Raw genomic sequence first — 57,671 nt, forward strand, 5'->3', positions numbered from 1 at the left:
TCTGGAAGCATGAGCTTGTTCCATTCAATAACGGTTAAAGAAATAATAGTTTCTATCCGCTTTTCATCATCAGGGAATTTCGTTAATAACGGTTCGGCAAGTTTCAATATAACTTCTGACATTTTTACATCAGATATAGCAGCTTTTTTCTTTCTAACTTGAGCTTGCCATTTTTTAAACTGCTTTGATTTCTTGCTCTTTTTCATGCCTTAGAGTTCCAATTGTTGATTTCTTATCAATCAGAGGAGCAATTCATACAACGGATCCATAAAAAAAGACAAGCCCCCTGGGCATAGAGGCTTGTCTGTTAATGAGGAGGAGACGCGAAAACAGTACCGTTTCGTCGAATATCTGGTCAATTAAGCGGAGTCAGCACAGGATCAATGCAGTTCAGTCCAGTTGGGTATTGTTTCCCTTCGCTGTTTATTTGAAAAAGCAGATTCTGTGCCGGCCGGCGAAAAAATGTGAAACCAATTTAATTCCAGGTGGATAGGCTTTTCGGCACATTATTAAGCCGGCATAGTGTGCCTTTTTGTATCAATGTGATTGCTGAAAAGTGAAAACCGCCAGGTGGTCCCGATCTCCCACCGGGTGTTTAGTCGACTAAACAGTAAATCGTCTGTGTTTATGCGGCCGGCCGAAACATACCCACAAAAAAAGACAAGGCCCGAGGAAGGCCTTGTCCAAAAGAGAGGAGGAGCGTTGCTGACTAAAATTATTATCGGCATCCTTTTGTTCGACTTTAGAAAAAGACAGCCCCATGTCGGAGGGTATGGATTTTTCAACAAATTCTTGACTCATCCGCCGTTTTGAGTGATTATTCAAAAACACTCCTTTCTTTTATCATATCAAGCTTATAAACAACTGTCAGCGGCCGAGGGCAATGAAACAGATTCGACCACCGCGACCATTGCCATCTCCGAGATTCGATTCTTACCCCTATTAGCAAGTCGAGGCACAGGCAAAATCAAAGGAACTGAATATTTGGTCTTTGGGAGAGGATTATGTGAGTCCGAAGGCGTGGAGGCGATGATCACCCTATAGTTACAAATGATGGTATCTGTAATTTTGTCGGGGTGGAGATGTTCTCCATTTATGTAGCCGCATTAGATTTGAATCACGCCTGAGCATCATCTATAATGATATCCAGATTTCAATAATTACTACTGTTCATGTATTAAGGATAGGCATGCTCCATATTGAAAATGAAAATATCAAACCCTTGCTCCCTTTTTTTACTAGTTATTTGAAAAAAGGTTTGCGTACCGTCATAGAGGGGAAAACTAAATTTGACGGAACAGTTAAGGAAAAATACGCACATGATATTTGTGCGAGAATTAATCAGATTGATAATAGCTTACAAAGCCTTGCATTATGTCTTGAATACCTGAAGAAATCTAAATTCGATGAATCAGATTATAACTTCTCTATTCACCATACCTTTCATATCGAAAATTATTTATTAAGATTAACAAGTGTAGTTGACCGTTGCTACTTGGTTGCCGGAACATCTATTTTACTCAAAGAAAAATCAATCGAAAAAATTGGTGGAAATAAAAAAATAACTAACAAACTTAAACTATATTCAATTGAGTCTGTTAAAATACTTAAAAATATAAGTGGCGTTGTAAAACCACTTCGAAAAATGAGAAACGAAGTTGCTCATAAAGCAGGTTACTCAAATAAAAATTTAGATATGTTAGGTTTTATTATTGATCTTGATAATCGTGAATTAGAAAATAAATTCGAATCAATAATGTCAATTGATGATTTAAAGTTTGTGATCATAAAAGATACAATTGACTTATTTCAACCTCCTTTAAGAGAGCTGCATATTTTGGTAGATGAATTAATTTTAAGCCTATCGTTTATTTATCAAAGTATAATTTAATTAACCCATATAACTTGTATAAATTATGGGGCTTTTACAGTGGAGCAGAAAAAATAAGTTTTAATGATACTTCCCGAACGTTAAAACATCATAGTCATCCCGCCCCAACACCCCCGCTATATATTATTTCCCTTTTTTGTCAGTTTGCGTTGGATCATCATGGTCGAGCCGAAAATCGGCCCGTATTCATAGCCGATTCCACCCTATATGTGACATAGAGGCATATGTCCTGTCACGTTTTATGGGGCTAGGGGGGTAGGCACCCGCCACTATCGCCCAGATCCCCGTCGATAAGATAAGCCAGCATACCGTCCCAACAGTCCATCACCATCCCTGACCCAGCCAAATCCATCTTGAGTTACACAGCAATTTGCCGAGAAAACCACCATGTCATCCCACAACGACATCAAGACAGCGGCTTACCTGGAACCGATGCTCAACTATGCCGAGACCCACCTGGGTATCCAGTTCAAGATGACCGGAAAATACCGGTACAGTGCCTTCTGTCCGTTCCACGCAGACACCAAGGACAGCTTTCGCCTTCATGTGGATGTAAACGATGTGGTCCGATTTCATTGTTTCGGTGCGTGCAAGGGAGACTGGGATATCTATGATGTGATCATGTTGCGGGAGAAATGTTCCTTTCAGCAGGCTCAACGGATCTGGGCGGATTACCTTGGGTTGAAGGATGTGGAATTTCATAGCGGGCGGTCTCAAAATGTTCCTGATCCTGACACAGAACCAGAGCCCGATGATGGTGTCGAATTTCTGGAGCCCGCCGAACCCAGCGACCAGATCAAAGCCACATTATCCGAGACTGCAACCTTCTATAATGAATTGCTTTTGTCCAATCCAGAGAAGTATTCTAAAGTTCTCGCACATCTCGCTCGTAGAGGGCCTGAGAGGCCCGACATTGAACGATTTCAGATTGGCTATAGCCCTGCCTATATTGACGAGGGATATCGCGGCAGAGCCCTGATAAAAGGTTTTCTCTCTCACTTTGAGGAAGACTATCGGGCCTTCAGTCATTTCCAGGATGCATGCTTGGTTCGGCTACTCAATGACGAGGGTGCCCGAGGGTATGATTATTACCGCCAGCAGATCGATTTCACCAGCAAGGATCCTTTCACAAAGAATTATGGGGACTATTTCGCCGGCCGGATCGTTTTTCCCATTCGCAATATGAGGGGAGAGGTCATCGGCATGATCGGCAGACGGCCCAACAATCAAGGCGTTCGCTGGCTCAAGCAACAGGCTGAAGGTGCCATCACCACGAAAAGCTGGCTCTACGGCATCGACAAGGCGTATCGCTTCATCAAGCACTATCGGGCGGTGATCCTTGTGGAGGGCATATTCGACTATTTCGCCTTTTATCGCCTGTTACAGGACCAGGGCCGGCCGGTGGTAGTGTCCACGTTGGGTTCCTATCTTTCCGCCGAAGCGATGGGCATTTTCAAACAGCTTGGGGTGGAGCATTTCATCGTTGCCTATGATTGGGACGAAGCCGGCCGCAAAGGAATCAAGCAGATCGCGGCGGAGGTCGGCGGCACGGTATATTACCTGGGAGGCATGCAGCAGGGTCAAGATCCAGCCGAGAAACTGAAGCATGTGATCGGCTCCATCAGCGGGTTTTCACTCCGACACATGATGGCTTCAGCAAAGAAGCATCAACCAGCCACGGAGAAGCCCATCCACATGTCATTTATTTCCTGTGGGCCGGCGGATAAACGGGAAATGATTTTCAGCCCGGACGAAGAGGAAGCACCTGCCTGGTGGCCCAAGGAGCTTCACCAACGGAGTTTTATTACCGAGTGGCCGACTTTCTGCCGTTGCTTTCCTACTCACACGGCAACAAGGCCATGCTGGATCAAACGATCAGCGAAATCACCAAACTCCTGGAGGCTCGGCCCACAAAACCACCGACTGATCCATTTTTCACCATCCCAGTAAATTTCCTGCGGACAGAGGCATACACAGATCTGGGACCGGCACTGATCCTCTGGCTGCGGATAGTCATCGAGCAACAGGTAAAGAAGCGTAGGATACGGCAGACTGATGACACATTGGCTGAGTGGTTGGGGACCAGCAGAAGAACCATCACGACCTACAAGGCGTTGCTTCACGAGCTTGGTTATCTCAAGACTGATGCTTCTGTAAGACCACAGCGACTGTCTGTGCGGTACTTTCCCAAACAGTGATCAACTGGTCTCTGCTATGGTGGTTTATGCTTTCGCACTGCTCACTAACAGCCCCTGGCCGAGTGGCGTTTACTTAAAGGGTAAATGCACACAGAAAAACGTTAATATGACAAAAGGATACGGTATGTTATGGCGTAATTTGGGGCAAGATAGTGGGAAATGCGAAATGGCTGCGATGGTTTACGTAATGGGTTTTCTCAAGCCAATTTAAATTTCGTTGATTTGCGGTAGAAAATCGTGTTGGTTAGGATCGACGTTAAAATCCACTCGGTCGCATTGAAACTTTGATAGAAAAACGACTTAAAATTGAAGGCATTTAACCGAAAATGCATAGGTTTGAATAACCTTTGGGGAAAATATGGAATTCAAAGGAACACTGGTTCGATGGAATGAAGATCGAGGTTTTGGATTCATCAAATCTGATTCATTCAACAAGGATGTTTTCATTCATATTTCTGCCTTAAAGAGGATGTCAAGGAAACCACGTATCCAGGATATAATCTATTTTGAAATATCGACAAATAGAGAAGGCAAAAGAAAGGCTGTTAATGCCAGAATCGAAGGTGTTTCAATAAAGATTGACAAATTTAACCATCGAAATGAAAATTCTTTCAAATTCAAACTACTGTTTATTATTTTAATCATATTTGCTTTATCAGCATTGTTTTTTTTCAAGGCACCAATGATAAAGTCAATGATAAAGCCAATGGTTTCAACAATAATGGAAACTGTTGAACAGATCTCCATGGAGGAAGAATTAACGGGGTTCTCTTGCCAAGGAAAACAATATTGTAGTGAAATGACTTCATGCAAAGAGGCAAAATTTTATCTTAAAAACTGCCCAAATGTTAAAATTGATGGCGATCATGATGGTATCCCCTGTGAAGGCCAATGGTGCCATTAAACGACGAAATGATATCCTTTTTGAAATTCAAATAAGAAAAATCAGTTGAGAACTCAAGGACGAATAATAAAAGGGAAAACGGCAAGCGTCAGATTCAGGGACTATGACACCTGATCCTCGATGCTTCTACAAAATTACAGAGACTTTCTGTGCGGTATTTACCCAAACCCTGACCCCCTACTCAACATTCCATCCACCCACCTACCTGCCGGTGTTTTCTGTAATCCGCACCCAGTGGCGTTTACTTAAAGGGTAAAATTACACATAGAAACGTTAATATATGTTATATGTTACGGACGTTTATGGCGTATTTTTGGCAAACGACCTGTAACCTGCGAAATGGTATTGGGATGGCGATTACAGTCAGACAGTCATGCTGTTCTTTTTCCTTGCGGAATCTGTCCTATACAGTGGGTGAAAATACACCGAAAGGCCTGGCTGTAATGGCCGGGCTTTTCTTGTTTCTGTGCTTACAGCTTCATCCCGCACAGCCTCTCATCAACACCCTTCCAGTAGGGAATGAACTTGGCAACCTCTTTGTCGAACTCTTTGGAATGGAGCTTGTGCCTGATGTGAGCCAGTCCGTAAACGAGGATGTAATCGATCAGGGTGAAAGGCAGTCCTGAGTCTTTTGCAGAAATAATACGTAGGATCGAAGTTTTATTAGCATCAACAGGGATGGCCCAATATTGTAGAGCCATCCCTATTGATACTATGGTTATGATTTCAATTTCCAATAAACAAATCAAGGAACATATATTATGAAATTATCAAAATATGCTGAGCCTTTTTGGACTATTAAAGAAAAGTGATCCATAATCGAAATTTTTGTCAAATCGACTGCTTCAGTGATCTGGCCTATAAATAACAGTATCAATGCGAAAAAGACAGTATTTGAAGGCTTGTATTTGTGGGGACAAGCAGTTCTATTATTCCATCATTGTCCCAATCACTGGCCGCTATGCCTTTCCCTGTGGATGCAGAACTGTTTAATTGAAAACTACTTAACAAATTAAGTTTGTAGTCATAAGCTCTTAGCAGTCCAGAGTTATTAACTGTAATGATTTCAACAAAGCCATCTCCTGATAAATCACATGCCAGATAAACAAAGCCATCATCCTGGATTGAACGTACCTCTTGTAAGTTTTCGTTAAGGATTGTAAGCACAGCATATCCCCCAACGATTACATTGTCGTAGCCGTCCTTATCGGTATCAGCAATTGCCCACATCCAATTCTCATCAGATGGACCGTCGTAGCTATAGATCGTATTTCCAGATAAATCATATAAATGAACCTGGTCAGCACCATGATAATATACTGGATCATGGCGTTCAATTGCTACGATCTCTTTGTTCCCGTCTTTATCCATGTCTGTGAATATATGAGCAACACTGCCATTGCTCGGAGATGGATATTTCTGAGTAATGAGGTTGCTGCCATCATCGTCCATCATTACAAGGTAGAAGTCACCATCAGTTGTTCCGTTAGCAGATGCTCCGTTATGTGGGGTCCCACTATCAAGCACATATTCAAATCCCCCATCGTTGTCGATGTCAGATATCGAGGTAATGCCTGGCCACCTGGCCGGTGCGACATCGTAACCCCATATTTGCTGACCGGTTGTATAATCATAAAGATATATGCCACGAGGATTTATTGAATAACCAGCAAAACCCCTGACAGCAATGTCGCCGGAATTTGTTACAGATAGTGGAGAGATCCCGCCATCATAACCAACAGTTCGGGTAAATGTATTGATCAAGGTGCCCTGACCATTATAAAAATAAATTCTACCAATACCGCTGCCTGTGCCAATGCCTACATCTTTAATACCATCGCCATCGACATCATCTATCATGGAAACGAAACCATCAGAAGGCATTGTCACCTGAACTTGTTGGCTATGATTTTCATCGAAAATCGTCAAATCATTTCCACTCGTAAAGACTGTCTCCAGTATGCCATCACCATCAACATCTCCGGTGAGGACATAACCATTTCCTGAAAAAGAAAACTCTTCTTGTAAAGTCGTGTTCGTTAACACCTTGCTGCTGTATGGATAATAATTTGTACCGGCCAAATCACCATGATTATAGTTCCAACCTTGTATTGATTTTTTTTCAGATGCAAAAGCTTCTAATTCATTGACACTAGCCTGAAATATGTGACTTGGAGGTGCGGATGTTGTTGTAATGTCAATACGAATAAATTTAGCATCAATGGGTTCTATTTTGAAGTATTCATGCACAATAGGACCTGCTTCAGTATTGGTCGATTGTTGTGGCCCAATAACTGTCGTCCATGAATTACCGTCCAATGAAACACTGATATAGTAATCATGCTGATGAGATCCCCACCAAATGCCGATGGCTTCAAGTTGGTATATTTTTTTGAATTCAACCGTTAGCCACGCTGGAATGTCCCAGTTGCTAGACCAGCCAGTCTGGCTAGTACCGTCAATTGCTTTCCAAGGGTATTGGGGGTCGCCGAGATATGTTCCATAACTTATGGCGTTAGCAGTGCCACCATTTTCTTGCGAGGCAACATTGATTAGAGTGTCTACTGGTTCACAAGCATCGCCAATTCCATCACCATCAGAATCAGCCTGATTTGGGTTGGCGATGTCAGGGCAGTTATCCGAATTGTCGCCTACACCGTCTCCATCTGAATCGCTGGATTCATTTGGATCAAGTGGAAACATGTCCATATTGTCATTAACGCCATCATTGTCATCATCAATGTCAGCATTGTCGCCGATACCATCTCCGTCACTATCGCTCCATTCTTCAGGATCATTTGGGAATTTATCCAGATGGTCATCTATATCATCACCATCGGAATCAACGCAGTTTTTCTGGTATAGGATGGAATCAACATAGATAACATCAGTGACTTTAAAATCATCAAGTGCATCATCTATTCCTTCAACATATACACCTACATCGACAGCCAGGCCACCTCGCAAAGTCAACCATGGACAAGACAAATAATCTGCGTCTAGTTTTAGAAAATCTTTTACAAAAACATATGGTCCAGCAACACCATACAACAGAATATTTAATTTAGGTCCTGCATATCCGTGTAAGATTGCATTTGCCGTGATTATTGGGTCATCAAAATTAAAACTGTAGTTTAATTCAGATATAGGTGTCCATTGACTATACTGGTACTCAATTCCTGCTTTAAAGTTAGCGTCTTGTTCAATATTGGAAGTGACACTATCATCAACCGATCCATCTGCCCCTATAACCACATCAATATCAGGATTAAAAATAACTGGAAATGAGCCTATCCATATTATTTGCGTTGGCAATTCAATTTCGGCTATTACCGTATCGTAGTCAAATGATAAATCGCCTCCAACAGTGACACTTATATCAGCATCTTCTGTAACTCGACTTACAAACAAAAATTTATCAAGAATAAAATCACTAATTTCAACATCAAGGATGAAATCTATTTCGACATTTAAATCTCCAGAGGCGGTAATTCGATCGATAGTTGTACTATCATCTCCATCAGCGTCCCAGATAACTACATCACTCAATGAAAATAAAAAAGGGCTGTTATGAGTAAAAGTTACTCCACTAGATAAGTTGGTGGAAACAACATCCCCTGGGCTGACCTCTTGATGTATTAGGATTTTACAATCTTCAATGGCTTCAGTTAGTGCTGCCTGAATAGTTTCAACAATGATAGTAGTACCGACATATTGGATATTGATAATTTTACGCAAAGCTCCTAATGGAGTTCCATCGGTTATACCGAATACAAGAATATCATTAACATTCAATAAGACTACATTAGAAATTTGGTTATCAAATGAAAAAGTTGTTCCGTCTTGCGAAGTCGTTAACAAATAACTTTCCAAAATATTATTTATAATTTTAGTATTTGGCGACATAGTTATATGCTGAATATTCCACTGTAACATGGACCAGTCCAACGAATACTGTCGATTTTGCTTTATCGTAAAAGTGTCGGAGCTCGTTATAGAGGCTCCAGATGCAACACTACCAAATTCTAATGTTCCATCAATTACAATCGTATAAGGCGAGTTTGATGTCACTTGTGCCATAACATTGTTAACATCACCACCATTGTTGATCACATCCGCCTTATACGTATATTCATATTCGACCCGGCTCACTCGTTTGGAACTCACCAGCGTATAGTTACCAATGCTCAAATCATCTGCCCAGGCAGATCCTGAAATCAATACCCCAAAAATAACAGCCAACACCAATACGGTGCGAATCGTCCCCTTCATCGCGTTTCCTCCTGTGTCCGTATGTTTGTTTTAGGCTTTCTTGATTCGTTTTCTGAACGCCGTCAAACCTGTCAAGCCCACACCAAGCAACAGCATTGTGGCAGGTTCTGGAACTGGGGCAGCTTGCGACGCCACGGTCGTACCTGACTCAAGTATATCCCATGTAATTCCGTCATATACATCGTATGATTGAGCTCCTGGTGTATCGGCACCCAACCATACGAAACTTACCGTGAACGAATCAGAGAGGGAGGCATTATTGATCAATGCATAGGCGTCATAGGCACCATCATCTGGAAGAGACGGATCTGGGTCCCATGTGAGTACGTCCCAATCCGCGTTGGGAGCTGAGGGGGCAGGATCAATAAGAGTGTAAAGACCCGAATCAAAGAAAATAGTAAATCCTGTGTCTTCTGAAAAGGTGTAATCAGATATTGTGTAAGTATATTGCCATAAATCCTCACCCACTGTTGTGTCTGCCAAATCAATTGCCTGATATTTAATTTCAATTGCTTGTGCCTCACCAATGGGGAAAGCCAAAACCACCGCTAACAAGAGCATACAAATTGGGTTGATCTTCATCATTCGCGTCTCCCTTCATCTTACAGAGGTTAGAGTTGACAATTACTTCTAATGTGCTTTCTCAAAGGTATATTCAGCTGCATAAAAACAAAGAAACAGAATCACCCAAAAAGCAGCTCGGCTATCTCTATGAGGTATCAAGAGTGCCCCTATGAGACCCGTGGCTCTCCGTCCCTATCTCGCGACAGGTTTGGCTTTGTCTTGATTTATTGATTATAGGTAAATGGAGTTATTTTTGAGTGAATGCAAAAAAAAAGCCTCATAATGCTACATGAAAGAGAAAAATAGAAAATCAATAGGCGAGTCACCTTGTTTGATCCAACAAAAAATTGGTAGGTATAAAAAGGTAGTTAAAAGCGAATAAAAAGCGTGCCAATTTAAGAATTTATTAATTGTTATTAAAAAACTATGTATTTAAAATGAGTTGATTGTTGCTCTTCACTTTTTCTACGATAGCAGGTGTAACATAATGTGACGATTTATTAAAAAACAAGTCGATTTTGCTGTAACGATTTTACTCGATTTGTTTGGGTTTGGAATGGAATCGTTTATGAAAAAGTAAGCAGAATTGAAAAATGGGTATGAATAAAATGGCAGGCTATGAATCTCGAAATTTGAGTTAACGAAGAATTAAACAATTGTGACAGTAATCCAAATCAAAGTTTAATTGTGTAACTCAAGCCACAATGGATAAAAAATTACATATCAAGTGTGAAATAAATGAACCTATTTTGGTAGAAGCCGTTTAATTGAAATGCGAATTTGCTACATTCGCGTGGCAATTTTATTTTGCCGTCTGCGTGGGACCAATATCCCATGATAGTTCTAAATTTTGAAAATGAGCCCAGTGTGTGTTTGCGGGACCAGTAATATGAGATAGAGGCGATCCGCCTCTGATGATTTATAGCCCCTATGGGGGTATTCATTTCCGAGGGCTCCGGTCATTATGGCTGGGGCCTTCTTGCGTTTAAAGGGAGGTTATCCATGCCAAAGTCAGTCGAGATTTGTCAGTTCGTTGCCCGTTCCCTTAACCGAGACATCTGGAAAATCCCTCGTATCCGCGACGGAAGTCACTGGCGGGACATTGAAAACAGCCACCTGGTAGAAAACCCATTCAGCTTTTTCAGCAATGAACGTTATAAAGAAGCCATTTTCCGGGCCAAGCGAATAATGGAGAAACGTGGATGGAAGACCGAACTTACGGACCTCAAAGAACTGTGTATCGAGCACCTGACTTACCAGCATTACCGGCTGAAGTGCTGGAAATGACCTCGCCACATGCATTCGCAAATTTTACCCGCCGGCCGAAAAGCTCCGCAATCATCCCGCCTCAATATTTCCTTCGCAGATTATACGGATCATTCCTGTCCACCAGCCTGGTGGTAAACGTTCTGCCCGCCAACTCGATTTTCGGTATCACGTCATCAATGCTGAGCTTGTCGCTTTCGTTGAGCACCCCGCCTTGATGAAGCTTGGGCTTCAGGCCCTTCGGCCACTTCTTTTTTCGTTTTCCCATCTTTCTTTCCCCCTTTGTTTCTTTGCAATTGCAGGACTGGAGCCTGGTGGCCTTGGCTGTATGGCCGGATAGGCTCTTTTATCTATTCAGAGGTCAAATAAACCGGGACCATCTCTGTCATCCATCGATGGGTAAAGATGTCTTAATTCTTATTAGATTATCGAATGCTTGGCATAAAAATGCGGCTTCATATTAGCTGTTGCCTTTTTATACCCTATTTTTGAAATTATTTTGATTTTTGGTCCATTAGATCCTCAAGCCTCTTAAAGAGGCTTGTTCCATTTATTAGCTGGAGCCTTGACGGGATGAATGGTGTTATTAATGGATCATCTTTTATTTTTGGTGCAAAATCAGAAGTTGTTGTTAGAAATCCTTTTGATGCCCCGTCACCATGAAGTACCCCCATTAATGCTCTTACATCGTTTGCAGTTACAAGATGTCCAGGTTTATAAGCTTTAACTTGATCAATAATTCGGATATGACCAATGCCTTTTTTTACGGCAATCACATCCCTTCCCAAATCACCACTTCGGGGTGTAAGTATAACCTCATCGAACCCTGATCGTTTGTAGGCACCTGCAACAATTTCTTCCCATTTATCTGGCGATATTTGATATGCAGTAGATGGATCGTCTTTGATAAGAGCAATGATATCAAGCCAAGGGATTGCTACCGCTTCAATAAGACATCCTTCGGAAGTTTTTTCTCCAGCCACAATAACTGTTTGCAGCAGAAGACTCGAAGAGGAAACCACCTTCAATTTTGCATTGAAGCTACTCGAAAAATGAATTGTTTCACTTATGCTGACAGAAAACGTACGCTTTGTGGAGCCACAATTTGGACAGGGAATTCGGTGAGATTGATCTTTTTCTGACTCAACATTTAACTGTTTTCCACAGTTGCTGCATGAAACATTATCTTGCATCTTCACTCCAATTTTTCATTTTCAGTTTTCTTAGGTATATACTCATGTCTAAATTCATTCCATATCAACAAGATTTTTACCGGAAATCAATACATTATCCCATTTCAAAATGACGTAGGTAGTTGCCTTGACCATATTGTTTGCACAAAGCACCGGAAATAGAGGTTTGTTGTTTTTCATTAAGTTAACAGCTGGTTGTTACAGATTCAGGCACCAACATGGAACCACTTCACCCCCCCAAAAAAATCGTATGATTACCGTCCATAATACCGTAGCGTCACAAGACCTGAACTTCCCTTAAACGTACACTTCATTTAGCCAAACCCCAGGCGACCTCCATCCCACCGATAGGCCACCTTTTTTGTGTCCATCGAAAGGAGATAACCCTCTATGACCGACCTGTACCATGTGGTCCTCAAGGATCACGAAAACTCCGGCTATGTCTGGGACGAGTTTTATTGTTCCCGTTGTCTGAATGACCAAATAACCAAGTTCCAGCAACTGGAAATCCTTCGCCAGACCCGAGCCAGTCCACAGTACCTTTCCCGCCTTTATCCACCCCTTATAAATGAACCCGAATGCCGCGAGTGCGGTGCCGTATTCAACCATTGGAATCATATCAACTGAAAGGAGAACCCCATGAACAGAGAAATCCTCGAAAGACCCTTTGCCCCCGAGCAGATCAAACAGCGTGAAGGCAACTTTGGCAAGATGCTGGATTACATCGAAGGCCATGCCGTGATCCAGCGTCTGAACGATGCCTTTGATGGTGAGTGGTCCTTTACCATCGTCCGGCATGAGATCCTGAACGAGACCGATGAAGTGCTCGTCTTGGGAGAGCTGAAGGCCGGCGGTATCGTCAAAAGCCAGTTCGGTTCCAGCCGGATCACCCGTGCCAGAGAATCGGGCGACATCATCTCCCTTGCCGATGACCTCAAAGCCGCAGCGACAGATGCATTGAAGAAGGCCGCCACATTGCTCGGTGTTGGTTTGCATTTGTACCGTAACGATCGGTCCCAAGGGGCACATCGTCAATCAGGGTCATATCGTAACAACGGAAACGGCAATAATGGCGGGAACGGTAACGGAAACAATCGCCCATCCGGGGGACATCGTAACGGGGACCACGGGTCCGGTGAATACCGAGGCAATGGCGGTAGCGGTGGCAACGGAAATGGCAACGGCCGGCTCACCAACAATCAGTATAAGTACATGCTTCGCTTGATCCAGGATAAAGGCCGTTCCAAGGCGGATCTGGATCAACAGTGTCTGCAATTGTTCGGTGCCGCCGCTGAATACCTTTCCAAGAATGACGCCTCAGCCGTGATCCAGCAACTCCTCGCCAACTAATCCCACCCCACGCCCCATCCCTTCGTTCCACATTTTCCGTACCCATTGAAACACCGTAACCCAACGCCCTCGGGCACTATTCCATTCATCTGTAATCCCATGGGGGAGGTCCGTCCATTCGGCCTCCCTCTTTTACGTTCTGCCCAAGAAAGGAGATCGTCATGCCCAGAAATCAAGCCCTGAACCGTTTCAGCCAGGATCTTTACGTTAGCCACAACCAGATCCTCACTTACCTCAACTGTTCCCTCAAATATCGTTTCCATTACGTGGAGAAACGCAAACCCGAGCGGATCAGCATCACGCTTCCATTTGGTAAAGCCATGCATGCCGCCGAGGAGCTGTTTTACCGGTCGATGAAAAACGGCCGTAACAAGGAACCGTTAGAGGCTCTGCTGGAGAAGTTCGGGGAAGTCCTTTGCACGAGCCTGGAAAAGAATGCCAGCACGCCCATCGTCTGGAAAAAGACCACACCAGACAAAGCCGGTGCCCTCGCCATGGGGCGGTCCATGCTGACGGCTTTCCATGAATCCGTGGATCTGTCTGGCTATGCGGTGGTCGATGTGGAATTGCCCCTTACTGCACGTCTATACACGGATGACGGTCTGCCCACGGATTTTCTGCTGGTGGGCATCATCGATCTGTTGCTGATGGATGAGCATAACGAAGCGGTGGTGGTGGATAACAAAACGGCTGCCCAGCCCATGGCACAGAAGACCGCTGATAATGACAATCAGATGACGTCCTACGCATATCTGTTGGCCGCAAACAAGTATGTGTTTCCCACCTCGCGGTCAAATGCCGGTTCGATGTCCTTCGCAAGCTGAAAAGTCCCAAGCTGGAGATCGTTCATACCGCCCGGACCGCCCAGGATCGGAAACGCTTCGCCAAGATCGCCAATGCCGTGCTGGCTGGTATCGATGCTGGGATCTACATGCCCCAGCCCAACTGGATGTGCTCGGACTGTGGTTACGCAGACGCCTGCAAGGCTTGGTAACTTTCCTCTTCAACCTATCCCATCCTCATCACCTATCCATTAGCCATTGCTCAAGCACTAATCCTTTGCATTCCCATCAATCATTCACAGTTGCTCATGCCGGCCCCCACTGGCGTTTACTTAAAGGGTAAATGAACTCTGTAAATCGTCAGTATAAACAAAAGTTACGGTAACTTATGGCTTGTTTTTGCCAAAGATAGTGGGAAATGCGAATTCGGTAAAACGGGTCCGTACCACAAGCAGTGGAACTACCAGCATTATCGGTTGAGGTATTGAAAGTAGCATAACTCACCCGGTGGTTTTCCGTGCCACGGATAAATCACCTTACCCACAAATCGAGCCAGCAGAGAGGGCAGTTGTCGGTTTTCCGGCGGTGTCCTCTTTGCGTTGGATGACACGCAGACGGTATGGGTATGTCAAAGACGCCCTGCGGCCCAAAATCGAGGACTATTTTACTTCCATGTAAAGTTGGCCATCCCGCCAAAGAAGTCGCCACATAGAGCCCCTGAACGCTCCTGACACGCCTTTCCAGCACACATCCCCAATCAAGCCAGCATTCAAAGAACATTACTCCCCATGTGCCTTGCCGTCCAATTGCCGTTGGACAGGTAGAGCCGTTGATGGGGTGGAACGTTCCGCCGGCCCGGATGGTCCGTGTGTGCCGGAAACCATACCGTCCTGTAATACTAAAAGGGCGGCTGCTTTTTCAATGACCCGACACCGCAAAGGAGACGCCCATAAAGCGTAGTAATGTGAGAAGTTGAGAAGTATATACCAAAACCAAAAACGCCTCTCTACGGCCCTCTACGAGCCTCTGAGGGGCGTTTCTGTTTAGAAAGGAAACCATCATGTTGATCGCCCGTATTTGCTCCTGGTGTGGCCGTTCTTTACCACCAAAAGAGTGTAAGGACCCCTGCTCTGAAATGCTTGTTAATGCAGTTACCCACACGATTTGCGAGGAGTGCTTTGAGAAAGCGATGCAGGAACTCAATTCATCCCCCGCCAAAAATAACAAACCCAAGGAATAAAGGAGAACTATCATGACCAGAATCGAAACCCTCGAAACCGTCATCAATGAAGTCCGTGAACAATCCGCAAATCATTTTGACGAAATCGTTCCCGTCAATGACATGCAGTTCGACAGTCTGACCCGGATGTGGATTTCAGGCCGGCCCATTGAAGTGGCTCCCAGTGCACAACGGCTATTGGCCAACCGGCTGCGGGTGCCGTTCAGCTACCTGTCCAGATGTCCCGATGAACTTCAGGCCCGTAACCTCAACTACTGGATCGAGCAGGAACGTCGGACACGGGATGCCTTCCTTTGTCGGTTCGACGCCAATCGATTGCGGGCGGTGTTCACCCATCGCTATACCGCCATCGACCATATGGAGGTGTTGACCAAGATCTTGGAAGCCGGATTTGACCCGGCCGAGGAAATTCAGTTTGCCCTGGACGATGAAATACTGGTCCTGAAAATGCCGGAATACGACAAAGCCTTTCATCTGGCCGGCGACGACAAGATCATCCCTGGCATCTCCATCGCCAATTCCGAGGTCGGCATTCTGGCGGTGTCCATCGAGGCTTTCTATTATCGCCTGGTCTGTACCAACGGATTGATTTCCAAGACCGCCGTGGATGCCCGTTACAAGCACATCTCCCGCCGGGTCATGGATGCGTTTCCCGACATCCTGCAAGGGGTGGTCAGCCAAGCCCATCGGGGACAAGATCGGTTCCGTATTTCCGCCCAGTCGCGAGTAAACGATCCCGAAAGCACCATCAATTCCTTCGCCCGTCAGTTTCAAATTTCCCAGGATGAGGCCCAAATCGTGAAGCAGGCCTTCTATCTTGAGCAAGGCGGCACGATGTTTCACATCATTCAGGCGTTTACTCGGGCTGCCCAAGACGGCCGGTTGACGGCATCGGGAGCTTATCGGCTCGAACGAGCCGGCGGTCAGATACTGAACATGGTGAAGGCGTGATCCATTTCCATGTTTAATCGATTGAACGTGTTTTTTCGTTCAGTCACTGAAAATCGGTTTTGATGTTTAGTCGGCTGAACAGTTTTTGTGGAAAAGTCGGCTCTCCGATTACCATCCCCAGCTGTTTAGTCGACTAAACACTTTTTTCTAACAAACTGAAATGCTTCATCATCTAACAGGTGATGGGGCATTTTTTGTTTTTGGAGGTCCGTATGAAATACGTCGGTATTGTAGGTGCCCGTAAATACAAAGACAAACAGTCGGTTGTCGATCTGGTCCATTCCCTTCCCAAAAATTCAATCATCCTGACCAGTTCATGCCGAGGCGTTTGCACCTGGGCTGCGGAAGCGGCCAGGGCCGCCGGCTTCGAGATCCGCGTTTATGCTCCAGATTTGAGGAATATCCGAGATCGGTCCGACATGGTGGAACGGTACTACAGCCGTAATCGTGAATTGATCGCTGCCTGCGAGGTCATTCACGCTTTCATCAGCCAGGAAGGCGGCTACACAGGTGCACCCGCTACGAAATCCGCTACGCCAACCGTCTGAAGAAGTATGTATTCGAGCACTGGGAAAGCGAAGAATTAAGGCAGAGAGGCCAAATGTCGTTGCCATTCGAGGACAGAGATGGGGACGGCTTTGCCGGTTGGAAGCGTGTCTTTGCTGAGGCACTGGCATAGGTGTTGGGATCACTTCAATCGCCCTCATGGTCCGTCAGCGGATCGTGGGGGCTTTTTTTATTGAGGTCAATATGACGAGAGTGAAAAACTACAGCATCACCAAGGAATCCATTGATGAAATGGTCTCCGCCGGCAGGTTCAATCCGTCCTTGCAGATCATTTTCAGGGACCGGCACGGCACCCACCGGCACAAGCTATCCGCTGGCTATATGGATGACATCCACGTTTACCGCGAAGCCGGCCTGACCTGCGTGCTGTCCATCAACAGAAGTATGGACCACATTTTCCTGGAAGCCTTTGAAGGAAACCAGCCGGCCGGGGATATCTTCTTACAAGGGGACCAGGTGGCCAAGATGCTTGGCCGATCCGACCTGTCACCTTTGTTTATGATCCGCCGGCTGATGGCGTTCATCGGCTGAATCAACACATCAATCACGGAGCCCTGTCATCGAAAGGTGGCAGGGCTTTTCTATTTTAGGAGGTATCCATGACCAAGGAAGAGAAAGCACGTTACGGAGAACCAGAGCAATTGGGGAAAATTCTGAAACGAGTTTTGGCCGGCCTGAAAATTCGCATACGGCCGAATTGTTTATCAAGGAAACCGGGACGAGGAGGACGATATGGACGATCTATTCGATGATTGCGATGACAGCATGGATGATGGGTTCGACGATCATTTGGATGATGGAACCCTGGATAAAGATGGGCCGGCTGAATCAGGTGATGGATGCTGGGATGGCCCCGAGTGGCAAGACTGGATGATTATTGGGCCGATAAGTGAAGAAATCGCCAGGGAGAAGCGGGAGAAGGAACGGATCAGGAAGTCTTTTGACAAAAAGGACAATGGAAATTAACAATTATTGGCCGGCGGTGGTGATTTCATTGCCGCCGGCATTCATTCAAGATAGGATACAAACCATGAAGATAGCCATCATTTCAGACATCCACGGCAATTATGAAGCCTTGTTAAAGGTTGACGAAGACATCCAAAAGGCCCAGGTCGATAAAATTATTTGCCTTGGCGACTTCATCAACTATGGCCCGCAACCCGAGGAGGTCTCACGGTATTTGATTGAAAATAAAATCCCATGCGTCATGGGAAATCACGAAAATGCAATCCTTCACAAGGAAGCTCTTGCCAGATTCAATCCAGATGCGATCCTTTCCATCGAGATCACAAGGGGCCTGATTTCAGAAGAAACTTTGGAATATATAGCTAACCTGCCGGTCAATCTCATCATGGATAACATGCTCTTTGTTCACGGTGCTCCGCCTGATTCAATCAGCACCTACATTTATACCTTCGAAGATGAAAATCTTCTGAAAATATTCGAGGAATTGGAACAGCAGTTCGCCTTCATCGGCCATACCCATGATACGAATTCTTGCTGCTATGACGGCCAGGACTTTGAGTTCAAGATGCTATATCCCGGCATCAACCAAATTAACCCCAAAATGAAGCACATAATCAACGTGGGCAGCGTCGGTCAGCCAAGGGACGGGAACTCGGATGCAAAATACGTCATTTTCGATGATGCCGAGTTTACTGTCGATCTGCGGTACGTGAAGTATGACATTGATAAGACAGCGAAACTAATAGCGGAAAGGAATTTTCCGAAATACAATGCCAAGCGGCTTTATCAGAATTGGTTGGAAATTTTGGGCTGAGGCGATGGAAAAAGTCAGATAAGGCAATTATCATAGAAAATACCAAGTTCTAATAATCATCATCATAATCGTCAAATCCCATGTCGCCAACTTGCACTAAATAATCAAAATTTCCCTCACCACAATTTTTTTGAAGCGTATTTACTATCTGTTTGGATCTTTGTTCACTCTCATGAGGTCCTGAAAGATAAAAAGGCTTCCCGTTTTTTCCAAAAGTGTACTTATTCGGACACACGGTCGGGTCAATATCCATCAGTAATTGTCTGGATATTTTGTAATCCTTATGCGGTTTGAATCCCAGTTCCTCGGAATAGTCAACGCATTCATCGATCAGTTTGCGAAAACAAGACGGGTGGATATTCTCCAAATCTTCATTGACCTCTATTTCACTTATTCTGTCCATGTAATCATATTCAGAAAGAGTGGTGAAATAGGTGTTTTTTACCCCCAAGCACCAAACATCTAACAGATAAACACCTGCTCCGATATAGCCATTCGGCATCTTTCGAGCAATAATAGCAGTGCCTATCCCTTTTGATAAAATATCCTTCCTAATACGGCACTCTATTATGGGAGAAGATTTTGCGATAATAAGTGCCTTTGTGCGGGAAATCCTATCACTGAAAGAAAACCTTTTCTTTTGATTTGAAAGAGCTTGTTTCCTTTTAGATTTTTTCTTCGCAAGCTTTTTCTGCCGTTTTTTCTGATCCATGGACATGGGGCATCTCTTTCAGCGATGGTGTTAAATCGACATGAATCCGTTTGGTTTTTCCTGATTTGCTATACTTGAGAATAGCTTGTTAACACACATGTTAAATAAAATCAGCTCGAAAATATGTGAACGTTTATTGCCAACCTGGGAATAAACTAACCTCCCTATGATTAGAAGGGCATCCATCTGCCCGTAATAAAATCACAAGGAGGACCATTCCTATGTTCAAATCATTCAACACCAAACTGGCCGGCGTCACGTTCGGCGATTGCCAGGAAGCCATCAATAAGTGGGGCTACCGGACATCGGTTACTTTAACCTGGTACGAGAGCCCAACAATCATCACGATCCAAATGCCGTCGGTGTCTGGTTCCTCACTGATCGGTTGGGCTATCTGCAACGGCCGGTAGCGGAAAAACTGGCTCCCGTAATGGATTCCGGCACCCAACTCACAGCCCGGTTCGTCTGTCGCAATCAATTCGGACCTGACAGCATCGTCGGTCTGACCGTGGAAATCATTGAAGACGGCCAAGGTAAGTGATGGGCTTCCCATGCGGGGAATAAACTAACCTGCCTATGGTTAGAAGGGCATTTATTCTGCCCGCAATAAAATTTTAGAGGAGGATTTCAAATGACATTCAATAACATTCAAACCTACAGCATCGGCGACACTGCTAAGCTCTCCGGTGCTACTCTGAAGCAGATCCGTAATTGGGAAGCCAGGGGATTTATTCCCACGGCGGATCGAATCGTATCCGGTGATCGTTCCTACCGGAGATTCAACCTGAAGCAAGTGGAGTTGATTACCAAGATTAAGCATCTGCTGGATGAGGGCTATGCTTTGCCCGCCGCCGCGAAAATTGCGGTTGGTGAAAATCAATAAAGGAGGATTACGTGAATGCACAACTTAACCGACAAAATGTGCCCGCTGATGGGCAAGACCTGTTTGCTGAACGGATGCACCTTTTTCAATGAAATTCTGGATGCCTGTGAAATCGGTATCCTGAGCTACAATCTGTATCAACTGAAAGAGAAAATCCGGCTCAACTGGCTCATGCACGGGAAACGAGCCTTTCCATCCCGCCGGCATATCCTGAGCCACCCAGCGGTGGCAGTTATCCGCGACCAGTGCGTTAATGTTTGACCGGGTGTGGGTTAGGACCGGCGTCATGAACCGGTCTGAACAAGGTGCCTCTCCACCTTCCACCCACACCCATTTTCAATGGAGAGAATCAAATTCAAGGAGGACTTATGACAAATGAACATTCGTAAACGTAACATCGATGCTGAAATTTCCTTAGCCGCCGTCGAAAAAGCCAACATCGACAACCTTCAGCAAAGAAAGGATTCTGGGCTGAGGCGGTAAATCTGATTGAAACCTGAAACTCGGCTGCTGATCGAGTCCTACCGATTGATTACCCGATACATCTGGCAAGGCGGCAAACTTTGGATGAATCACTCCATTCAGAAACGGGTAAAATGGCTTTATCATCGGTACGGTATCACCCGCAAAGAAATCATAGACCATTTGAAATGGAAGTATAAAGGACAGAAAAAACACAAGCGACACGATCCAAACCTATCCTGCTTGAAGACCTATGTGCTCACGTTCTGTTATTATGGCGTGTTGTCATTGGTGCGTGAGTTGAAAAAGCAAGAGACCCACCTTTCGCTTATTCCACTGGCTCAAAACTCACCAGGCGAAAAGATAAACGGTCGTTCTGGGACATCCTACGAACCATATGAACAGGAAGGTATCGAAGGGTTGGTTGAACCTGACAACCCGGAAGATAAGTTGATCGGCAAAGAACTGATGCAAATGGCACTGGACTTTTTCGGTGAGGAGGATCTGGAAGTGTTGCTGGGGGCTAAAGATCGTGCTGAAGAAGCCGGCCGACTCGGTATCAGCTACGACACTTATCTGAAACGGCTTGACCGGAAACGACAGCGTTTCAAAACTATTCTGCAGCAAGCCGGCTACATCGACTGATAAAGCTGTCCTATCTTACGGGCTCGGCCGGGCGGGCGATACATCATCCTGTTCCAGTCGAGCCCTTCTCTTTTCCAAGCCACGTCACACTTCCTATCGGCAAGCTTTCGCAGCGAATAGCATCATCTCTTGTTAAAGCCAACCTCAACTGTCCCGGAACGAAGCTGAACGAGTGCCCCGTTCATCTTGAAAACGCAATGGCTTTATCAATGCTATTGCCCTGAAAAAGGGCAGACCTCCATATTTACTGAAGCGTTGGGAAACAGCTTTTCCTGGCCTGCGGCCAGACCGCAATCCCGCCTTGGCCCCTTTCGCAACTGTGCAATGGCCAAGGCGTGCTTTGATTGGCTCCACTAATTCAACGAAATTCAAACTCCACGGAAAGTTGCCAAACGGTATCCTGGTTGGATGGTCAACTTGTCCGGGACACGAGAGTTACGCTACTCGTGCTCCGGTCAACGAGTTGATCGGGTCAAGTAAATCGGTTTACTCGTTTTTGGGAACCGAAAAACACGTTCCCAGTTTACTTAACCCTCTATAAGTATATATCGTAGGGTAAATCGAAAAATCGGACAAATTATTTTCAAAAAAGTGAAAAAAGTTTCATTTTTTTTGAATTCCCTGAAAATTGGCCATCTGATCACTGAATTTGAGCATTCACAATTGCTGTGTCGACACGGATCGGCGGCTCAGTCGGCCATAGAAAACCGCCACCAGAGCCAACGAGAGGCCCTTCAGCGAGACTTCTCCATCGAATAAAGTATGTTTGCGTGAGAAATTCGCCTCGTCAAATAGACGCTACGCTTTGCCTAACACGCTAATATCAATTCTACTATGAATGGGTCAAGGTAGTTAATCGCCGGTTCGATATTCTATTGGATCCATGGATTAGAGAGTTGCCGTCTGTGATCACCAAGAAAAACCAGACTTCGTGAACGATGCCGCATGGCAGGCAGGTTCAGGTAAAGAACGGCCTGGCCGAATGGATGCACAGAGGTCAATCCATTCGTGTTAATGAATACTTGACAGGCATTCGTGCCGTATGAGTTTAGTTTGTTGATGAGTTCGTGAGCAGACGTGCCATCAAAATCGCCATTAAGGGTAAGATGGACGCTATCTTTGGTTTTATGTTGAAGAATTTTGAAGTTTATGGCCATCGGCTGCTTTCCTTTCTACCGCCGGGCGGCGGTTCCATCCGTTTGCCACAACTCAACACCGTTAAAATTCACGGTGGTCGTCGAAAGAGGAAAAATGTGAAGCGGCAAGAACATCAAAACATTCCGTTGTCGCCAAACTCCGTAAACTTCCAGACCTGCATCGTCTTCTGTTCCGTTCAAGGTCCGCTGCTTCACACACCGTACAATGCAGCAATCGCAATGCCATATTAATATATCTGTCGAAATTTTATCTTTTTATCTAAATTATTGGATTGTTATGCTGGATACCAGCATACTGTGGCTAACTACCGATGATAGCGGTTGTGAAAAGAAATACCCACGCCTTGGGAAGTATGGTTACTTAACAATCACTGGTTTTCCCAACACCCTGTTAAAGATCCCACCCATCATGCCAATGAAACCACCACCAGGGCCACAGGTCTCAACAAGAGTCCATTTTTCCGGCCGGCCCAATATAAACCGCCATCAAGGCCAACGAGAGGCCCGTGGCGGGGCTTTATGAATGAACCGATACTTCTATCAATCCTTGGCATTTCAGGCCATTAGGCAACAATCTTCTCCAATTGAGCTTGGCATGAGATGCAGTATCTTGCATCAGGAATGGCTTTCAACCGATTGATCGGTATTTCTTCCTCACACGCCTCGCAATAGCCATAGCTGCCATCATCTATCTTTCTCAATGCGTTTAACACATTTTTTCTTGTTCAGACCTTTTCTGCTCACTACATGAAAGAGATAGTCCATTTCCAATTGGGCAGCCGCCATATCCACAGGATCAGAATAGCTTTTCGAATCAGCAGAAATGATTGCCGTCTTGTCAGAGGTTGCGGAAAAATCATTTAGCCATTGGATAAGATCGCTTTTGATCTGGTCAATTTCGATTGTATTCATCTGGTTGCCGCTCCATTTAATTGTTCATTTGGCCGAAGGTCCGAACTCGCCTGGTAAACCAATCAATTCAGAAAAGCCCTGCAATTACACATCCTTCATAAGTCGGACGGAAAAGTTCTTTGATTATTGGAAGTGCCTTATCGGTTCAGTCGATCATTTCCTTTAGCAAAGCACCATTCAGATCATGTAAAAAAACGATTAGGAACTGGTTCGGACCATAACGCATTGACAAAACAAGTGGATAGCTGCTTTATTGTTTTTGCTGTGACTGATCAACTAATCACCGGAGGATAATCAATGTCCATGCTCACTATGGATTTTCAGGAAAAGATAGCAATCCTGAGAATGACGAATGGCGTCACGAATGCGATAAGCCCTGATTTGGTCAACGAAATGTCGGAATCCCTGGTGGAGATCAAGGCCAAGGCTCAGGGATTGATGCTTTGCGGTGGTGGAAAGTTTTTCAGCATGGGTTTTGATCTGCCCCATTTGTTAAACTTGAATCGATCCGGCATGGGTGATTTCCTCAGTAAGTTCAGTCATCTCACTTTTGACCTGTTCACGATCCCTATTCCGACAAACTGTGTTTTAGCGGGTCACGCCATTGCCGGTGGGTGCATTCTTGCCCTTACTGGTGACTACCGTTTTGCCACGACCGAGAAAAAACAAATCGGTCTCAATGAAATCAAACTTGGAATTCCGGTCCCGTGCATTGCCGATATGGTGTTGAGGCAGATCGTCGGCGATCGCGTCGCCATGCAGATGATGTATGATGGCGAGTTTATATCCTTTATTCATGCCAAGGATATCGGTCTGGTGGATGAAGTTTGCCCAGCGGAGTCACTTGAAGCCCTTTCACTCGAACGGCTTTCTGTCATCGCAAACCATCCAAATCGGGCTTTTTCAGCAATCAAAGCAAACAAGGTTGAGGAGATCAAACGGCGATACCAAAGGAATTGGGAGCCGACCAATCAGGTTTTCCTCGATTGTTGGTTCAGTGATTTGAGCCAAGAACTGTTGAAAGAGGCTTCGAAGAAATTTTGAGTGGATTTTCGGCCGGCCCCAAAAATCCATCTATATCAACGAGAAGGTAAGACCAATTGCCCGATATGGTGATCGAAGCTCTGGATGCCTTGTTGCGGAAACGGCATGCAATACTGTTTAGTCGACTAAACAGCAAAACCCTCCGAATTATCGCTGAAAACTCAAGCGACCGATCAAAAAGCCGATAGGATTGGCAAGTCCTAATTCACCATCAATCGGCAACCGCTTCGAGAATTTTCAGCATATGGATATCGCCAAGAATTACGGGGATCTGTCCCTTGCCCAGGAAACGTGCACGGAGCTTCGGGCCGGCAATAATGATGCGATCCTCCCCGTTTATCGCAAATACCATCCTGTCTTCATGGGGTATACCCGCCGACGAGTAAAGGATTTCAACGACGAAAGCCGGGCTACATCCATTGTGGATGATTTCTGGGTCGAGCTGCTGAATGCCAAGGCGATTTGCGATTTCCAAGGGCTATCGTCACTGAAGACCTACCTGTTCAAAATCCTCAATTTCAGGATCGTTGATAATGTGCGGCGGGCGGGCCGTCAGAACGCCTACGCCAACAACATCAGCAGCAGCGACAACAACATTGACGGTTTCGGAGCCGATGACGTATCACCTGAAAAAGACCTGATGGCCAAGGAAAAGGTCCGGCTGGTTAACGAAACGCTCCTGATGTTGACCGACAGTTCCCCGACCGATGCTCACCTGATGAAGATGCACATGGAAGGCCTGAATTATCAGGAGATGGCGGAAAAACTGTTGGGCAACAAACCCAAGTCCGACAAGGAAATCAAAAAGAAAACCGATGCCGTCAAAAAGCAGTTCACCCGCAAAACTTCCGGTTCCATGGCCAAGTTCAAAAGCTGCCTGGAACGGATCATGACGAAAAACCAGTTGGCATACGGTGACCTGCTCAATTAAAGTGCTGAACAAGGCACCCATCCCGAAACGGGAGTGCAATAATGTCGGATGAGTTTATAGAAAGCCTGAGGCAGGCTTACATGCAAGATAATGACAATATACCGGACGAGTGTCCGATGGCCGATCGGGTCACGGACTACGCATTTGGTGAACTCGGCACCGAGGATACAGAAAAGGTCAGGGAGCACCTGAAATCCTGCCGTCACTGCCTGGATCTGTACATGGACATCAAGGTGTCCGAGGAAGAGGCCGAACAGACGAATGACCAAAAGGTCGAGGTCCTGCCGGGCCTGCAGAAAGTCATTGATAAAGGAAAGAAACCAGCGGTCTCACCCTGGCAGAAAATAAGTGACGCCATATCCAGTTTCTTCGGCGATGGGTTCGGTTTTAAACCGGTGGCGACGTTTGCAGCCATCGTACTGGTGATGGTTATCGGTTTCTATGTGATGCGGGAAGCTCCCACAGTCAAAACGCCCTATGCCATTCAGATCATGATGCAGGGCCGAACACAGACGGGATTCAGAGGCGGTCAGCCGGAATACAAGGAATTCCAAGTCGAGTCGGGCGGGCAAATCATGTCTGGTGACTATTTCCGGTTCCAGGTCACGATTGATGATGACGCCTACGTGTATGTCATCTTCCAGGATAGTTCAGGAGCCATCCAGTCAATGGAACCTGGCTTTGTCGCCGGCGGTAAGGAATTAACTCTTCCTGCTGGCGATCAATGGTTCCATCTCGACGACAATACCGGCACAGAGAAACTGTATTTGTTGGCTTCCAAGGACCAGATTGCCGGATTCGCAAGTAAGGTAGAGAAGCTGAAGCAAGATGGTATCGGTACGATTGAAAAAGTGTTCCCAGAGACTACGGTGAAAACTTTCAGCTTTGACCATCGGTGAGGACGCCCTCTTGAGCAATAAGGCGATCGAAGCATGGAAATCCAGCCTACCGAAGGGAAAGCATATTTTTGTCTCGGCCGGCGTCAAAAATATCCATCCGGTAATGGATCGAATTGTCAATCGACTGCTGGCAATAAATCGAATTCAGTATGTCAGGATAACGCCATCCGACATTCAGGCTTCAAGTGAAATCACCATCAGGGGAAAGGCCAAAATCCCCATATCGACGCCATCCCATCCAACAGCCATTGGGGTCCATCTGATATTTGAACCAGCGGAAAAGTATGTTCAATTTCACGAGATAACCTCATCCACAAAAGGATATGGGGGACGGATAGTCCAAGCAGTTATGGACTCCATCCCTGAAGATTGGGAGGCATTGGTGATGTTGGACTACAGCGACGGATTTTGGGATAAGATGATGGAAAAATACGATAAAATTTTGATCCTCTGATTTGTATGATCACGCCTGCCCCATAAACACAAACGCCCCCCAATATCTGGGATCATCGTGCCCATAACGTTGCCGGACTATCTCTTTTTCTTTGAGGATGGCGTCCCTCAATGCCTGGCAGCGATTCATGGTGCCTGATTTGATGTTCCGATAAAACTGGACCATGAGTTCCTTGGTTTCCAGGTCAGGAACCTTCCAGAGGCTCATTACGAGGCTTTTGGCCCCGGCCTGAGTAAATGCCCGCCTTAAACCAAACACGCCTTCACCGCTCCTTACCTCGCCCAAGCCAGTATCACATGCAGACAGCACTACCATATCTGTTCCATGAAGGTTCATCCCCAGGATTTCCTCGGCTGTTGCAAAACCATCATAGTGGCCATTACTGCCATTGGTCCACGAACGTTTGGCCCCGGCAAGCAGAACACCAGATCGCAATAATGGATTTTCAATATCGACCATTATCTGAGAATGGGATTGCTCGGACAGAGTGGCCAATTCCGCCATTTGGAAACCACGGCCCGTTCCCGGCAATTCCTGGTCACTCAGGAAAAATCCGTGGGTGGCCAAATGAATGATGGATGGGTGATCCGCGTCGAGCAATGTCTCTTCCAATGCGTCTTTGCCAGTATAGATGGCCGATTGGTCTGGCCCCAGGATAGTTCCGATAGCATCCAGTTCAGCTTTTGCGTGTGGCAGCGGAACAAAAGTCAATTCACCGAGATCAGCGGATCGTTTGGCAAACGGAGCTTCATCAATGGCCGATTTCTTTGAGTAAGCCAACTCGAAATCAGGGGCACCAATGAGGAGGCACTTTTCATTCGAGGGCTGATTGTCGGTGAAGCCCAGTAAATCCCGCCCAGCAGAAAGATAATTGAACGTGTAGTCCTCAACCAGGAATTTACCATTCGACTTTTGCAGGACCTCGAAGGGAAGCAGGTTCAAGTTGCCGTCAGGAGAAATATAGATCGTCTTTACCGCCTCAAGGTGATTCAGAATGGGTCCGAAGATAAGGCCGTACAATTCACGGGACGTTGACATTGCATCATTGACGCGTCCGTTGCCGCCAGCCGTCAATTGTTTTTTGTATTTGGTGATCAAACCATCAACCTTATCGGCTTCACCCAGATCAGCCATTTCGACCGCATTGCCCTTGCCGGCACAAAGGATAAACGCGACATACCGGGCCGGGACCTTTCCCGTGCTATCGAAAACTTCAGAATCGATTCTGGCATAGTCCACCATGGCGGTTCCTGGTGGAAGGGCATTCAAAACCCGTTCACTATCCGCTTGGTGGTATTCTGTTTCAATGCGAACGGCTTGCTTATCCGGCTTAACTGGGCTTCCAGCCGATCCCTTTCGGCTTCCAAGGCTTCCTTTTGTTGCCTGTATCCATCCACATTCGTTCCGCTGGGAGAAAATACCAGCCGAGACAGCTCAGCACGTAAACCATTCAGTTTTTCGAATAACCTGGCGGCCTCATCGTTCCCGGCAGTGATACTTGCTTCTTGGAATCTTTTTTGGACATCCAGAACCGTGCCTTTTCGTTTGAGCCAGGCACTGAAGACCTCTTTTTGTTTGACCGGGTCCTGGCTGTATCGCTGGCTGACCAGATTCAGGCAATAATGGAGTCCCCAGTTGTTTGAGGCGACAAACTGGAGTTTCTGGCCTTCGGAAGTAAATCCGACAACCTGGTCGATGAGCTTGTTGTCGATCTCAAGGCTTCGCATGGCGTAATCATAGGCTTGTTGAGATTTCCCCATTTCCGCGTAGAGCTGCGACAAGTTGCCATAACCGGATGAAACGTCAGGATGATTCGGCCCATATGCTTTGATCCAGATATCCAGAGCCTTCTTGTATAGCGGTTCCGCCTTTTCATATTTACCCTGTTTCAGATACACCACTGCTATATTATGCAGGCTATTTGCATAAGAAGCATTGTCAGTGCCGATCGTTTCGGCTTTGGCATCCAGTGCACGTTGGTATAGGTGGATTGATTTTTCATATTCACCCAGAAACGAATACAGGGAGGCCAGATTGTTTAACGTTTTGGCAACATTGGGATGCTTGGAGCCAAACAGGGTTTCTCTGATTCTCAGGGACCGCTGATAAAGTGGCTCCGCCTTCTTGTATTCGCCTGAAGATTCATAGAGCATAGCCAGATTATCCAAGGTCGTGGCGACATTGGGATGGTCCGGGCCAAGAGCTTTTTCCCATATGGCCAAGGCCCGCAAGAAAATGGATTCAGCCTCTTTATCGTCTGCCAGGTTGGTAAACAGCCTGCCCATGTTGTTGAGAATTACGGCAACCTGGGTATGTTCCGCTCCAAGGGCTTTTTCGGTGATAGAAAGTGATTTGCGGTATTTCGACTCCGCCTTTTCGTACTGCCCCATGTCACTGTATAAAGATGCCAGGTTACTCAAAGCCGCACCCAGATTGGTCGGATCTGTTTCATAGTGCTTTTCACCGATAACGATGGCCCTTTTATAGAGCTTTTCGGATTGAGAATAATCCCCCTTGGACTGACAAAGAAAGGCAAGGTAGGATAGGTTGGATGCCACACGGAGATGATCGGGGCCGAGCTTTCGTTCGAATATTCTTAAGGTTTCTTTAAGAAGGGTCTCGGCCTTCTCAACATCTCCAAGGTAAAAATACAAGCCTGCCAATTCCTTACGGGTGGTTGCGACCTCAATACTTTCCGGTCCGTGCAGTTGCTCATTGATGGCAAGCTCCCGTTCGCAAAGTGTCACGGCACTGGAGTAGTCCCCAAGCATCTCGTGGACCCAGCCGGCATTTTGCAGCATAACGAGCAGGTTGGGATGATATTCCCCAAAAGCCTTTTCCCGAATCGACAACGCTCTGAGGAAAAGCTGTTTGGCGGTTTCGTATTGTTCGAGGCCACAATAGGGCAACGCAAGATTGTTCAAACTGAGCCCGACATCAGGATGATCTGGACCAAGAAACTTTTCCCTGATAGCCAATGCCCGCTTGTTTGTTGATATCGACGCATCGTATTCCTTGCGTGCGTATTGAAAGCGGCCAAGATAATTCAGGCTGTCAGCCACAAGAGGATGCTCCGGGCCAAAAATCTCTTCACCGATAGATAAGGCCCGAAGAATATGCGGTCCAGCCTTATCGAATTCTTCGATATCGAGATGCAACCAGGCGAGGGTGTTTAGCGTTTTCACCAGGTCGGATCGATCGCCCCCCTTGCTTTTCTCCAGAACATCCAGTGCCTTCTGCAGTAGTGATTCGGCTTCGTCAGGGTTATCCAAATCGACTTGAAGCCGAGCCAAGTTTACCAGCGTTTCGGCGACATCCGGGTGATTGAAGCCATAAGTTTTTTCCCGGATGGATAAGGCCTTTCTGAGATGGCTTCCAGATTCACCGCTTCGTCCCACCAACCAATATAGCTCACCCAGGTGATTGTAGCTTTCAGCCGTAACGATATGATCCGGGCCGTGGAGTTCTGTCCTGATGGATAGCGACTCCGTCAAATATGGCTCTGCATCAGCATACCGGCCAGCCCGGTAATTTAGTTCTCCGAGATAATCGAGCGTTTTGGCCAGATCGGCCTTGTTGCTGGCCCCTCCAGCCCTCTGTTCGGTGAGCACCTTCTTTATAAAAGGAATGGCCTTGCTGTAATAGCCAGCTTCCTTGAGATCCTCGGCTTGCTGCCACAAGTCCGCCTTGTCGTTATCCATAGCCTCCATTGCAGAAGCCTGATGGATGTGGACGATACTCAGGACTGCGAAAAGAGCGAGTATCAGGCAGATTTTGCGAAAGGTGAAAATGGTCATGCGATCATCCCTGTTATTCAATTTGGGTTCAGGAATGTATCGGCATCATTGGAAGGCACCTTAACCCCAGCCGCACCTAACACTTCGAAATTTTATAGTTTCCTTTCTTTTGAACCGGAATCTTCATTTTTTTCAAAATAAATTGTCACCTTTCTCTGGTGGGTTTCGGCAACAGGGACAACTCCGCCAAATTAAAGCCGGGAAGGAGGTGAGAGAAAAACGGCTGGGCGGGCCATGAAGTTCAAAACCAACAATCACTTTTAACGCAAGAAAGGAAAGCACCATGAGTAACGAAATGAAGTCCCTGGCCCCTGACGCAGCACAGATTGCCGACACCAACACCCAGATTAAGGAGAACACCATGACCGCAGCCAACAGCAACCCGACCGTTACCGAAACCCAGAACGTCAACAATTCTATCCAGGAGGAAGCCATGACTTCAGCAGTTAACACCCAGACCGCCGCAGCCCCGAACACCAACCCCCAGATCATCGACGTGCCGATGGACAAGCTGTCCGTTCCCGTCAGTCATCCCCGGCGGAACAGTGGCGATCTGGAAACGCTGGAGAAAAGCATCCGCAAGAATGGTCTGCTGGAGCCCCTGACCGTCTGCAAGTCCGATGGTGATGACTTCTATATGGTCATCGATGGTACTCGCCGCCTGACCGCCCTGAAGGATTTCGGTTGGAAAGCGGTTCCTTGTATTCAGGTGAAATCCATGCTGCTCGGTGAAATCGCTCACTACGCCTTCGAGAAGAACATGGAGCGGCGAACCTTGAGCCCCATCGAAATCGCCCTGCACCTGAGGTCCATGAAGGAAAAGTATGAATACAGCCTTCGGGATCTGGATGCACTGGGCTACGGCTCAGCGACCAAGATTTCCCAGCAGATTCGCTTGCTGGACCTGCCGGCCAAGGTCAAGGACATGATCGAGAACGCCGAATTGACCGCAGCTCATGGTGTCGCCCTGGGAAAACTCTCCAACGCCACACAGCAGGAGAAGATGGCCAAGCGGGCTTTTGACTTTGGATGGTCCGCCAAACGCCTTGAAATCACCATCGACAAGCTGGTGAAAAAGAGCAAGGCTCCCAAGGAGAAGGTCAGCATCCCCGAAGGCAAGATCCCCGGTGTGTACTTCAAAGACTCCAAGGACATGAGCGAGTTGCCGGACAAGTCGGTCCACCTCATCGTGACCAGCCCTCCCTATTGCGTCGGCATGGAGTTCGAAAAGGGCATCTCTTACGCCGAGCACTGGGAAAACATGCAGGAGGTCATGACGGAGTCCGCCCGCGTCCTGGTCCCCGGCGGTATCATGGCCCTCAATGTCGGTGACATCCACAACTATAAGGGACCGGACGGCAAGGCCAAACAATCCCAGATCCAATTGGTCGGGCACAAGTACCAAGGCTTCCTTCGCCGTCACCAAATTTACCTCAGTGATATCGTCCTCTGGGTTAAAGGAACCAATGCCCACAGCAAGGATGTTTCCAAACTCATCACGGACAAAACACCCCACACGGGCTACCGTATCCTGATCAGCCATGATCCGGTCTACATCTTCCGCAAGGCCGGCGAGCGTGAGGTGCCTTCCGAACAGGCCGCCACCAATTCCGTCCTGACAAAAGAAGAGTGGACCCGCTGGGCCTCCGGTATTTGGGCCATCGACCGGGTCCGCAAAATGGAAGGTCATCCCGCCATGTATCCCGACGAACTGGCCTACCGCCTGATCAAGATGTTTTCTTACGAGGGTGAGACCGTGCTCGATCCCTTCCTGGGCAGTGGCACGACCATGAAGGTGGCCCGCCAACTTGGCCGCGAGGCCTTCGGGTACGAACGAGAAGTCCAATATAAGCCCGTCATTATGGAAAAGCTCGGCGTCGGGGAGGATGGTGTCATCACCCAATCCATGGTCGGTTTCGCCAAGGAAATGATGATCCGCGAGGATGCGGAGGAACTCGTCACCAAGGCTGAGGCCGAGGCTGCGGAAAAGATGCTTGCCGATGAAGCGGACGTGGCTGAAACGGTAACGGCTGAATAAATCAAACCAAGGGTGTGGGGTCGGAAACGGCCTCACACCTTTATAGAATCAAGATTCTCAAAAAACGAAAGGAAAAGAAAATGGATTTCGAAAAAGCTAAAGTGATTCAATCTCTTATGGATGAAGTTAGTGAATATGCGGAAGGTGTGATGAGTTCACAAACCGATGCTGGAGCTGTTATCCTCAAAGCGATCACCACAGAGGAAGATTGTCAAGATGATGTAAGAACGGTCTTTTTCACCTTGGTTGCTTATCTGGGTGAATTAAGGAGAGCAGCTGAAGAACTGGAAGAAGCTATCCAGCCTTTCGCTGACTAATTTATCCGGCCCCTGATCCCTCATCAAAACCGGCAATGGGCATCAAGTCTGTTGCCGGTTTCATTTTTCCCTCTTCATCAATCAAAGTTTCCCCCTCCACCATTCTTCAATCCCACACCGAATCAAACTTTCCCAAAAATAATTGTCACCTTTTCAGTTCCGATTTCGGCAACAGAAACAAAGCCGCAATTCAAAGCCTGGAAGGAGGTGGGGGACAAAGCAAGGCGGCGGCTGAGGAAAAAGACAGACCGATGGATTGTGAATCCAATGACCCAAAAAATAAGGAGATAAATCAAATGGCTGCAAACGGATGTGCCCAAACTGTGCCCGGAAAAAGACTTAACACGATCAAGGAGTTGACCATGGAATTTGGGGGAACGGAATGGTTCTGGCGAAGCCAGATATGGGATGGACAGCTCCCCTACGTTCAAGTCGGGCGGAAAATGTTCATCGATCGACTGGACCTGGAAAAATTCATCCAGGACAACAAGCTCAGCAATTAACAATCATTATCCAGCACCTATTCCAAGGCACTTTCGCAGATCTTAAACGAAGGTGCCTTTCTTTTTGAAATTACCGGTTGAATCAGGATGGGACGATGAAGTAGGTTTCGATATCCCATCTTGAGCCCGTCAAGGTCGAGATGGAGGTATACCATGGGTAGCATGTATCAACGAGGCAAGGTTTGGTGGATCAAGTATTACCGCAACGGCAAGTCCTACCGGGAAAGCTCGAACAGCACCAAAAAGATGGTGGCTAAGAAACTGCTGGACAGAAGGGAGGGAGACATCGCGGCAGGCAAGGTACCCGGAATTCTATTTGAAAGAGTAACTTTTGATGAGTTGGCAGATGAATTTATCATCGACTACCGGATTAACAATAAAAAGTCTTTAGACCGTGCAGAACTCAGCATCATGCACCTTCGAGAAGAATTCAGTGGAACCAAGGTCCCTGATATTACGACACCTCGAATTAGTCAGTATATTGCTGAAAGGATGAAATGGAAATGCAAAGCATGCGGCAACAAATTCCATTTCAATGGAGAAAAACATTGCCCAAAATGTAGTAATGAAAAACTGCAAAAAGGTGCAAAGAACGCAACTATCAACAGGGAGTTATCTGCATTGAGGCGGATGCTAAATCTCGGAGCCAAACAGACACCCCCGAAGGTAAACCGCGTGCCTTACATTCCAATGCTCAAGGAAAACAACGTCCGCAAAGGATTCTTTGAACATGCTGAATTCATCGCTTTGCGGGAAAAATTACCCGGATACCTCAGACCCTTTGTTACCTTCGGATATAAGGTAGGGTGGCGGGATCAGGAAATTGCCTCTCTTCAATGGGGTAACGTTGACCTTCAAAATGGGATTGTCACGCTAAAGGCTGGTGAAACGAAAAACGGTGAAGCAAGAACTGTTTACCTCGATGACGAATTGAAAGAACTGTTCCAGCAACAATGGAAAAACCGAAAACTCAATGAGAAGCTAACACCATATGTATTTCCCAATAGCAGCGGAACTGGAAAAATTGTGAACCTTCGGAAAGCATGGAATTCGGCATGTAGGGAATCAGGCCTTGGGTACGGATATGCTATCTCCGTAAAATATGTTCAGAAATATTCAACGAATCTTCCGGCTGGTCCCATTTTCCATGATTTCAGACGAACAGCTGTAAGGAACATGGTCCGTTCTGGTATCCCGGAACGAGTCGCTATGATGATCTCGGGACACAAGACGAGATCGGTTTTTGACCGATATAATATTGTCAGCGATGCAGATCTGAAGGCCGCCGCAGTGAAGCAGCAAGTTTACTTGGAATCACAGATGGGCACAATTTCGGGCACAGTTGCCGATCTTGGACAAAAAAAGGGGCAGCCAAAATCGGCTAACCCCTTGATTTGATTGGTACGCCTGGAGGGATTCGAACCCCCGGCCTACGGATTCGAAGTCCGGCGCTCTATCCAGCTGAGCTACAGGCGCTCAAGCATGAAGGCCACTGCGCTGAGATGGTGCAATGGCCTTTTATGTTTGATGGGGTGAGTGATGGGATTTGAACCCACGACCCTCAGGGCCACAACCTGATGCTCTGCCAACTGAGCTACACCCACCATAAGAAACGCCACTTGTTAACAGATCGTTCTCACCTTTTCAATCTATTTTTTAGCTTGCCGCATAAAAAACCCCATTTCTATTTTTCGCGGTCGTGGGGCCGCGCCACAAGTTCCTGTAACGTCGCCATTGATCGGCTTTTAAGGTAAAACCTGGCCGTGACCGCGACAAGGATTTTCCATACTGGAAGCCAAATGCGGTCACCCTGGACGACAGGGCACTGGGTATTGACCCATTTCCGCTTCTAATATACTATTCGGCATCTTATTCGACCACCGGCTGCAAACGAGGTAATCGCTTGACCCAATTTCATATTTTTATCATCCGAGCCATACTGGGCGCTGTTTTTGCCGTCATTCTGTCACGCATGTTCTATCCCGAGGCCAATCTGGTCTACGTCATCGGGCTGGGCATCATCCTCGTGGGGCTGGCCTACTTTGCCGAGTACCTGCGCAATCGCAAGAAACAGCAACCCTGACCAACTGACGGAGCCTATCCATCGTGAAACAGATTATTCTCGGCACCGCCGGACACATCGATCACGGAAAGACCAGCCTGATCAGGGCTGTCACGGGTACCAACACCGACCGGCTCAAGGAAGAGCAGAAACGCGGGATCACCATCGAGCTGGGGTTCGCCGCCCTGGATCTGCCCAGTGGTCGTCACCTCGGCATCGTGGATGTTCCCGGCCATGAGAAATTCGTCAAGAACATGGTCGCCGGGGCGACGGGTATCGATATCGTTACCATGGTGATCGCCGCCGACGAAGGCGTCATGCCCCAGACCCGCGAACACATGGAAATCTGCGCCCTTTTGGGCGTCAAATACGGGCTGGTTGTATTGACCAAGATCGATATGGTGGACGAAGAGTGGCTGGAAATGGTCACCGAGGATATCCGTGAATTCACCATCGGGACCTTTCTGGAGGAGGCGCCCATCCTGCCGGTATCGTCCCAGACCGGCCAGGGTCTGCCCCAGTTCATCGAAGCCCTCGATACCCTGAGTTCCACCGTGCCCGAGCGCTCCTCCAGCGGCCTTTTCCGCCTTCCCGTGGACCGGGTTTTTTCCATGAAGGGATTTGGCACGGTGATTACCGGCACCCTGATATCGGGTCGTATCGGTGTCGGCGAAACCATCATGGTCTATCCGAGCAAGGTCACCTCCAAGGTGCGCGGCCTGCAGGTTCACAACCTCAGTCGCGAAACCGCCGAGGCGGGCATGCGCACGGCGATCAATTTTCAGGGGCTGGAAAAAACCGCCATCAACCGCGGCGACATCATCGCCCGGGAAAACACCCTGACGCCCAGCTTCATGGTCGATCTGGAACTCCATTTCCTGTCCAGCAACAAAAAACCCATCAAAAACCGAACCCAGGTGCGGTTTCACACCGGCACCAGCGAAACCATGGGCAACCTGATTCTGCTGGACCGCGAGGAACTTATGCCCGGCGAGACCTGCCCGGCCCAGGTGCGCCTGGACGAGCCGGTCAGTCTGATCCGCGATGACCGTTTCGTCATCCGCAGCTATTCGCCGGTACGCACCATCGGCGGCGGTAAGGTGCTCAACCCCATTCCATCCAAGCACAAGCGCTTCCAGCAGGCGATCGTCGACGGATTGATGGACCTGGTGGAGGCCACCCCCGAGGCGATCATCGACTACCAGGCCCGTAGCGCCGGCCCGGCCGGAGTGACCTTTGCCGACCTTCTGTTGATGACCAACCAGCCCGAAAAGGCGCTCACCGCCACCATCGGCAGCCTCTTGAACAGTCAAAACCTCATCCTGGTGGACAAGGACAACCGCACCTATGTCCATCTGTCCGTTTTTGATGAGCTTAAACAACTGAGCCATGACGTGCTGGCCCAATATCACCAGCGTAATCCGCTCAAAGCCGGCATATCCAAGGAAGAGCTGAAATCCAAGTTCCCGCGCCAGGCCAACGGCAAGCTTTTCACCCAAATTCTCAACCGCATGATCAAGGATCAGCAGTTGGTGCTCGAGGACGACACCGTGCGGCTGGCCTCGCACACCGTTTCCCTACAGGTCGACGAACAGGCCGTGAAGCAAAAAATCGCCGAGATCTACCGCCGGGATGGCCTGACGCCACCCTATTTCAAAGAGATTGTCAACACCCTTGCGGTGGACGCTAAATCGGCCAAGGCGGTCCTCGAACTTTTGATCGCCGAGGGCGTCCTGGTGAAGATCAAGGAAGATCTGTATTACGACCGTCAGATCATCGAAAAGCTGAAGGAACAAGTGGTGGCTCACATCCTTGAAAAGGGCGAAATCTCGACCCCTGAGTTCAAGGATATGACTGGAGCTTCACGCAAATATGTGATACCGTTGATCGAACATTTCGACGCGACAAATGTCACCATCCGCGTAGGAGATATCCGCAAACTCAGAAAACGCCAATAGCCGGAACACCAGAAGCCGCCACCGGACGGGCCGAATCGCAGACGGAGCAAAAATGGGAACAAACGGGGACAGCGCCAGGGGATTCGAGTTCAAAAATTTGCCACACCACGCATTATCGCCGGCGTCGCCATCGCGTTTATCGTTCTGTGGGCATTGATCGTCACGTTCAGTTCGCCGGAACCGACCGCGCCGCAAACGGATTCATCGCCCCATGACGCGTCCCTGCCGGCGACAACGGAGTCCCCGAGCCATACCGCCACCGCCGAAACAGCCCCCAAAAGCCAAGCACTGACCGATGGGGTAAGTTCGCATGAGGCCGCCCCTTCCGATCATGCAGCCGCTGCCACAGAAGAACGTGCCACCAGCCATGACACGGCTCACGCCCCGGCAGCAACGGAAGCCCACGAGACCGGCACCACGCCGTCAACGCATACGGCCACCCCAAAGACGACCACCAGCCATGCCCTACCTGCCACGGCGATGATGTCGCCAACCATCAAACCGCCCCCCAGGGGCGTCGCCTTCGTGGAGGCCGCCATCGCACCGCTCGACTATGAGCTGAACGATCGCTGGTGGGGCTGGCGTCCCAACGACATCATCAATGTCACCGACAACGTGAACAATTTTCAATTGGGGGTCCTGGAAGTTACCCGTCGAACCGCCGTGGCCCTGGCCGAGAGAATTTCACGCACCGGTACGACCGACGCCTATGACGAAAATCTCGAACAGGCCATGAACTGGTTCATGGTCAAGGCCACCAGCTATTGGTTTCCCTCGGCCGAATCCAAGTACGAAGACGGCCTGGACGAATTCCGCGTTTACCTGGAAAAGCTAAAAGCCGGCAAGGCTTCTTTCTATACGCGCACCGACAACCTCATTCCGCTGCTATCGACCTTCGAGGATCTTCTCGGCAGCTGCGACGAGAACCTGGTCAAGCAGGTCAACGACGATGGCAGCCCGGTCAGCTTTTTCGTGATCGACGACTATTTCTACTACACCCAGGGGGTGGCCAAATCCATGGCCACGGTCTTAGAAGCCGTGCATCACGATTTTTTGCTGACCCTGGAATCGCGCAACTCCACCGATCTGTTGCACCACGCCATCCTGGCCTGCCAGCGCGCCTCGGAGATCGATCCCTGGATCATTCTGGACCGCGACCTGAGCAGCATTCTTGCCAACCACCGGGCCAACATGGCCGCGCCCATCAGCCATGCCCGATTCTACCTGGGCCAACTGATCAAGGCCTTGTCGACCTGATCATCGGCACAGGATGATACGGGCATCGGCAATCACGCAGGCGTCTGGCGAGCAAAGCACCGGGTTGAGATCGATGGATTCGATTAAAGGCGCGAGTTCCATCACCAGTTTGGAAAACGTCATCAGCATGCGGTTCAGCTGCTCCATATTGACCGGTTCAGCGCCACGGTAGCCCTCAAGCAACCGTCGCCCCTTGAGTGAAGCAACCATGGAATTTACATCCGGGGGCGACAGGGGGGCCATGCGGATGGCCACATCCTGGTAGATCTCCACGCTGGTACCGCCCAGCCCCATGAGAATGACCGGCCCGAACTGGGCATCCACCTTGGCACCAACAATCAACTCCAGCCCCCGGGCCATCCGTTCCAGGTGAACGCCGGTAAATCCATCGATCTGGCTGAAACGGGCGTATGCCGTCTGCAGGGCCGCATCGTCGGTGATGCCCACCGCCACGCCGTGAACCTCCGATTTGTGCAATACGGCGGGCGAAACCACCTTGGCCACCAGGGGATAGCCGATCTCGGCGCCAAACCGCGTGGCTTCCGCAGCAGTGGTGGCATAGCGGAATTCCGGCACATCGAGGCCGGCCTCTCGCAGGATTTGTTTCGCATCCGGTTCAAGGACCCACCCCCGCGTCTTTGACGCCGCCAAAAGAGTCTGCATTACAGGCGAAAGCATTGTTGATATCTCCTCATCCCTTCTAACATCATGACCGCTCCCTCGATCGAATCGGACACCGGCACCCCGTTGAGCTCAAAGCCCTCGATAAAGGCCTGGTATTTGCTCAGATGGGGGATATACGCCACCAGCGGTCGCACACGCTTTTTGGACGGATTGCTCACCTTGGCGCCAATATCGATGGAAACCCCCGTGGAGTAAGGTAGCACCAGCATGAGAAAAGCGTCGAACTCGGGCAGATTGGTCAATTCATCGTAAACGACGACAAAATCCTCGTCAATCGCGCTGGCCGTCAGATCGACGGGATTGTTGATCGTCGCGATGTCCCGTACGGAGGGCGACAGCCGTTGGTAAATCCGTTGGCGCACGGCCTCGGGAATCTGCGGCAGGGCAAACCCCCGGGCAGCACACATGTCCGTGGCTGCCACACCGTGTCCCCCACTGATGGTGATGACGCCGATGTTGCGCTGAATGTTTCGCGGGTAGGCGTTGAGCACTTTGCAATAGGAGAGGATTTCATACTCGTTTTGGGCTTCAATGATCCCATGTTGGGCGAATATCTCGGAAAACACCTTGTAATCGCCGGCGATGGAAGCGGTATGACTGCTCACCGCCCGGCCGCCTTCGGCACTCTTACCCGATTTGTTGACCACCACCGGTTTGCCGATGCAGGTGGCTGCTTCGACAAAATCGCGGCCTTCATTGTCGGCAAAGCCTTCGATGTAAAGGACGATCACCTTGGTTTCCGGGTCGTTCTTCAGGTAATTGAGCAAATCGATTTCCCGCAACACGGCCTTGTTGCCGATGCTGATGGCTTGGCTCACGCCGATGCCATGGTTGGAGAACTTGACCAAAAGGTCGACCAGAAACGCGCCACTCTGGCTAATGATGGCCACCCCGCCCGGTTTCGGGATCTCCATGCGCTCACTGGGCAGAATGAACGTATCGATCCGGCCGGGCGAGAAAAGGCCCAGGCAATTCGGTCCGATGATGGGAAAATCGGCGGCTTGGCAACGGCGGAGACCTGGTCCTGCAGATCGCTGTTGCCGGTTTCGGCAAATCCGCCGGAGACGATGATGGCACCGCCAACCCTTTGATCGATGCAGGTCTGAACGACGGATAGGGCGTACTGGGCCCTTACGGCAATGATCGCCAAATCGATGGGTTCAGGAACGGCGGCCAGGCCGGCATATACCGGAAAACCGTGAATTTCGCCGCCCCGGTTGTTAACGGCATAGACCTCCACCGGGTAGCGCAATTGGAGTTTCTTGAAAATCACATTGGCCGGATGGTTGTCATTGTGGATCGAAACCCCGATGACAGCCACGTGCCGGGGTTTCATCAAGCGGTCCAGATCCATTTTATTTTCCTTATTCTATGGGATCGAAGGTCAATTCAAATAATGTCGAGGACCAAACTTACGACAATCAGCGAGCCGGCAAAGTCGCCCCGTGCCTAACCCGCCTGCATCATATGGCGCCGATAGACCTTTTCCAATTCGACAATCTCGATGGAAAACGTTTTTAAATGCAAGGCCATCTCAGTCGCCGCGCGTGACGCATCGCCACTCTTGACAGCCTCGATAACGGCATGATGCTCCCCGGGACCATGCAGAATGTCGAGGTCCGGGACAACAGTCATGACAATTTCCGCCGTAATCTTGAGCATCGAACGCACGATGGCCTCGAAAAAGAGATTGCCGCAAATATGGGCCAGCACCTTGTGTACGTTGGTCAGACGAGCGATCTGGTCAGGGGCCGACTTGAAGGCGACATGTTCATTGGCTTCGGCCTCGTCGAGACGCTTGAGATGCGTGGCGTTGAAGTTGAGTGCCGCCAGCCGCGCCACCTCGGGTTCGATAAAAAGGCGTACCTGGGAGACCTCGGTCATGGACAGCGTGTTGGTCTGGAAGAGATCGAGAAAGGCGTTGCCACATGACTGAGGGTCAGGTCGGTGACATACGCACCGCCCCCATGACCTTGGCGGATGGCGAGAAAACCGCTGAGTTCAAGCATGCGAATGGCCTCACGGATGACCCCTCGGCTAACCTGGAATTCGGCGGTCAGCTCGCGCTCGGACGGCAGCTTGCTGCCGGGCTTGAATTTTCCCGATAAAATAGCCGCTTTGAGTTGTAAGAAAACGTCTTCGGACGCTCTAGACGTTTTGATGGGAGTGAAATAGCCCATGGATACTCCTACTTTTGGAATTGTCGCCGGAGCTGAAAGCCCCCTTCGGCAAAGCCGGCAATTCGAATGTCCAATCGATGGATGGATATACCATGTATGAGAAATTATTGTTATTCTTTTAACATCATCATTTGTTGAAATGATAAAATTCGATAAATTTTATTCATATTTTATTGTTGACATCAAATGTTAGACCATATAATGATCGACCAAGTCAAGGGTGAACTCAGCATACCATCGGCAACAAATGTCTATTCCGTCAAAGTTGCGGGGGTTCTCTACGCATTCCCGGAAGTAAAGGTGTGACCGTAAAGTCTGACGTTGGTTTCGATCGTCACCACGATTTTTCATCTCAGCAACCGGACCGGCGGCTTGTCTTGGGACACGCCCGGGCCATAACGAAAGGAGTTCTACATGAAGTTCAGATTGATGGTTGTCGTGACCGTATTGGCGTTTTGCCTGGGAATCGCACCGGTTCACGCCGGCCCGGTGGAATTCAAGTTTGCCCACTTCATCAACCCCATCGAGCCCGGACCGGAATCAGGACTTTGGATTGAAAAGGATATCAGCGAGAAAATCCCCGACAAGGTCAAGGCCAAGTTCTTCCACTCCGGTCAGATGGGTAGCGCCATCGAAATCATCAAAAAAGTGCGCATGGGGGTTTTGCAAGGCGCTTACCTCACCGGCAACTACGCCCCCGAGTTGAACCCCAAGTTCGGCATCGGCACCTTGGCCTATTGCATGGACTCCTACGAAAAATGGGAAGCCCTTTTAGCCAATGAGGCGCTACGCAACGAGCTCTTCACCAGTCTTCAGGATAAGGGTTTGCTGGTTCTGGATCTTTGCTACTTCGGCCGCTACGGCATCGCCAGCACCAAGCCGTTCAAGAGCCTCGAGGAACTCAAAACCATGAAAATGCGCACCACCCAGGCACGCTACCCCCTGGCCTTCTGGAACGCCCTGGGCATGAACCCCCTGCCCATGGCCTGGGCGGACGTCTTCCCCGGCCTCAAACAAGGCGTGATCGACGGCACCGACCAGACCGAGAACGTCGCCCGCATGCGCTTGGCCGATGTCTGTAAATACTTCACCCACACCCGTCACATGGTGGGCCTGTTCTTCTTCCTGGTCAACGACAAGTGGTGGAACAAGCTTGAACCGGAAACCCGCGATGCCCTGCACGCGATCATCGCTGAAAACATGATCAAGGCCCGTGATGCCAGCAAGCAGCTGACCATCGAAGCCGATCCGGCCCTGAGGGAAAAAGGCGTAACCGTCTCCGATCTGGCTCCCGAGGAGATGGAGAAATTCAAGACCGCCGAAATGGCCGTCTGGAACCAGTTTGAAGGCGAAATCGGCAAGGATTGGATGGATAAAATCAAGGCGCTCACCGCAACGGTGAAATAGCACAGCTACCATCGAAAAAAGGGGTGCCTGCAGCAGGGCTGCGGGCACCCCCGTCACTGATCCCCACACGTTCACCCGCAAACGACAACGGTTGAATCGTGTCCGTCCCCAACGGCTTTATCGTTGAAAAGTAGCCCAAACGGCCACGTCCCGCCTCAAAATCAAAGCCGAAAATGCTTTCCCCCCGGCGATTCCGAATGTCGGCGCCGGAACACACCCCACAACAAGTGTATTCAAAAATTATTTCGTTGTTAATTTAATTAGATAAATTGTATTCAATATTTCTGTTGACATCAAACATCCGACCATATAATGTTTGACCAGCTAAAAAATCGTTTCCACAATGAAACGAAAGGCAGCGCACCGGCAAACCGTGCAAACGACAGTCTGTCCGCGATACGGGACCGATTGGCCGCCAACACTCCATAACAAAACAATATTATTGAAAATTAGTATACACCTTACCAGCAGCGGGCACCATTGCCGGACGGAATACAGGGATCTGTGTTTGGCACACATAAAAATTGGATTCATTTATTTTTTATACATTTTTTATTTACATATTAATTATTAATTTATTATATTACCGCTAAGGAGTAACGCCATGGCCATGAAGGATGTGTTACGGTTATCAGCCGCGAAAGTGCCAAACAAACCCGCGTTGATCTTGGATGAAAAGTCCCTCACTTACGCACAACTCAATCAGCGGGTGAATCAGTTGGCCCATGCAATGCTCAAAATGGATCTCAAACGCGGCGATCGCGCTGCCGTTCTGGTCCATAATTGCATCGAGTATTTCGAGATCTATATGGCGCTCTGCAAAATCGGCGGGGTCATGGTGCCGATCAACAACTTGCTGCGAATGAACGAACTGCAGCGTGATTTATCATACATCGCACCGCGATTTATCTTCTTTGCCGAAGAGTTCAGCAAGAAAGTGGACACGCTCAAGGAAGACATCGGTTCCCTGGAAGAATCGATTTGCATCGGCCAGGCATCGCTGCCCAATCATCATCAATACGAGGCCCTCTTCGAGGGACAAAGCGATGCCGAACCCGATGTTGCCATCGACGACAACGACCTGATGAGTATTTTTCTCACCTCCGGCACCACCGGCAAACCCAAAGGCGCCATGCGGACCCATCGTCACAACTATCTCAATGCGCTCTCCGGGGCCATCGAAATGAGCCTGCAGCCGGACGACCGCGTTCTGCTTCTCTTTCCGTTCTACCATGTCACCCTTGAAGACCGCCTATGTCATCTTCTCAGAGGCAACACGATCGTCCTGCGCCGCGAGGGCAACTTCGATCCTCAGGATGTGCTATCGCTTTTATCCCGGCATCGCATCACCATCTGCCAGTTTGTTCCCACCATGGTCAATACGCTGCTTCAGGGCGATCACATCGAGCAACACGATTTAAGCGCCCTGCGTCTGGCGCTTTATGCTGCCTCGCCCATGCCGGTCAACCTGCTCAAGCAGGCGCTGAAGCGAATGGATTGCGGATTCATGCAATTTTTCGGTCAAACCGAAACCGGTCCCATGACGACCGTCTTGCGGCCTGCCGATCATCTGGATGACAGTGATATCGGTGTTGAGCGTCTGGCCTCGTGTGGACGCCCGGCAGCCCTTTTCGAAGCCCAGATCGTCGATGAATTCGACCAACCGGTTCCTGCCGGGCAGGTCGGAGAATTGACCGTTCGCGGAGAGCCGTTGACCATCGGCTATTGGCAGCTTCCGGAAGAGACGGAAAAATTGATGAAGGGGGGCTGGCTGCATACCGGCGACTATGCCCGCCGGGATGAGGACGGGTTCATCTATATCGTCGACCGCAAAAACGACATGATCATCAGCGGCGGGAAAAATATCTACCCGCGTGAAGTCGAAGAAGTTCTTTACAGCCATCCGGCCGTGCTGGAGGCGACGGTGATCGGCGTTCCCGACGACCACTGGGGGGAGGCCGTGAAAGCCATCGTGGCGCTCAAGCCCGAAGAAACAGCCACCGCGGAAGACTTGATCGCTTACTGCAAGGAAAATATGGCCAGCTACAAAAAACCCAAAACGATCGAGTTCATGGCCGATCTTCCCAAAAGCCCCACCGGCAAGATACTCAAACGCGTATTACGCGATGAGTTTTGGAAAGACCGGGATCGCATGGTTTGATCGGCATTCGTCCCTCATCCGATTGACCATCGGCAAGGCGTGGCTGGATGAAAACTGGATAACGATCGAGGCCCTCACCGCAGCGGTGAGTAAATAAAACGTTTTAAGCCCAAAACCCCGCCCGTCAGACGTCTGGTCCCGGGCGGGGCACCTTGAAAGGGAAGATTTTATGAAGGCCGTCATCGCCGTCATCGATCGCCTGGAACGTTGGGGCATTCTGGTCAGTTTTGCCGTCTGCCTGGTGGCCCTGACCATCAGCATCACCACCCGCTATGTCTTCCAACGGCCCCTCACCTGGCCCGACGAACTGACCACCTACCTGTTCATGTTCATGACCTTTCTGGGGGCCAGCGCCTCCATCCAGAACGACCTGGAACTTAAAGTCGATGCCGTTTACATGGCCTTTCCCAGCCTTCGCTTCATCCTGGACCTGTTTCTCAACCTGGTCCGTCTGGCGGCGGCAATCACCTTCGTCTACACCGGTATCAAATTCATGCAGATCGAAATTGAAATGGAAACCGTCACCCCCATCCTGCAGATCCCGACCAGCATCGTCGCCGGCATGCTGCCCTTTTTCGGAATCCTCTTGGGCATCCGGTCTATCGAATGTCTGCGCCAGCTGATCTTTGAACGCGGGAAGAAAGGACGTTAGGCCATGGAATCGATCATTATGCTCGCCATCCTGTTCGGGTTACTCCTGCTGCGGATTCCGATCTACATCTGTCTTTACTTTACCGGCGTTTTGGGACTGTTGATCTTCACTGACATGGAGTTCATCTTCGTGGCCCAAACCGTGCTGCAAAAAATCGACAACTTCTCACTGATCTGCATTCCATTCTTCATCTTCATGGGATCGGTCATGGTTCGCGGACAGTCGGCAACCCGTCTGGTCGAGTTCGCCTGGAAGTTCGTTTCCTGGCTGCCCGGTGGGCTGGGCATCACCTCGGTCATCTCCTCGGGTGTTTTCGGCGCCATCAGCGGTTCGGCCATCTCCACCGTGGTCACCATCGGCGGCGTCATCTTCCCCCACATGGACAAGTACAAGTATCCCAAAGCCTTTTCCGTGGGCTTGGTCACCGCCGCTTCCATCCTGGGCATCATCATTCCGCCCAGCATCATCATGATCATCTGCGCGCTCACCGCCGGGGAGTCCGTGGTCCGTCTCTTTGCCGCCGGTTACCTGCCCGGGGGCCTGATCATGCTGATGCTTTCCCTTTACGCCTGGTGGGAATCCCACCGCAAGGGCCTGGGCCGGGAAGCGCTTGAACGCTTCGACTTCAAGGGCCTTCTCATTGCCGGCAAAAACGCCTTTTTCGCCGTCCTGATCATCGCCGTGCTCTTCGGCGGCATCTATTCGGGCGCCTTCACCGTCACCGAGGCGTCGGTGGTTGCCTGCGTGCTGGTCCTGATTGTGGAGATGGCCATCTACCGGGCGGTCAACCTTGTCGATCTCAAGGAACTGTTGATCTCCACGGGCGTGGTCAGCGGTGCCTGGTGATCACCGTATCCGGCGCCGGCGTCATCTCCGAATATATCATCCTGCAGCAAATCCCCCAGAAACTGCTTGAACTGGCCATGATTCACATCCCCAACCCATCGTTGTTCCTGGTCTTCACCTGCATCGTGCTCCTGATCGTGGGCACGTTCATGGACCAGATTGGCGCAATCATGATCCTGGTGCCGATCATGATGCCGATCGCCCGGCACATGGGCATCGACCCGATTCACTACTGCCTGCTTTTCAGTGTCGGGCTCGGTATCGGCTATATCACCCCGCCCCTGGGCCTGCTGCTTTACACGGCCCAGGCGGTCACCCGGGTCAGTTTCGTCCAGATCACCCGGGCGATCACCCCGGCACTACTCATTTACATCGTGGCCCTTTTCGTATTGGCCTTTGTCCCCTGGCTGACCACGTTCCTCCCCGATCTGATTTTGGGACCCCGGTAGCCGGTATCGATAGCAGACCATTTCATTCAGCAAAGAGGATCGATTCATGTTGGAAGCTATTTTAGTTGGCGAGACTAAAACGCGGGGCGCGGCCCGGTTCTTCGCCATGAGTTTTATCGGAATATTTTCATTTTTCGTTACGTTTGAGCTCAGTGGAAAAGACACATTCCTGGTCAACCATGTCGTTGGATGGGTTCGCGTCGGTCTTGCGCCCGTAATGAAATATATCATCTTCATCAATGCCATCATCAGCATTCTGGATTTATACATCAGAAGAGCACGCTTCTTTAGAAATGGCGCGAACATCTTCATGTCCACGGCAAAAATGGTCGGATTCGTTCTATTGACGATGGTTGTTTTCAACGTTGGTCCCGGCTTTTTGTTGGCCGATGGCGTTGGCCCCACGGTATTATTCAAAATTTTGATTCCCATTACGATTACCGTTGTCATCGCGGCGCTATTTCTGCCGTTTTTGCTGGACTACGGCTTGATCGATTTCTTCGGTGTGCTGGCCCGTCCGATCATGCGGCCTGTTTTCAAAGCCCCCGGGATTTCCGCCGTCATCGCCGTATCGGCCTTTTTGGGCAACTTCTCCATCGGCCACATCGCCGTCGACATGCTGCAAAGAAACGGCCGGTTGACACTCCGCGAATCGGTATTGATCGGCACTGGGTTTTGCACGGTTTCGGTGGGATTTCTAATGCTGTTGTCTTCTTCATTCGGACTGGGGGAGCACTGGAATTTCTACTTCTGGACGGCTTTTCTGATCACGATCTTGGTCACCATCGTCCAGGCCAGAATCTGGCCCACATCGGCAAAACCCGATGAATGCATGGAAGGCTGTACACCGAACCTGGAAAAGGAATTCAAGGCCGATCTGTTTAAAAACGCCTATCATGAAGGCGTGACGGTGGCCCAGAACCAGAAGTCCTTGATCTCTCGTGAAACAATCATTTTAAAAGAGACACTGCTGATTGTCGCGGCGTTTGCCACAGGGGTTAACTTCTTTGCTGTCGCCGGTATTCTGATCAATCAATACACACCGTTGATTCAATACTTCGCCTACATGTTCCACCCCCTTTTAATGCTGATCCAGATTCCCGCAGCAGATATCCTGGTCGCCTCCCAAGCCTGCGCGATTTCCTTTCTGGACGTCACCTTGCCGATGATCGTGGCCGCACAAGGGGGAGAAATGGCGATGGCCACGAGATATGTGATGGCGGTGGTGCCGGTATCGGCAATCATTTTCCTGAGCGGATTTATCCCCTGCATCATGTCAACCAGCATTCGCGTCTCCCTGCTTGAAATGATTGTCATCTGGTTCGAAAGAATCATCCTCACCATCCTCATCGCAGGAATATTTGCACTGCTCTACTTTTAAGACCAAGGCACAAGAAAAAGAATCCGGGGGCACCGCGTGGGTGCCCCCGGAATGATTTTACCGGCGCCCTTATCCAAGCGCCTGAATAAAAAAACCGGCGACCTGCTCCAACCACCGCATCCCCTGGCCGGTCAGCCGAACACGACCCTGTTCGGTCCGGACCCATCCCCGCTCCCGCAAGAAGACCAGTGTGTTCCCGAAATGATCAAAGAAATCGAAACCGAACCGCTGCCGGAAACAAACCGTGTCGATGCCATCGGTCTGGCGCAGGCCAAGATAGATCGCCTCGATGAGCTGCTGCTCACGGGTCAGGATTTCCGTCTCCGCCACCGGCAAATGACCGGCACGCAGATCGGCCAGGTAGGCGGACAGGTCGCGATGGTTCCACCAGCGCCGGTTGTCCCGATAGCTGTGAGCGGCCGGTCCGAAGCCCAGGTAAGGCGCAAAATTCCAGTATTTCCGATTGTGGCGCGAACGCCGGTCGATCCGGTTGCCGGGTGAACGGCGGGCAAAATTGGAGATTTCGTACTGAGGGTAACCATGTGCGTTGAGCCAGTCGATGGTCAAGACAAACAGGTCGCCAACCTGGGCCTCATCCGGTGCGCTGACCAGGCCTTGATTCACCTTTTGCATGAGCGGTGTGTGCGCTTCCAAGGTGAGGGTGTAGCAGGAAAGGTGCTCGGCGCCTAAAGCGACAACCGCTTCCAACTCCGTCCGCCAGGCAGGCCAGGCCTGGCCCGGCAACCCGTAGATCAGGTCCAGACCGATATTGTCGAAACCGGCCGCCCGCGCCCCGTGGAAGGTCGTCCGGGCCTGGACGGCGGTGTGGATGCGGCCCAAAAAGCGCAAGCTGGAATCGTTGATGGATTGCAGTCCGATGTTGAGACGATTGACGCCAACCCGGCGGTAGCCGTGCAGCGATTCTGAATCGACCGTGCCGGGGTTGACCTCCAGGGTAATTTCGGCGTCGGCGGCAATGATGAAACGCTCACGGAGAGTATCCAGCACCCGCTCGATCTGCCCGGGTGAGAGAAGCGATGGGGTGCCCCCGCCGAAATAGACCGTATCGGCGGAAGCCATCGCGCCGTGGCGATGCGCGATTTCGCTTAAAAGGGCATCTATATAAGCGGGAATCCGCCGCGGATCGGTAACAGAGTAGAAATCGCAATAGGGACATTTGGCCTGGCAGAACGGCACATGGATGTAAATCCCGGCGGCCGCGGCTTCAATGCCAGGGATGGCGGGCGCCGGATTTGGGCGTTCATTTGGCATGGACCCTGGGTGTCGCCGACCCGCCCGCCGGGTCATTTGGATGCATTTTGCCCCAATTCCAGCCCCAGATCCAAGGCCTGGCGGTTCATCTCCAGAAACCCCCTGGGAATGCGGGTCTCCAAAACCTTCATGATCGCCTCGGGCCGTACCAGGTCGGTCAGCCCGACCACCGCCCCCAGCATGCAGATGTTGAACACGATCGGCTTGCCGATCTTCTCCATCACCGTCTGGTACATGGGCAGCTCCCGCTGGATCGCGTCCACCTTCACCTGCAGCGATACGAAACGCGGATCGGTGACCAACAGCCCGCCGGGCCGGATAATGGCGTAGAACGTGTTGTAGGCCTCCTGGGTCAGGCACACCAGCACGTTGGGCTGGATCACCTTGGGAAAGTTGATCGGCGTGTCGGCGATGATCACATCCGAGCGTGTCGCTCCCCCTCTGGCTGCCGCGCCGTAAGCCTGGGTCTGCACCGCCTCCAGCCCCTCGTACAGCACTGCCGCCTCGGAGAGAATGATCGCCGCCGTGATCACGCCCTGACCGCCAGAGCCCGAAAATACCATCCTGCATCGTTCCATCTACTCTCCTCCCATGGCCTTTTCGATGATCCGGTCGTATTCGCTGCAGTATTCGGGCTTGTCCACCTGCACGAAAATTCCCCGCTCGATCAACGCGGGATTCTCCTGTTTGGCTTTGGAGCCGATGGGCGTGGTCATCTCCTTCATGCGCGCCATCATCTCCACGGCCCCGCCCTGTTTGTTCTTGCGGCCGAAGTAAGTCGGGCACTGGCTCATGATCTCCACCACGGAGAACCCCTCGTGCAGAATCGCCTCGCGGATCAGCTCGGCCATCTGCTGCACGTGGTAGGTCGTCGTGCGGGCCACGAAGGTCGCCCCGGCCGACTTGGCCAGTTCCACGATGTCGAACCCCTGGTCGATGTTCGTATAGGGCGCCGTGGTGGCCATCATCCCCGGACCGGTCAGGGGCGAGTACTGCCCGCCGGTCATGCCGTAGATGCGGTTGTTCATCACGATCGCCGTGATATCGATGTTGCGCCGGGCCGCGTGATGAAGTGGTTGCCCCCGATGGAGAGCGCGTCCCCGTCACCCATGGGCACGACCACGTTCAGCTCCGGTTTGCTCAGCTTGACGCCCGTGGCAAAGGCCAGCGCCCGACCATGGATCGTGTGCAGGGTATGAAAATCCATATACCCCGAAATCCGCGACGAGCAGCCGATCCCCGAGACCATCACGATCTCGTTGCGACTGATGCCCAGCTGCTCCACCGCCCGGATCATCCCGTTGAGCACGATCCCGTGACCGCAGCCGGGGCACCACATGTGCGGAAAAAACCGCTGGCGGATATAGTCCTTGACGGCCATGCTACACCCCCTTGCCCTTGATCAGGCGCAGTATGCTCTTGATGTCCGTGGGGGTGATAAACGCCCCGTCGATACGATTGGCCAGAAACACCCGCTCCGGATGGCGCAGCGCGTGCTTGACCATCTGGCAGACCTGGCCCATGTTCATCTCCACCACCACCGTGTAGTGGGCCGTGTTGCAATACTGGCGCACCACGTCGGCCGGAAACGGCCACAGGGTCTGCAGCTCCAACAGGCCGATCTTGTGGCCCCGGGAACGCAGCCCCTCCACCACGTGCAGGGACGATCGTGCCGACGAACCGTAGCTCACCAACACCGTTTCGGCGTCTTCCAGCTGGAAGGTCTTGTAGCGCGCCATTTCGTTGGCGTTGTTCTCGATTTTATCCACCAAATGGCGCAGCAGACCGTGCACGATCTGGGGATTGTCCGAGGGGAACCCCCACATATCGTGCACCAGCCCGGTAACGTTGTAGCGGTGCACCCCGCCGAAATCGCTCATGGGCAGCCGGCCGTCCTCGCGGGCAGATAGGGATGGTAGTCCACCCCCTCGCGCACCGCCGTGCGCAGCCGCTCCACCAACGGGATTTCCCCCGCCTCGGGAATCTCCAGGCGCTCACGCATGTGGCCCACCACTTCGTCGAAAAGCAGCACCACCGGCGTGCGGTAGGTTTCGGCGATGTTGAAGGCCTCCACGGTCATGGCAAACACGTCTTGGTGATTCGAGGCCGTCAGGGCCACGATGCTGTGATCCCCGTGAGTGCCCCAGCGGGCCTGCATCACGTCTCCCTGGCTCACATGGGTCGGCACCCCCGTGGAGGGACCGCCGCGCTGAACGTTGACGATCACGCAGGGAATCTCGGCCATCACCGCATACCCCAGGGCCTCCTGCTTCAAGGAGAACCCCGGACCCGAGGTGGCCGTGAGGACCTTCTTGCCGGTCAGGGACGCCCCGATGATGGCGCACATGCTGGCGATCTCGTCTTCCATCTGGATGAACTTGCCCCCCCGCTGGGGTAGCCGCGCCGACAAATGCTCGGCGATCTCCGTGGATGGCGTGATCGGATAGCCGGCGAAAAACTCCAGCCCCGCGTAAAGCGCCCCTTCCACGCAGGCCTCGTTGCCTTGGATGAATTTGATCTGTCTGCTCATTGGTCTTCGTCCTTCGCCTTGCGTCCCTCGTCCGTCGTCCCCGCTTCCACCTCCACCTCGATGGCCAGGTCCGGACAGCGCAGCTCGCACAACCGGCAGGCAATGCAGTCTTCAAGGCGCACCGCCACCGCCTTCTCCTGGGCGTCCAGTTCCAGCACCTTTTTCGGACAGAAGGCCACGCAAATCCCGCAGCCCTTGCACCAATCGCGATTGATGCGGTGGGCTTTCATTTTTTTCTTTGGCATGTCGTGTCTCTAACGTTGGAGGCACGGATAAAAGGGGGTTCCCGTTTTTCCGCAGCCTCTAATTTTGACGGATTCGTAAAAAACCCGATATCGGCGTTACGCTTCATCCTTCGTCATTGCGGAGTACGCTAAGTACGCCTCATTCCTCAGGATTCGCAAGCCTTGATCTCGGGCTTTTTACGAATCCGTCGGAAATGCGACTTTTTACGAGTGCATCAATTTTGATTCCGGCTACAGCCGGCGGCCGTCCCTATAAATAGAGCCCGTCATAGAAGCTGATCCGGCACTTGTCAATCAAAAGCCGGGTTGTCCATACACTTTTTCCCATGGACGTCGGCGGCGACCCTTTTACAGGGCCGCCCACCTCATAAGGCGATATTGTACTTTGAAATTCCATAACGCAACCGCCCCCTGGACAGCCCCAGCATTTTTGCGGCCCGAAGCTGGTTTCCCTTGGTAATTTTAAGCGCTTTTTCAATTACTCCCTTGGTGATTTCATCCATGGAAATACCGTCATCGGACAAATTGATGGTAAAAACGGTTTCGGAGTTTGTATTATAATCATCAAGCATGAGCATTTCAGGGGTAATCGTCGTCTTATCCGCCAAAAGAACGACCCGTTCCATGATATTCTTGATTTCCCGGACGTTTCCGCGCCACTCGCGATTGATCAAAACATCCAGGGCCGCCTGGGAAATCCGATTTACCTTTTTATTGAATTTCGTGCTGAAGATCTCCATGAAATACTTCACGAGGGGGATAATGTCGCGCCTTCGCATTTTCATTGACGGGACGCGAATCGTGATGACGTTCAGACGGAAAAACAGATCTTCGCGAAAATTTCCTTTCTTGACTTCCTCGGAGAGGTCCCGGTTGGTGGAGGCGACCACCCGGGCGTCGCTGATTTCCTGGGTCGTGCCGCCGACTTTGAAGTAGGTTTTGTTTTCCAGCACGCGCATCAGCTTGACTTGGGCCTGCATGTTGATTTCACCGATTTCGTCAAGCAGCAGGGTGCCGCCATTGGCCAACTCGAAAAAGCCGAGCTTTTTTTGATCCGCGCCGGTAAACGCGCCTTTTTCATGGCCGAACAGCTCGGACTCGATGAGGTCTTTTGGAATGGCCGCGCAGTTGATTTTTAGAAACGGTCCGTCACGCCTAGGGCTGTTGTAGTGGATCGTGTGGGCGATCACCTCTTTGCCGGTGCCGGTTTCCCCTTGAATCAAAACAGGTGTATCGGGACTTTTGGAGACATTTTTGGCCATGTCGAGAACACGGCGGATTTCCTCACTTTCGGCGATGATATTGCTGCACGGCGGGTTGGTCGCCTGGTTGCGGAGTTTCAGATGGCTGACTTCCCGGGTAAGCTTGATGTGTTCATTGGCCCGCATCAGACTTAAAAGGATCTCATCATTTTTATAAGGCTTTTGAAGGTAATCGAAAGCGCCCATCTTGACGGCGTTAACAACCGTCTTGATCGTACCAAAGGCGCTGAAAAAGATAATGACGATCTCAGGCGTTATCTCCAAAATCGTTTTCATTATCTCCAGCCCGCTCATATCGGGCAGTCGGTAATCCAAAAAAGCGATATCATAATGGTGCTTCTTGATTTTATTGAGGGCATCCTTGCCGCAATTGCTGATCGTGGCCTCATATCCATTTTTTTCGATAAGCCGTTTCAGGGAGCTTAGGATAAACTGATCGTCGTCGATGATTAACACGCTGTGTTTCATGTTGAATTCTGATTATTGGATTTTGTTTTGAAGGTGATGCATATTTGTGTGCCTTCATCCTCCGTGCTGTCAACCACCAGGGATGCGTCATGATCCCTGAGGATCCGATAGGAAGAATAGAGCCCCAGCCCTGATCCGGTTTCTTTTGTCGTGAAAAAGGGATCAAAAATCTGCCCCATATTTTCAGGCGCTATTCCGCATCCGGTGTCTTTGATGCGGATTTTTACACACGCGTGGTCCTTGTCTTTGGTTTCCTTCATTTTTGTCACCCGGGTACTCACCGAAAGCATGCCGCCGTTCTTCATGCTCTCCATGCTGTTGATGAACATGTTCAGCAACACCTGATTGATCAGGTTGCCGTCGATGTATACGGGGGGCAGATGTTTGGCCAGACTGAGTCTAAGTTGAATGCCCGATCTTTTCAGCTTGTTTTTCAAAAGTTGCAGGGCGCTTTGGACGATCATATTGATGTCTTCTTCACCAAACACGGGATTCCCGGGATTCGCAATATGAAGCATCTTCTGTACGGTTTCCTCCACCATGGAGGCACCGCGCATGATCTCCTTGGCAATCATGCGGTACTCTTTGCTGATACTTTTCTCTTCAAACAAAAACTGCGCGTTGGAACTGATCCCCGTAATCGGGTTTCTAATTTCATGGGTCAATTCCGCGGCAAATTTGCCCAATGCGGATAACCGCTCAAAACTCTGGAGCTTTTGCTCAAACTGCACCTTTTTGGTGATATCCCGCACGACAGCGACACCGTAGACGATATCGCTCTCCCCCGCTTTCACGAAGGAATATTTGCTCTGAACGATTTTTTGTTTGCCGTTTCTCGTCAGGGTGATGATTCTCGGTAAAAATATTTTTTTGCTTCAAAAGGGGATCGAACATGGGACACCGGCTGGAATCGCACAGGCACTGGCCGTTGGGAAGACAGCTTTTATAGAGCTTCTTGCAGGATTCGCCGATCGCTCTTCCCTTATCCCAACCGGTAAACTGCTGGGCGGCATCGTTGATGTCCATCACCTTTCGGTCGGGCCCAACGATGATGATACCGTCGTCGGAATCCTCGAAGATGGAATGCAGGCTGCCCTCATTATTGGTCAGCCGATTGAAATAATAGGTGTTATCGATTGCCAGGGCGAGATGATACAAAATTAAAGCGAGTGTTTCTTTATCGCTTGTGGAAATGGTGGGCAATCTTGTGAAGAAGCTGATGTACCCGCTTGCGTATTTGGATTGAATCGGCAAGATCACCTGGTTCTTGGCCCGCAGGGACTTCAGTTTGGCTCTTGCCGCTTTATCCGGCACTTCATCGACGGCAAAAATCTTAATTTGATTTCGGCTTAAAAAGGCCTTGTCAGGCTGGATGCCCTGAAGGGCCGAATCGTCATTTTCCTTTTTGTATACTTCCGTTTGCTCCTTGTTTCCGTATAAAATGAATTTGTGGTGGATCCCATTGAATTGTCCAAGGACGTTGATCAGGATTTCCTCCAAAAATTCCTTTAGATTCAGATGCCGCTTGTTGATGTAGACCGATCTCAACCTTGAGAGTAAATACGCCTGTTCACTGATCTTTTGAATGATGTTCCTTGGTGATGACCGTAAATCCCGGCCCTCCAGATAGTACCTCGCGATTTCACGGTCATCAATGCTCTCGCACATCGGCAGCATGTTCAGCGGGGTGAAGACGACCTTAACGCTGGATACGTGCGTGTTGATGACGATATCGATCACCTTGTCCTTTGGGTCAAGTTCATTGAGCAGGCTGTGCAATTTGAAATACTGAAACGCCACGTCAATGTAATTGGCCCTAGTATAGGACATGATGATCTGGTTGAAATACTGTTCGATATCCCCAAATTTCCTGATCTCAACGGTTTTATTGAATTTCCTGATTTCGCTGCACCAGTATTCGGCAATATAGGCATCATCCACAAAATAGGCTGCATGCTGTTTTACCATCATCGTATGGACCTGGAACGAGGTACGCCGACGGTTACCCGCAAACGGCATTTAGTCATGCTAATAATATTTATATCATAATTTTTTAGAACTACCTGAACGATAATTATCACCTCATCCCGCTTTGATCAAACCTGAGATTTTTTTTGCATGCCCTTCACACTGATCCCGGTGATCTTTTCCTGGCTGAAATCAAACAAGAGGGCCTTTTTCAGGCCGTTTGTCAAGACCACCTGGTTGGTATCCGTCACCCTCCCGATAACGCGGGCGTCCACGTTCACCCGCATAAACGTATCGATCAGGGCAGGCGCCGCCTTTTCATCGGCGGACAGAACAAACCCGTAGCTCTGAAAGCAGACGATCCATTTTTCGAAATCGATGCCGTCCGGTACGGGTATTTTCTGAAGATCGATCTCCGCTCCCGTGCCCGAGTTTTCCATCATGATCGCCATGGTGCCGATCAGCCCGCCGTTACTGATGTCCTTGCAGGTCTCCGCGAGACCCTGCTCGGCGATTTCAGGCAAGACCGCCATTCGTTTTTGGATCTGATCCGGGCGCTTGCCGGAATTGGCGTCCCAACTCATGACGCTTTTGCATCCGGCCCGGCCATCCAAGTCGATGGCCGCGATGATTTGCTGTCCGGCCTTGGCGGTATGGCTGCGCATGACCTTCTTGGCGAATCCCAAGGTGGCCACGGACAACGCCGGCGTGGGGCTGTCGGGATGCAGATGCCCGCCGACCATGGGTACGCGGAGCTTTTCGCAGCCGTTTTTCAGGCCTCTGATCATTTCCCTGCGCATGGCTTCATCCCGGCAGGCCAGAACGTTCACCATGGCCATGGGGCGGCCTCCCATGGAATAGATGTCATTGGCGCAGACCATGATGGATGCCTTGGCGGCGGCGTATGGCTCGTTCTCCAACAGGGTCGCCATCATGCCGTCCGCGGCCAACAGCAAAAACCCGTCGGAAAAGGGAATCACGGCGGAATCGTCCCCGAAGTTGGGCAACTGGATTCCGGTTGCATCGAGCAGGAGCTGCTCGAATACATCCTGAATCGGGGCCTTACGGGTGATGCCGGGGTATTGTTTCAGGATCGTTTTGATCTTTTCCGGATCATGTTCTTTGTGCATGGTGGTTTCCGTTTCTCATGGGTTGCAAACCGGGAAGCGGCAAGGGA

Annotated in this window: 61 protein-coding genes, 2 tRNA genes, 2 pseudogenes and 1 riboswitch (1 of these 66 running past the window's edge); of the genes and pseudogenes, 36 read left to right on the forward strand and 29 right to left on the reverse strand. The window is 49.8% G+C overall.

Translation table 11 applies throughout. The features are described from left to right. On the reverse strand, positions 1-206 hold a 206-nt coding region (locus JCM12296_RS00590; protein ID WP_157067264.1), incomplete at its 3' end, for a hypothetical protein. Positions 207-1,189: 983 nt separating this feature from the next. Here JCM12296_RS00590 and JCM12296_RS00595 point away from each other — a divergent pair. The 3 genes from JCM12296_RS00595 to JCM12296_RS00605 all read left to right on the forward strand — a co-directional run bounded on the left by JCM12296_RS00595 (position 1,190) and on the right by JCM12296_RS00605 (position 4,993). Then, entirely contained in the window at positions 1,190-1,891 is a 702-nt protein-coding gene (locus tag JCM12296_RS00595) for a Cthe_2314 family HEPN domain-containing protein (RefSeq protein WP_054688805.1), read from the forward strand. A gap of 474 nt (positions 1,892-2,365) precedes the next feature. Next, positions 2,366-3,841, forward strand: coding sequence for a toprim domain-containing protein (locus tag JCM12296_RS00600; protein ID WP_172683703.1), 1,476 nt, complete (start codon positions 2,366-2,368; stop codon positions 3,839-3,841). 606 nt (positions 3,842-4,447) lie between these two features. After that, positions 4,448-4,993 carry an excalibur calcium-binding domain-containing protein gene (locus JCM12296_RS00605; protein WP_054688809.1) on the forward strand — a complete coding sequence of 182 codons (546 nt, stop codon included), beginning with the start codon at positions 4,448-4,450 and terminating at the stop codon, positions 4,991-4,993. Between the two features lie 470 nt (positions 4,994-5,463). Here the strand turns inward: JCM12296_RS00605 and JCM12296_RS00610 are convergent, their stop codons facing one another. The 6 genes from JCM12296_RS00610 to JCM12296_RS35605 form a co-directional block, all read right to left on the reverse strand. Then, on the reverse strand, positions 5,464-5,730 hold the full coding sequence (locus tag JCM12296_RS00610; protein ID WP_246803883.1) for a YgjP-like metallopeptidase domain-containing protein: 267 nt from the start codon (positions 5,728-5,730) through the stop codon (positions 5,464-5,466). Positions 5,731-5,866: 136 nt separating this feature from the next. Beyond that, entirely contained in the window at positions 5,867-9,265 is a 3,399-nt protein-coding gene (locus tag JCM12296_RS00615; RefSeq protein ID WP_054688814.1) for a discoidin domain-containing protein, read from the reverse strand. Between the two features lie 30 nt (positions 9,266-9,295). After that, positions 9,296-9,850 carry a PEP-CTERM sorting domain-containing protein gene (locus JCM12296_RS00620; protein ID WP_054688816.1) on the reverse strand — a complete coding sequence of 185 codons (555 nt, stop codon included), beginning with the start codon at positions 9,848-9,850 and terminating at the stop codon, positions 9,296-9,298. A 105-nt stretch (positions 9,851-9,955) separates the two neighbouring features. Then, a riboswitch (cyclic di-GMP riboswitch) is annotated at positions 9,956-10,052 on the reverse strand. A 788-nt stretch (positions 10,053-10,840) separates the two neighbouring features. Beyond that, positions 10,841-11,077: a hypothetical protein gene (locus tag JCM12296_RS37685; RefSeq protein ID WP_157067265.1), complete on the reverse strand. Its 237-nt coding sequence runs from the start codon at positions 11,075-11,077 to the stop codon at positions 10,841-10,843. Positions 11,078-11,177: 100 nt separating this feature from the next. After that, positions 11,178-11,363 carry a hypothetical protein gene (locus tag JCM12296_RS00630; protein WP_054688819.1) on the reverse strand — a complete coding sequence of 62 codons (186 nt, stop codon included), beginning with the start codon at positions 11,361-11,363 and terminating at the stop codon, positions 11,178-11,180. A gap of 226 nt (positions 11,364-11,589) precedes the next feature. After that, complete coding sequence (locus JCM12296_RS35605; RefSeq protein WP_157067266.1) at positions 11,590-12,288, reverse strand: restriction endonuclease; 699 nt, start codon at positions 12,286-12,288, stop codon at positions 11,590-11,592. A 390-nt stretch (positions 12,289-12,678) separates the two neighbouring features. On the opposite strand from JCM12296_RS35605, the gene JCM12296_RS00635 reads away from it, so the two are divergent. From JCM12296_RS00635 to JCM12296_RS00670, 9 genes are all read left to right on the forward strand, one after another. Continuing rightward, the gene (locus JCM12296_RS00635; RefSeq protein WP_054688821.1) at positions 12,679-12,915 is read left to right on the forward strand and encodes a hypothetical protein; all 237 of its coding nucleotides are present in this window, start codon (positions 12,679-12,681) and stop codon (positions 12,913-12,915) included. Positions 12,916-12,927: 12 nt separating this feature from the next. Beyond that, positions 12,928-13,638 (forward strand): Rad52/Rad22 family DNA repair protein, encoded by a 711-nt coding sequence (locus JCM12296_RS00640; protein ID WP_054688822.1) that lies wholly within the window; start codon positions 12,928-12,930, stop codon positions 13,636-13,638. Positions 13,639-13,799: 161 nt separating this feature from the next. Then, the gene (locus JCM12296_RS00645; protein WP_054688825.1) at positions 13,800-14,462 is read left to right on the forward strand and encodes a RecB family exonuclease; all 663 of its coding nucleotides are present in this window, start codon (positions 13,800-13,802) and stop codon (positions 14,460-14,462) included. A 17-nt stretch (positions 14,463-14,479) separates the two neighbouring features. Then, positions 14,480-14,632, forward strand: a complete 153-nt coding sequence (locus JCM12296_RS49995; RefSeq protein ID WP_422698463.1) for a PD-(D/E)XK nuclease family protein — start codon at positions 14,480-14,482, stop codon at positions 14,630-14,632. 1,040 nt (positions 14,633-15,672) lie between these two features. Next, positions 15,673-16,611 carry a DUF932 domain-containing protein gene (locus JCM12296_RS00650; RefSeq protein ID WP_054688827.1) on the forward strand — a complete coding sequence of 313 codons (939 nt, stop codon included), beginning with the start codon at positions 15,673-15,675 and terminating at the stop codon, positions 16,609-16,611. A 212-nt stretch (positions 16,612-16,823) separates the two neighbouring features. Continuing rightward, complete coding sequence (locus JCM12296_RS00655; RefSeq protein ID WP_157067267.1) at positions 16,824-17,159, forward strand: hypothetical protein; 336 nt, start codon at positions 16,824-16,826, stop codon at positions 17,157-17,159. Positions 17,160-17,361: 202 nt separating this feature from the next. Continuing rightward, positions 17,362-17,709, forward strand: a complete 348-nt coding sequence (locus JCM12296_RS00660) for a hypothetical protein (RefSeq protein WP_054688957.1) — start codon at positions 17,362-17,364, stop codon at positions 17,707-17,709. Positions 17,710-17,910: 201 nt separating this feature from the next. Beyond that, complete coding sequence (locus tag JCM12296_RS00665) at positions 17,911-18,144, forward strand: hypothetical protein (RefSeq protein ID WP_054688831.1); 234 nt, start codon at positions 17,911-17,913, stop codon at positions 18,142-18,144. Positions 18,145-18,208: 64 nt separating this feature from the next. Then, a complete protein-coding gene (locus tag JCM12296_RS00670; protein WP_172683704.1) occupies positions 18,209-18,958 on the forward strand; it encodes a metallophosphoesterase family protein in 750 nt (249 codons plus the stop codon). A gap of 49 nt (positions 18,959-19,007) precedes the next feature. Here the strand turns inward: JCM12296_RS00670 and JCM12296_RS00675 are convergent, their stop codons facing one another. Then, the gene (locus JCM12296_RS00675; protein WP_054688834.1) at positions 19,008-19,676 is read right to left on the reverse strand and encodes a hypothetical protein; all 669 of its coding nucleotides are present in this window, start codon (positions 19,674-19,676) and stop codon (positions 19,008-19,010) included. A gap of 283 nt (positions 19,677-19,959) precedes the next feature. Between JCM12296_RS00675 and JCM12296_RS35610 the strand changes: the two genes are divergently transcribed. The 5 genes from JCM12296_RS35610 to JCM12296_RS37690 all read left to right on the forward strand — a co-directional run bounded on the left by JCM12296_RS35610 (position 19,960) and on the right by JCM12296_RS37690 (position 23,048). Further along, positions 19,960-20,211, forward strand: coding sequence for an HIRAN domain-containing protein (locus tag JCM12296_RS35610; protein WP_083455671.1), 252 nt, complete (start codon positions 19,960-19,962; stop codon positions 20,209-20,211). 90 nt (positions 20,212-20,301) lie between these two features. Then, positions 20,302-20,553 carry a MerR family transcriptional regulator gene (locus tag JCM12296_RS00685; RefSeq protein ID WP_054688838.1) on the forward strand — a complete coding sequence of 84 codons (252 nt, stop codon included), beginning with the start codon at positions 20,302-20,304 and terminating at the stop codon, positions 20,551-20,553. A gap of 15 nt (positions 20,554-20,568) precedes the next feature. Further along, positions 20,569-20,814: a hypothetical protein gene (locus JCM12296_RS00690; protein ID WP_054688840.1), complete on the forward strand. Its 246-nt coding sequence runs from the start codon at positions 20,569-20,571 to the stop codon at positions 20,812-20,814. A 228-nt stretch (positions 20,815-21,042) separates the two neighbouring features. Next, the gene (locus tag JCM12296_RS00695; protein WP_054688842.1) at positions 21,043-21,660 is read left to right on the forward strand and encodes a hypothetical protein; all 618 of its coding nucleotides are present in this window, start codon (positions 21,043-21,045) and stop codon (positions 21,658-21,660) included. Between the two features lie 1,067 nt (positions 21,661-22,727). After that, positions 22,728-23,048 (forward strand): hypothetical protein, encoded by a 321-nt coding sequence (locus JCM12296_RS37690; protein WP_157067268.1) that lies wholly within the window; start codon positions 22,728-22,730, stop codon positions 23,046-23,048. A gap of 332 nt (positions 23,049-23,380) precedes the next feature. Here JCM12296_RS37690 and JCM12296_RS50000 read toward each other — a convergent pair whose 3' ends face one another. Together JCM12296_RS50000 and JCM12296_RS00705 are read right to left on the reverse strand one after the other, a co-directional pair. Then, positions 23,381-23,530, reverse strand: a complete 150-nt coding sequence (locus tag JCM12296_RS50000) for a TraR/DksA family transcriptional regulator (RefSeq protein ID WP_083455672.1) — start codon at positions 23,528-23,530, stop codon at positions 23,381-23,383. Then, a complete protein-coding gene (locus JCM12296_RS00705; protein WP_054688845.1) occupies positions 23,502-23,729 on the reverse strand; it encodes a hypothetical protein in 228 nt (75 codons plus the stop codon). Before JCM12296_RS00705 ends, JCM12296_RS50000 begins: the two co-directional genes overlap by 29 nt. A 297-nt stretch (positions 23,730-24,026) precedes the next feature. On the opposite strand from JCM12296_RS00705, the gene JCM12296_RS00710 reads away from it, so the two are divergent. The 4 genes from JCM12296_RS00710 (at position 24,027) to JCM12296_RS00725 (ending at position 27,057) form a co-directional block, all read left to right on the forward strand. Next, entirely contained in the window at positions 24,027-24,773 is a 747-nt protein-coding gene (locus JCM12296_RS00710) for an enoyl-CoA hydratase/isomerase family protein (RefSeq protein ID WP_054688847.1), read from the forward strand. Positions 24,774-25,017: 244 nt separating this feature from the next. Beyond that, positions 25,018-25,704 carry an RNA polymerase sigma factor gene (locus JCM12296_RS00715; RefSeq protein ID WP_054688849.1) on the forward strand — a complete coding sequence of 229 codons (687 nt, stop codon included), beginning with the start codon at positions 25,018-25,020 and terminating at the stop codon, positions 25,702-25,704. Positions 25,705-25,745: 41 nt separating this feature from the next. Next, positions 25,746-26,603 (forward strand): DUF4384 domain-containing protein, encoded by an 858-nt coding sequence (locus JCM12296_RS00720; protein WP_054688851.1) that lies wholly within the window; start codon positions 25,746-25,748, stop codon positions 26,601-26,603. A 10-nt stretch (positions 26,604-26,613) separates the two neighbouring features. Then, entirely contained in the window at positions 26,614-27,057 is a 444-nt protein-coding gene (locus JCM12296_RS00725; protein ID WP_157067269.1) for a hypothetical protein, read from the forward strand. Between the two features lie 9 nt (positions 27,058-27,066). On the opposite strand, the gene JCM12296_RS00730 is transcribed toward JCM12296_RS00725, so the two are convergent. Together JCM12296_RS00730 and JCM12296_RS00735 are read right to left on the reverse strand one after the other, a co-directional pair. Continuing rightward, positions 27,067-28,299 carry a CHAT domain-containing protein gene (locus JCM12296_RS00730; RefSeq protein ID WP_054688854.1) on the reverse strand — a complete coding sequence of 411 codons (1,233 nt, stop codon included), beginning with the start codon at positions 28,297-28,299 and terminating at the stop codon, positions 27,067-27,069. A 23-nt stretch (positions 28,300-28,322) separates the two neighbouring features. After that, complete coding sequence (locus JCM12296_RS00735) at positions 28,323-30,758, reverse strand: tetratricopeptide repeat protein (RefSeq protein ID WP_218187908.1); 2,436 nt, start codon at positions 30,756-30,758, stop codon at positions 28,323-28,325. 21 nt (positions 30,759-30,779) lie between these two features. On the opposite strand from JCM12296_RS00735, the gene JCM12296_RS41115 reads away from it, so the two are divergent. The 5 genes from JCM12296_RS41115 (at position 30,780) to JCM12296_RS00755 (ending at position 35,110) form a co-directional block, all read left to right on the forward strand. Further along, positions 30,780-30,995, forward strand: coding sequence for a hypothetical protein (locus tag JCM12296_RS41115; RefSeq protein WP_218187909.1), 216 nt, complete (start codon positions 30,780-30,782; stop codon positions 30,993-30,995). 142 nt (positions 30,996-31,137) lie between these two features. After that, positions 31,138-32,892 carry a DNA methyltransferase gene (locus tag JCM12296_RS00740; protein ID WP_054688858.1) on the forward strand — a complete coding sequence of 585 codons (1,755 nt, stop codon included), beginning with the start codon at positions 31,138-31,140 and terminating at the stop codon, positions 32,890-32,892. Positions 32,893-32,972: 80 nt separating this feature from the next. Further along, a complete protein-coding gene (locus JCM12296_RS00745; RefSeq protein ID WP_054688860.1) occupies positions 32,973-33,209 on the forward strand; it encodes a hypothetical protein in 237 nt (78 codons plus the stop codon). A gap of 35 nt (positions 33,210-33,244) precedes the next feature. Next, positions 33,245-33,712: a helix-turn-helix domain-containing protein gene (locus tag JCM12296_RS43115; protein WP_246803884.1), complete on the forward strand. Its 468-nt coding sequence runs from the start codon at positions 33,245-33,247 to the stop codon at positions 33,710-33,712. 153 nt (positions 33,713-33,865) lie between these two features. Beyond that, positions 33,866-35,110: a tyrosine-type recombinase/integrase gene (locus JCM12296_RS00755; protein ID WP_054688862.1), complete on the forward strand. Its 1,245-nt coding sequence runs from the start codon at positions 33,866-33,868 to the stop codon at positions 35,108-35,110. A 1-nt stretch (position 35,111) separates the two neighbouring features. Here JCM12296_RS00755 and JCM12296_RS00760 read toward each other — a convergent pair. Next, a tRNA-Arg gene (locus JCM12296_RS00760) sits at positions 35,112-35,188 on the reverse strand. Positions 35,189-35,240: 52 nt separating this feature from the next. Next, positions 35,241-35,316 (reverse strand) — tRNA-His (locus tag JCM12296_RS00765). A gap of 299 nt (positions 35,317-35,615) precedes the next feature. On the opposite strand from JCM12296_RS00765, the gene JCM12296_RS00770 reads away from it, so the two are divergent. The 3 genes from JCM12296_RS00770 (at position 35,616) to JCM12296_RS00780 (ending at position 38,989) form a co-directional block, all read left to right on the forward strand. Beyond that, a complete protein-coding gene (locus JCM12296_RS00770) occupies positions 35,616-35,795 on the forward strand; it encodes a hypothetical protein (protein WP_054688864.1) in 180 nt (59 codons plus the stop codon). A gap of 23 nt (positions 35,796-35,818) precedes the next feature. Then, entirely contained in the window at positions 35,819-37,732 is a 1,914-nt protein-coding gene (gene selB / locus JCM12296_RS00775; protein WP_054688866.1) for a selenocysteine-specific translation elongation factor, read from the forward strand. A 153-nt stretch (positions 37,733-37,885) separates the two neighbouring features. Further along, entirely contained in the window at positions 37,886-38,989 is a 1,104-nt protein-coding gene (locus tag JCM12296_RS00780; protein WP_054688867.1) for a DUF2333 family protein, read from the forward strand. Here JCM12296_RS00780 and JCM12296_RS00785 read toward each other — a convergent pair whose 3' ends face one another. From JCM12296_RS00785 to JCM12296_RS35620, 5 genes are all read right to left on the reverse strand, one after another. Then, positions 38,990-39,667: an acetate--CoA ligase family protein gene (locus JCM12296_RS00785; RefSeq protein WP_054688869.1), complete on the reverse strand. Its 678-nt coding sequence runs from the start codon at positions 39,665-39,667 to the stop codon at positions 38,990-38,992. Continuing rightward, a complete protein-coding gene (locus JCM12296_RS00790; RefSeq protein ID WP_172683706.1) occupies positions 39,652-40,563 on the reverse strand; it encodes a hypothetical protein in 912 nt (303 codons plus the stop codon). Before JCM12296_RS00790 ends, JCM12296_RS00785 begins: the two co-directional genes overlap by 16 nt. Further along, a complete protein-coding gene (locus JCM12296_RS37695) occupies positions 40,488-41,027 on the reverse strand; it encodes a CoA-binding protein (protein ID WP_157067271.1) in 540 nt (179 codons plus the stop codon). The genes JCM12296_RS00790 and JCM12296_RS37695 overlap by 76 nt, the downstream gene beginning before the upstream one ends. 95 nt (positions 41,028-41,122) lie before the next feature. After that, entirely contained in the window at positions 41,123-41,557 is a 435-nt protein-coding gene (locus JCM12296_RS00795; RefSeq protein ID WP_054688870.1) for a FadR/GntR family transcriptional regulator, read from the reverse strand. After that, entirely contained in the window at positions 41,554-41,853 is a 300-nt protein-coding gene (locus tag JCM12296_RS35620) for a FadR/GntR family transcriptional regulator (protein WP_083455673.1), read from the reverse strand. Before JCM12296_RS35620 ends, JCM12296_RS00795 begins: the two co-directional genes overlap by 4 nt. 414 nt (positions 41,854-42,267) lie before the next feature. Between JCM12296_RS35620 and JCM12296_RS00805 the strand changes: the two genes are divergently transcribed. The 6 genes from JCM12296_RS00805 to JCM12296_RS00830 all read left to right on the forward strand — a co-directional run bounded on the left by JCM12296_RS00805 (position 42,268) and on the right by JCM12296_RS00830 (position 48,749). Next, complete coding sequence (locus tag JCM12296_RS00805) at positions 42,268-43,260, forward strand: TRAP transporter substrate-binding protein (protein ID WP_054688874.1); 993 nt, start codon at positions 42,268-42,270, stop codon at positions 43,258-43,260. Positions 43,261-43,864: 604 nt separating this feature from the next. Next, on the forward strand, positions 43,865-45,421 hold the full coding sequence (locus JCM12296_RS00810) for a long-chain-fatty-acid--CoA ligase (RefSeq protein WP_054688875.1): 1,557 nt from the start codon (positions 43,865-43,867) through the stop codon (positions 45,419-45,421). Between the two features lie 169 nt (positions 45,422-45,590). Continuing rightward, positions 45,591-46,073 (forward strand): TRAP transporter small permease, encoded by a 483-nt coding sequence (locus tag JCM12296_RS00815; protein WP_054688878.1) that lies wholly within the window; start codon positions 45,591-45,593, stop codon positions 46,071-46,073. Between the two features lie 3 nt (positions 46,074-46,076). Beyond that, positions 46,077-46,919: a TRAP transporter large permease subunit gene (locus JCM12296_RS46865; protein WP_054688880.1), complete on the forward strand. Its 843-nt coding sequence runs from the start codon at positions 46,077-46,079 to the stop codon at positions 46,917-46,919. Beyond that, positions 46,916-47,368, forward strand: coding sequence for a TRAP transporter large permease subunit (locus JCM12296_RS46870; protein WP_054688881.1), 453 nt, complete (start codon positions 46,916-46,918; stop codon positions 47,366-47,368). Before JCM12296_RS46865 ends, JCM12296_RS46870 begins: the two co-directional genes overlap by 4 nt. A 217-nt stretch (positions 47,369-47,585) precedes the next feature. Next, entirely contained in the window at positions 47,586-48,749 is a 1,164-nt protein-coding gene (locus tag JCM12296_RS00830; protein ID WP_157067272.1) for a YjiH family protein, read from the forward strand. Between the two features lie 69 nt (positions 48,750-48,818). Here JCM12296_RS00830 and hemW read toward each other — a convergent pair whose 3' ends face one another. The 8 genes and pseudogenes from hemW to JCM12296_RS39555 form a co-directional block, all read right to left on the reverse strand. Beyond that, the gene (gene hemW, locus JCM12296_RS00835; RefSeq protein WP_054688886.1) at positions 48,819-50,021 is read right to left on the reverse strand and encodes a radical SAM family heme chaperone HemW; all 1,203 of its coding nucleotides are present in this window, start codon (positions 50,019-50,021) and stop codon (positions 48,819-48,821) included. 32 nt (positions 50,022-50,053) lie between these two features. Further along, positions 50,054-50,599 (reverse strand): 2-oxoacid:acceptor oxidoreductase family protein, encoded by a 546-nt coding sequence (locus JCM12296_RS00840; RefSeq protein WP_054688887.1) that lies wholly within the window; start codon positions 50,597-50,599, stop codon positions 50,054-50,056. Further along, a pseudogene (locus JCM12296_RS00845) lies at positions 50,600-51,402 on the reverse strand (2-oxoacid:ferredoxin oxidoreductase subunit beta). It abuts the gene before it with no gap. 1 nt (position 51,403) lies between these two features. Next, positions 51,404-52,551: pseudogene (locus JCM12296_RS00850) on the reverse strand (2-oxoacid:acceptor oxidoreductase subunit alpha). Beyond that, positions 52,548-52,796, reverse strand: a complete 249-nt coding sequence (locus tag JCM12296_RS00855) for a 4Fe-4S dicluster domain-containing protein (RefSeq protein WP_054688889.1) — start codon at positions 52,794-52,796, stop codon at positions 52,548-52,550. Before JCM12296_RS00855 ends, JCM12296_RS00850 begins: the two are co-directional and overlap by 4 nt. 365 nt (positions 52,797-53,161) lie before the next feature. Then, entirely contained in the window at positions 53,162-54,514 is a 1,353-nt protein-coding gene (locus tag JCM12296_RS00860; protein WP_054688891.1) for a sigma-54-dependent transcriptional regulator, read from the reverse strand. An 8-nt stretch (positions 54,515-54,522) separates the two neighbouring features. Further along, positions 54,523-55,320, reverse strand: coding sequence for a two-component system sensor histidine kinase NtrB (locus JCM12296_RS00865; protein WP_083455677.1), 798 nt, complete (start codon positions 55,318-55,320; stop codon positions 54,523-54,525). Continuing rightward, positions 55,247-56,026: a PAS domain S-box protein gene (locus JCM12296_RS39555; protein WP_172683707.1), complete on the reverse strand. Its 780-nt coding sequence runs from the start codon at positions 56,024-56,026 to the stop codon at positions 55,247-55,249. The genes JCM12296_RS00865 and JCM12296_RS39555 overlap by 74 nt, the downstream gene beginning before the upstream one ends. 213 nt (positions 56,027-56,239) lie before the next feature. On the opposite strand from JCM12296_RS39555, the gene JCM12296_RS39560 reads away from it, so the two are divergent. Continuing rightward, positions 56,240-56,575 (forward strand): hypothetical protein, encoded by a 336-nt coding sequence (locus JCM12296_RS39560; RefSeq protein WP_172683708.1) that lies wholly within the window; start codon positions 56,240-56,242, stop codon positions 56,573-56,575. Between the two features lie 47 nt (positions 56,576-56,622). Here JCM12296_RS39560 and JCM12296_RS00875 read toward each other — a convergent pair whose 3' ends face one another. Together JCM12296_RS00875 and JCM12296_RS00880 are read right to left on the reverse strand one after the other, a co-directional pair. Then, a complete protein-coding gene (locus JCM12296_RS00875) occupies positions 56,623-57,624 on the reverse strand; it encodes an AIR synthase related protein (RefSeq protein WP_054688897.1) in 1,002 nt (333 codons plus the stop codon). Continuing rightward, positions 57,608-57,671: the 3' portion of an MSMEG_0567/Sll0786 family nitrogen starvation N-acetyltransferase gene (locus JCM12296_RS00880; protein WP_054688898.1), read on the reverse strand. The gene runs 497 nt beyond the window's last position; 64 of the gene's 561 nt are visible here — the last part of the coding sequence; its start codon lies beyond the right edge, outside the window; its stop codon occupies positions 57,608-57,610. Before JCM12296_RS00880 ends, JCM12296_RS00875 begins: the two co-directional genes overlap by 17 nt.

The sequence above is a fragment of the Desulfosarcina cetonica JCM 12296 genome (genome assembly GCF_001311845.1).
In the GTDB taxonomy this organism is placed as follows: Bacteria; Desulfobacterota; Desulfobacteria; order Desulfobacterales; family Desulfosarcinaceae; genus Desulfosarcina; species Desulfosarcina cetonica.

Coding starts and splice junctions, on each gene's coding strand:
- JCM12296_RS00650 (WP_054688827.1), top strand. CDS start 15,673: ATGACCAGAATCGAAACCCTCGAAACCGTCATCAATGAAGTCCGTGAA.
- JCM12296_RS00685 (WP_054688838.1), top strand. CDS start 20,302: ATGACATTCAATAACATTCAAACCTACAGCATCGGCGACACTGCTAAG.
- JCM12296_RS00660 (WP_054688957.1), top strand. CDS start 17,362: ATGACGAGAGTGAAAAACTACAGCATCACCAAGGAATCCATTGATGAA.
- JCM12296_RS00630 (WP_054688819.1), bottom strand. CDS start 11,363: ATGGGAAAACGAAAAAAGAAGTGGCCGAAGGGCCTGAAGCCCAAGCTT.
- JCM12296_RS00670 (WP_172683704.1), top strand. CDS start 18,209: ATGAAGATAGCCATCATTTCAGACATCCACGGCAATTATGAAGCCTTG.
- JCM12296_RS00805 (WP_054688874.1), top strand. CDS start 42,268: ATGAAGTTCAGATTGATGGTTGTCGTGACCGTATTGGCGTTTTGCCTG.
- JCM12296_RS35620 (WP_083455673.1), bottom strand. CDS start 41,853: ATGGGCTATTTCACTCCCATCAAAACGTCTAGAGCGTCCGAAGACGTT.
- JCM12296_RS00785 (WP_054688869.1), bottom strand. CDS start 39,667: ATGCTTTCGCCTGTAATGCAGACTCTTTTGGCGGCGTCAAAGACGCGG.
- JCM12296_RS00815 (WP_054688878.1), top strand. CDS start 45,591: ATGAAGGCCGTCATCGCCGTCATCGATCGCCTGGAACGTTGGGGCATT.
- JCM12296_RS00605 (WP_054688809.1), top strand. CDS start 4,448: ATGGAATTCAAAGGAACACTGGTTCGATGGAATGAAGATCGAGGTTTT.
- JCM12296_RS00745 (WP_054688860.1), top strand. CDS start 32,973: ATGGATTTCGAAAAAGCTAAAGTGATTCAATCTCTTATGGATGAAGTT.
- JCM12296_RS00840 (WP_054688887.1), bottom strand. CDS start 50,599: ATGGAACGATGCAGGATGGTATTTTCGGGCTCTGGCGGTCAGGGCGTG.
- JCM12296_RS41115 (WP_218187909.1), top strand. CDS start 30,780: ATGGATGTGGACGATACTCAGGACTGCGAAAAGAGCGAGTATCAGGCA.
- JCM12296_RS00620 (WP_054688816.1), bottom strand. CDS start 9,850: ATGATGAAGATCAACCCAATTTGTATGCTCTTGTTAGCGGTGGTTTTG.
- JCM12296_RS00730 (WP_054688854.1), bottom strand. CDS start 28,299: ATGGTGGACTATGCCAGAATCGATTCTGAAGTTTTCGATAGCACGGGA.
- JCM12296_RS00615 (WP_054688814.1), bottom strand. CDS start 9,265: ATGAAGGGGACGATTCGCACCGTATTGGTGTTGGCTGTTATTTTTGGG.
- JCM12296_RS00855 (WP_054688889.1), bottom strand. CDS start 52,796: ATGCCAAAGAAAAAAATGAAAGCCCACCGCATCAATCGCGATTGGTGC.
- JCM12296_RS00710 (WP_054688847.1), top strand. CDS start 24,027: ATGTCCATGCTCACTATGGATTTTCAGGAAAAGATAGCAATCCTGAGA.
- JCM12296_RS35605 (WP_157067266.1), bottom strand. CDS start 12,288: ATGCAAGATAATGTTTCATGCAGCAACTGTGGAAAACAGTTAAATGTT.
- JCM12296_RS46865 (WP_054688880.1), top strand. CDS start 46,077: ATGGAATCGATCATTATGCTCGCCATCCTGTTCGGGTTACTCCTGCTG.
- JCM12296_RS00595 (WP_054688805.1), top strand. CDS start 1,190: ATGCTCCATATTGAAAATGAAAATATCAAACCCTTGCTCCCTTTTTTT.
- JCM12296_RS00720 (WP_054688851.1), top strand. CDS start 25,746: ATGTCGGATGAGTTTATAGAAAGCCTGAGGCAGGCTTACATGCAAGAT.
- JCM12296_RS00795 (WP_054688870.1), bottom strand. CDS start 41,557: ATGACCGAGGTCTCCCAGGTACGCCTTTTTATCGAACCCGAGGTGGCG.
- JCM12296_RS00755 (WP_054688862.1), top strand. CDS start 33,866: ATGGGTAGCATGTATCAACGAGGCAAGGTTTGGTGGATCAAGTATTAC.
- JCM12296_RS00735 (WP_218187908.1), bottom strand. CDS start 30,758: ATGGATAACGACAAGGCGGACTTGTGGCAGCAAGCCGAGGATCTCAAG.
- hemW (WP_054688886.1), bottom strand. CDS start 50,021: ATGCCAAATGAACGCCCAAATCCGGCGCCCGCCATCCCTGGCATTGAA.
- JCM12296_RS00640 (WP_054688822.1), top strand. CDS start 12,928: ATGAACAGAGAAATCCTCGAAAGACCCTTTGCCCCCGAGCAGATCAAA.
- JCM12296_RS00875 (WP_054688897.1), bottom strand. CDS start 57,624: ATGCACAAAGAACATGATCCGGAAAAGATCAAAACGATCCTGAAACAA.
- JCM12296_RS43115 (WP_246803884.1), top strand. CDS start 33,245: ATGGGCATCAAGTCTGTTGCCGGTTTCATTTTTCCCTCTTCATCAATC.
- JCM12296_RS00665 (WP_054688831.1), top strand. CDS start 17,911: ATGGACGATCTATTCGATGATTGCGATGACAGCATGGATGATGGGTTC.
- JCM12296_RS00655 (WP_157067267.1), top strand. CDS start 16,824: ATGAAATACGTCGGTATTGTAGGTGCCCGTAAATACAAAGACAAACAG.
- JCM12296_RS00740 (WP_054688858.1), top strand. CDS start 31,138: ATGAGTAACGAAATGAAGTCCCTGGCCCCTGACGCAGCACAGATTGCC.
- JCM12296_RS00830 (WP_157067272.1), top strand. CDS start 47,586: ATGAAATATATCATCTTCATCAATGCCATCATCAGCATTCTGGATTTA.
- JCM12296_RS00715 (WP_054688849.1), top strand. CDS start 25,018: ATGGATATCGCCAAGAATTACGGGGATCTGTCCCTTGCCCAGGAAACG.
- JCM12296_RS00690 (WP_054688840.1), top strand. CDS start 20,569: ATGCACAACTTAACCGACAAAATGTGCCCGCTGATGGGCAAGACCTGT.
- JCM12296_RS00810 (WP_054688875.1), top strand. CDS start 43,865: ATGGCCATGAAGGATGTGTTACGGTTATCAGCCGCGAAAGTGCCAAAC.
- JCM12296_RS00635 (WP_054688821.1), top strand. CDS start 12,679: ATGACCGACCTGTACCATGTGGTCCTCAAGGATCACGAAAACTCCGGC.
- JCM12296_RS00675 (WP_054688834.1), bottom strand. CDS start 19,676: ATGTCCATGGATCAGAAAAAACGGCAGAAAAAGCTTGCGAAGAAAAAA.
- JCM12296_RS00645 (WP_054688825.1), top strand. CDS start 13,800: ATGCCCAGAAATCAAGCCCTGAACCGTTTCAGCCAGGATCTTTACGTT.
- JCM12296_RS00600 (WP_172683703.1), top strand. CDS start 2,366: ATGACCGGAAAATACCGGTACAGTGCCTTCTGTCCGTTCCACGCAGAC.
- JCM12296_RS00705 (WP_054688845.1), bottom strand. CDS start 23,729: ATGAATACAATCGAAATTGACCAGATCAAAAGCGATCTTATCCAATGG.
- JCM12296_RS37695 (WP_157067271.1), bottom strand. CDS start 41,027: ATGGATCTGGACCGCTTGATGAAACCCCGGCACGTGGCTGTCATCGGG.